Origin of the sequence: Pedobacter hartonius, from assembly GCF_900107535.1 — a bacterium.
Taxonomy (GTDB): Bacteria; Bacteroidota; Bacteroidia; order Sphingobacteriales; family Sphingobacteriaceae; genus Pedobacter; species Pedobacter hartonius.
The window spans coordinates 1-57,307 of sequence record NZ_FNRA01000002.1 but is presented as its reverse complement, the minus strand read 5'-3'; the positions used below and the strand labels follow the sequence as shown (position 1 = coordinate 57,307).

58 protein-coding genes and 1 tRNA gene are annotated in these 57,307 nt (G+C 42.5%); 32 read left to right on the top strand and 27 right to left on the bottom strand.

Annotated features, from left to right (window positions below; genetic code table 11):
- Positions 1-144: 144 nt before the first annotated feature.
- On the bottom strand, positions 145-762 hold the full coding sequence (locus tag BLW16_RS03725; protein WP_090555250.1) for a polysaccharide deacetylase family protein: 618 nt from the start codon (positions 760-762) through the stop codon (positions 145-147).
- Between the two features lie 94 nt (positions 763-856).
- On the opposite strand from BLW16_RS03725, the gene BLW16_RS03720 reads away from it, so the two are divergent.
- From BLW16_RS03720 to ggt, 5 genes are all read left to right on the top strand, one after another.
- Positions 857-2,221: a TolC family protein gene (locus tag BLW16_RS03720; RefSeq protein ID WP_245735117.1), complete on the top strand. Its 1,365-nt coding sequence runs from the start codon at positions 857-859 to the stop codon at positions 2,219-2,221.
- 30 nt (positions 2,222-2,251) lie between these two features.
- The gene (locus BLW16_RS03715; RefSeq protein ID WP_090555248.1) at positions 2,252-3,607 is read left to right on the top strand and encodes an efflux RND transporter periplasmic adaptor subunit; all 1,356 of its coding nucleotides are present in this window, start codon (positions 2,252-2,254) and stop codon (positions 3,605-3,607) included.
- A gap of 74 nt (positions 3,608-3,681) precedes the next feature.
- Positions 3,682-4,680, top strand: a complete 999-nt coding sequence (locus BLW16_RS03710; RefSeq protein ID WP_090555247.1) for an NAD(P)H-dependent glycerol-3-phosphate dehydrogenase — start codon at positions 3,682-3,684, stop codon at positions 4,678-4,680.
- 41 nt (positions 4,681-4,721) lie between these two features.
- The gene (locus BLW16_RS03705) at positions 4,722-5,039 is read left to right on the top strand and encodes a hypothetical protein (RefSeq protein ID WP_245735116.1); all 318 of its coding nucleotides are present in this window, start codon (positions 4,722-4,724) and stop codon (positions 5,037-5,039) included.
- Between the two features lie 135 nt (positions 5,040-5,174).
- On the top strand, positions 5,175-6,863 hold the full coding sequence (gene ggt, locus BLW16_RS03700; protein ID WP_090555246.1) for a gamma-glutamyltransferase: 1,689 nt from the start codon (positions 5,175-5,177) through the stop codon (positions 6,861-6,863).
- Between the two features lie 78 nt (positions 6,864-6,941).
- Here ggt and BLW16_RS03695 read toward each other — a convergent pair whose 3' ends face one another.
- Together BLW16_RS03695 and BLW16_RS03690 are read right to left on the bottom strand one after the other, a co-directional pair.
- Entirely contained in the window at positions 6,942-8,822 is a 1,881-nt protein-coding gene (locus tag BLW16_RS03695) for a DEAD/DEAH box helicase (protein ID WP_175470473.1), read from the bottom strand.
- A gap of 84 nt (positions 8,823-8,906) precedes the next feature.
- Positions 8,907-9,365 carry a DUF4293 domain-containing protein gene (locus BLW16_RS03690; protein WP_090555245.1) on the bottom strand — a complete coding sequence of 153 codons (459 nt, stop codon included), beginning with the start codon at positions 9,363-9,365 and terminating at the stop codon, positions 8,907-8,909.
- An 85-nt stretch (positions 9,366-9,450) separates the two neighbouring features.
- Here BLW16_RS03690 and truA point away from each other — a divergent pair, with 85 nt between their 5' ends.
- From truA to BLW16_RS03630, 12 genes are all read left to right on the top strand, one after another.
- Entirely contained in the window at positions 9,451-10,203 is a 753-nt protein-coding gene (gene truA / locus BLW16_RS03685; RefSeq protein ID WP_090555244.1) for a tRNA pseudouridine(38-40) synthase TruA, read from the top strand.
- A gap of 2 nt (positions 10,204-10,205) precedes the next feature.
- The gene (locus tag BLW16_RS03680; protein ID WP_090555243.1) at positions 10,206-11,975 is read left to right on the top strand and encodes an ABC transporter ATP-binding protein; all 1,770 of its coding nucleotides are present in this window, start codon (positions 10,206-10,208) and stop codon (positions 11,973-11,975) included.
- An 85-nt stretch (positions 11,976-12,060) separates the two neighbouring features.
- Positions 12,061-12,933: a succinate--CoA ligase subunit alpha gene (sucD, locus tag BLW16_RS03675; RefSeq protein WP_090555242.1), complete on the top strand. Its 873-nt coding sequence runs from the start codon at positions 12,061-12,063 to the stop codon at positions 12,931-12,933.
- A 150-nt stretch (positions 12,934-13,083) separates the two neighbouring features.
- Complete coding sequence (locus BLW16_RS03670; protein ID WP_090555241.1) at positions 13,084-13,551, top strand: methionine-R-sulfoxide reductase; 468 nt, start codon at positions 13,084-13,086, stop codon at positions 13,549-13,551.
- A gap of 115 nt (positions 13,552-13,666) precedes the next feature.
- A complete protein-coding gene (locus BLW16_RS03665) occupies positions 13,667-14,062 on the top strand; it encodes a septal ring lytic transglycosylase RlpA family protein (protein WP_090555240.1) in 396 nt (131 codons plus the stop codon).
- 377 nt (positions 14,063-14,439) lie between these two features.
- Positions 14,440-15,411, top strand: a complete 972-nt coding sequence (locus BLW16_RS03660) for a ribonucleoside-diphosphate reductase small subunit (protein ID WP_090555239.1) — start codon at positions 14,440-14,442, stop codon at positions 15,409-15,411.
- Positions 15,412-15,528: 117 nt separating this feature from the next.
- Positions 15,529-17,907, top strand: coding sequence for a ribonucleoside-diphosphate reductase subunit alpha (locus BLW16_RS03655; protein WP_090555238.1), 2,379 nt, complete (start codon positions 15,529-15,531; stop codon positions 17,905-17,907).
- Between the two features lie 77 nt (positions 17,908-17,984).
- Complete coding sequence (locus BLW16_RS03650; RefSeq protein ID WP_090555237.1) at positions 17,985-18,194, top strand: cysteine-rich CWC family protein; 210 nt, start codon at positions 17,985-17,987, stop codon at positions 18,192-18,194.
- A gap of 94 nt (positions 18,195-18,288) precedes the next feature.
- On the top strand, positions 18,289-19,164 hold the full coding sequence (locus BLW16_RS03645) for a carbon-nitrogen hydrolase (RefSeq protein ID WP_090555236.1): 876 nt from the start codon (positions 18,289-18,291) through the stop codon (positions 19,162-19,164).
- Positions 19,148-20,203, top strand: a complete 1,056-nt coding sequence (locus tag BLW16_RS03640; RefSeq protein WP_090555235.1) for an agmatine deiminase family protein — start codon at positions 19,148-19,150, stop codon at positions 20,201-20,203. The genes BLW16_RS03645 and BLW16_RS03640 overlap by 17 nt, the downstream gene beginning before the upstream one ends.
- Positions 20,204-20,293: 90 nt before the next feature.
- Complete coding sequence (gene fabG, locus BLW16_RS03635) at positions 20,294-21,037, top strand: 3-oxoacyl-[acyl-carrier-protein] reductase (protein WP_090555234.1); 744 nt, start codon at positions 20,294-20,296, stop codon at positions 21,035-21,037.
- Between the two features lie 75 nt (positions 21,038-21,112).
- Entirely contained in the window at positions 21,113-23,197 is a 2,085-nt protein-coding gene (locus tag BLW16_RS03630; RefSeq protein WP_090555233.1) for a vWA domain-containing protein, read from the top strand.
- 6 nt (positions 23,198-23,203) lie between these two features.
- Here the strand turns inward: BLW16_RS03630 and BLW16_RS03625 are convergent, their stop codons facing one another.
- From BLW16_RS03625 to carA, 5 genes are all read right to left on the bottom strand, one after another.
- Complete coding sequence (locus BLW16_RS03625) at positions 23,204-23,503, bottom strand: FtsB family cell division protein (RefSeq protein WP_090555232.1); 300 nt, start codon at positions 23,501-23,503, stop codon at positions 23,204-23,206.
- A 108-nt stretch (positions 23,504-23,611) separates the two neighbouring features.
- The gene (eno, locus tag BLW16_RS03620) at positions 23,612-24,904 is read right to left on the bottom strand and encodes a phosphopyruvate hydratase (protein ID WP_090555231.1); all 1,293 of its coding nucleotides are present in this window, start codon (positions 24,902-24,904) and stop codon (positions 23,612-23,614) included.
- Positions 24,905-25,013: 109 nt separating this feature from the next.
- Positions 25,014-26,105, bottom strand: a complete 1,092-nt coding sequence (locus BLW16_RS03615) for an ABC transporter permease (RefSeq protein WP_090555647.1) — start codon at positions 26,103-26,105, stop codon at positions 25,014-25,016.
- Positions 26,106-26,117: 12 nt separating this feature from the next.
- Positions 26,118-26,885 carry an ABC transporter ATP-binding protein gene (locus tag BLW16_RS03610; RefSeq protein ID WP_090555646.1) on the bottom strand — a complete coding sequence of 256 codons (768 nt, stop codon included), beginning with the start codon at positions 26,883-26,885 and terminating at the stop codon, positions 26,118-26,120.
- A 98-nt stretch (positions 26,886-26,983) separates the two neighbouring features.
- Positions 26,984-28,096, bottom strand: a complete 1,113-nt coding sequence (carA, locus tag BLW16_RS03605; protein WP_090555230.1) for a glutamine-hydrolyzing carbamoyl-phosphate synthase small subunit — start codon at positions 28,094-28,096, stop codon at positions 26,984-26,986.
- 259 nt (positions 28,097-28,355) lie between these two features.
- Between carA and panB the strand changes: the two genes are divergently transcribed.
- On the top strand, positions 28,356-29,171 hold the full coding sequence (gene panB / locus BLW16_RS03600) for a 3-methyl-2-oxobutanoate hydroxymethyltransferase (protein WP_090555229.1): 816 nt from the start codon (positions 28,356-28,358) through the stop codon (positions 29,169-29,171).
- Complete coding sequence (locus tag BLW16_RS03595) at positions 29,172-29,858, top strand: RluA family pseudouridine synthase (RefSeq protein ID WP_090555228.1); 687 nt, start codon at positions 29,172-29,174, stop codon at positions 29,856-29,858.
- Between the two features lie 52 nt (positions 29,859-29,910).
- On the opposite strand, the gene BLW16_RS03590 is transcribed toward BLW16_RS03595, so the two are convergent.
- A complete protein-coding gene (locus BLW16_RS03590; RefSeq protein WP_090555227.1) occupies positions 29,911-30,375 on the bottom strand; it encodes a hypothetical protein in 465 nt (154 codons plus the stop codon).
- A 129-nt stretch (positions 30,376-30,504) separates the two neighbouring features.
- Positions 30,505-31,917 (bottom strand): glycoside hydrolase family 30 protein, encoded by a 1,413-nt coding sequence (locus BLW16_RS03585; protein ID WP_090555226.1) that lies wholly within the window; start codon positions 31,915-31,917, stop codon positions 30,505-30,507.
- Positions 31,918-32,063: 146 nt separating this feature from the next.
- On the opposite strand from BLW16_RS03585, the gene lgt reads away from it, so the two are divergent.
- The gene (lgt, locus tag BLW16_RS03580) at positions 32,064-32,900 is read left to right on the top strand and encodes a prolipoprotein diacylglyceryl transferase (protein ID WP_090555225.1); all 837 of its coding nucleotides are present in this window, start codon (positions 32,064-32,066) and stop codon (positions 32,898-32,900) included.
- On the opposite strand, the gene BLW16_RS03575 is transcribed toward lgt, so the two are convergent.
- The 4 genes from BLW16_RS03575 to BLW16_RS03560 form a co-directional block, all read right to left on the bottom strand.
- The gene (locus tag BLW16_RS03575; protein ID WP_090555224.1) at positions 32,890-34,092 is read right to left on the bottom strand and encodes an MFS transporter; all 1,203 of its coding nucleotides are present in this window, start codon (positions 34,090-34,092) and stop codon (positions 32,890-32,892) included. The genes lgt and BLW16_RS03575 overlap by 11 nt on opposite strands.
- A 52-nt stretch (positions 34,093-34,144) precedes the next feature.
- Positions 34,145-34,783 carry a hypothetical protein gene (locus tag BLW16_RS03570; RefSeq protein WP_090555223.1) on the bottom strand — a complete coding sequence of 213 codons (639 nt, stop codon included), beginning with the start codon at positions 34,781-34,783 and terminating at the stop codon, positions 34,145-34,147.
- Between the two features lie 51 nt (positions 34,784-34,834).
- On the bottom strand, positions 34,835-35,548 hold the full coding sequence (locus BLW16_RS03565; RefSeq protein ID WP_090555222.1) for a YqjF family protein: 714 nt from the start codon (positions 35,546-35,548) through the stop codon (positions 34,835-34,837).
- Positions 35,549-35,621: 73 nt separating this feature from the next.
- Positions 35,622-35,972, bottom strand: coding sequence for a hypothetical protein (locus BLW16_RS03560; protein WP_090555221.1), 351 nt, complete (start codon positions 35,970-35,972; stop codon positions 35,622-35,624).
- Positions 35,973-36,125: 153 nt separating this feature from the next.
- Between BLW16_RS03560 and BLW16_RS03555 the strand changes: the two genes are divergently transcribed.
- Positions 36,126-36,470: a single-stranded DNA-binding protein gene (locus BLW16_RS03555; protein ID WP_090555220.1), complete on the top strand. Its 345-nt coding sequence runs from the start codon at positions 36,126-36,128 to the stop codon at positions 36,468-36,470.
- Positions 36,471-36,539: 69 nt separating this feature from the next.
- On the opposite strand, the gene BLW16_RS03550 is transcribed toward BLW16_RS03555, so the two are convergent.
- Both BLW16_RS03550 and BLW16_RS03545 read right to left on the bottom strand, forming a co-directional pair.
- Complete coding sequence (locus BLW16_RS03550; protein ID WP_090555219.1) at positions 36,540-38,597, bottom strand: TonB-dependent receptor; 2,058 nt, start codon at positions 38,595-38,597, stop codon at positions 36,540-36,542.
- 402 nt (positions 38,598-38,999) lie between these two features.
- Positions 39,000-40,235 (bottom strand): NADP-dependent isocitrate dehydrogenase, encoded by a 1,236-nt coding sequence (locus BLW16_RS03545; protein ID WP_090555218.1) that lies wholly within the window; start codon positions 40,233-40,235, stop codon positions 39,000-39,002.
- Between the two features lie 128 nt (positions 40,236-40,363).
- On the opposite strand from BLW16_RS03545, the gene BLW16_RS03540 reads away from it, so the two are divergent.
- Positions 40,364-40,789, top strand: coding sequence for a hypothetical protein (locus BLW16_RS03540; protein WP_090555217.1), 426 nt, complete (start codon positions 40,364-40,366; stop codon positions 40,787-40,789).
- Here BLW16_RS03540 and BLW16_RS03535 read toward each other — a convergent pair.
- Positions 40,786-42,666, bottom strand: coding sequence for a DNA polymerase III subunit gamma/tau (locus BLW16_RS03535; RefSeq protein WP_090555216.1), 1,881 nt, complete (start codon positions 42,664-42,666; stop codon positions 40,786-40,788). The two genes, BLW16_RS03540 and BLW16_RS03535, sit on opposite strands and share 4 nt — an antisense overlap.
- A 77-nt stretch (positions 42,667-42,743) precedes the next feature.
- Between BLW16_RS03535 and BLW16_RS03530 the strand changes: the two genes are divergently transcribed.
- The 5 genes from BLW16_RS03530 to rplI all read left to right on the top strand — a co-directional run bounded on the left by BLW16_RS03530 (position 42,744) and on the right by rplI (position 45,986).
- Positions 42,744-44,015: a hypothetical protein gene (locus tag BLW16_RS03530; RefSeq protein WP_139298254.1), complete on the top strand. Its 1,272-nt coding sequence runs from the start codon at positions 42,744-42,746 to the stop codon at positions 44,013-44,015.
- A gap of 56 nt (positions 44,016-44,071) precedes the next feature.
- Positions 44,072-44,806, top strand: coding sequence for a ThuA domain-containing protein (locus BLW16_RS03525; protein ID WP_090555214.1), 735 nt, complete (start codon positions 44,072-44,074; stop codon positions 44,804-44,806).
- Between the two features lie 100 nt (positions 44,807-44,906).
- Entirely contained in the window at positions 44,907-45,269 is a 363-nt protein-coding gene (gene rpsF, locus BLW16_RS03520) for a 30S ribosomal protein S6 (RefSeq protein WP_090555213.1), read from the top strand.
- Entirely contained in the window at positions 45,269-45,532 is a 264-nt protein-coding gene (gene rpsR / locus BLW16_RS03515; RefSeq protein ID WP_008244392.1) for a 30S ribosomal protein S18, read from the top strand. The genes rpsF and rpsR overlap by 1 nt, the downstream gene beginning before the upstream one ends.
- A 10-nt stretch (positions 45,533-45,542) precedes the next feature.
- Entirely contained in the window at positions 45,543-45,986 is a 444-nt protein-coding gene (rplI, locus tag BLW16_RS03510; protein ID WP_090555212.1) for a 50S ribosomal protein L9, read from the top strand.
- Between the two features lie 72 nt (positions 45,987-46,058).
- Here the strand turns inward: rplI and BLW16_RS03505 are convergent, their stop codons facing one another.
- Positions 46,059-46,352 (bottom strand): PH domain-containing protein, encoded by a 294-nt coding sequence (locus tag BLW16_RS03505; RefSeq protein WP_090555211.1) that lies wholly within the window; start codon positions 46,350-46,352, stop codon positions 46,059-46,061.
- A gap of 37 nt (positions 46,353-46,389) precedes the next feature.
- The gene (gene tal / locus BLW16_RS03500) at positions 46,390-47,487 is read right to left on the bottom strand and encodes a transaldolase (RefSeq protein ID WP_090555210.1); all 1,098 of its coding nucleotides are present in this window, start codon (positions 47,485-47,487) and stop codon (positions 46,390-46,392) included.
- A 104-nt stretch (positions 47,488-47,591) separates the two neighbouring features.
- Between tal and mtgA the strand changes: the two genes are divergently transcribed.
- Positions 47,592-48,317: a monofunctional biosynthetic peptidoglycan transglycosylase gene (mtgA, locus tag BLW16_RS03495; RefSeq protein ID WP_090555209.1), complete on the top strand. Its 726-nt coding sequence runs from the start codon at positions 47,592-47,594 to the stop codon at positions 48,315-48,317.
- Between the two features lie 55 nt (positions 48,318-48,372).
- Here the strand turns inward: mtgA and BLW16_RS03490 are convergent, their stop codons facing one another.
- A complete protein-coding gene (locus BLW16_RS03490; protein WP_090555208.1) occupies positions 48,373-48,852 on the bottom strand; it encodes an ABC transporter ATPase in 480 nt (159 codons plus the stop codon).
- 51 nt (positions 48,853-48,903) lie between these two features.
- On the opposite strand from BLW16_RS03490, the gene BLW16_RS03485 reads away from it, so the two are divergent.
- A complete protein-coding gene (locus BLW16_RS03485) occupies positions 48,904-49,380 on the top strand; it encodes a hypothetical protein (RefSeq protein WP_090555207.1) in 477 nt (158 codons plus the stop codon).
- Here BLW16_RS03485 and BLW16_RS03480 read toward each other — a convergent pair.
- Genes BLW16_RS03480 through BLW16_RS03470 form a run of 3 tightly spaced genes read right to left on the bottom strand, consistent with a single transcriptional unit; the run spans position 49,304 to position 52,256 of the window.
- Positions 49,304-50,143: an MBL fold metallo-hydrolase gene (locus BLW16_RS03480; RefSeq protein WP_090555206.1), complete on the bottom strand. Its 840-nt coding sequence runs from the start codon at positions 50,141-50,143 to the stop codon at positions 49,304-49,306. The two genes, BLW16_RS03485 and BLW16_RS03480, sit on opposite strands and share 77 nt — an antisense overlap.
- The gene (locus tag BLW16_RS03475) at positions 50,133-50,933 is read right to left on the bottom strand and encodes a (Fe-S)-binding protein (protein WP_090555205.1); all 801 of its coding nucleotides are present in this window, start codon (positions 50,931-50,933) and stop codon (positions 50,133-50,135) included. The genes BLW16_RS03480 and BLW16_RS03475 overlap by 11 nt, the downstream gene beginning before the upstream one ends.
- 27 nt (positions 50,934-50,960) lie before the next feature.
- Positions 50,961-52,256: a 4Fe-4S dicluster domain-containing protein gene (locus tag BLW16_RS03470; protein WP_090555204.1), complete on the bottom strand. Its 1,296-nt coding sequence runs from the start codon at positions 52,254-52,256 to the stop codon at positions 50,961-50,963.
- A gap of 213 nt (positions 52,257-52,469) precedes the next feature.
- Here BLW16_RS03470 and BLW16_RS03465 point away from each other — a divergent pair.
- Together BLW16_RS03465 and BLW16_RS03460 are read left to right on the top strand one after the other, a co-directional pair.
- Positions 52,470-52,542 (top strand) — tRNA-Phe (locus tag BLW16_RS03465).
- Positions 52,543-52,967: 425 nt separating this feature from the next.
- Positions 52,968-54,110 carry a site-specific integrase gene (locus BLW16_RS03460; RefSeq protein WP_175470472.1) on the top strand — a complete coding sequence of 381 codons (1,143 nt, stop codon included), beginning with the start codon at positions 52,968-52,970 and terminating at the stop codon, positions 54,108-54,110.
- A 73-nt stretch (positions 54,111-54,183) separates the two neighbouring features.
- Here the strand turns inward: BLW16_RS03460 and BLW16_RS03455 are convergent, their stop codons facing one another.
- From BLW16_RS03455 to BLW16_RS03440, 4 genes are all read right to left on the bottom strand, one after another.
- Entirely contained in the window at positions 54,184-54,663 is a 480-nt protein-coding gene (locus BLW16_RS03455) for a PIN domain-containing protein (protein WP_090555202.1), read from the bottom strand.
- Positions 54,635-54,871 (bottom strand): UPF0175 family protein, encoded by a 237-nt coding sequence (locus tag BLW16_RS03450; protein ID WP_090555201.1) that lies wholly within the window; start codon positions 54,869-54,871, stop codon positions 54,635-54,637. The genes BLW16_RS03455 and BLW16_RS03450 overlap by 29 nt, the downstream gene beginning before the upstream one ends.
- 175 nt (positions 54,872-55,046) lie before the next feature.
- A complete protein-coding gene (locus tag BLW16_RS03445; protein ID WP_090555200.1) occupies positions 55,047-55,595 on the bottom strand; it encodes a hypothetical protein in 549 nt (182 codons plus the stop codon).
- Position 55,596: 1 nt separating this feature from the next.
- On the bottom strand, positions 55,597-56,145 hold the full coding sequence (locus BLW16_RS03440; protein ID WP_245735115.1) for an RNA polymerase sigma factor: 549 nt from the start codon (positions 56,143-56,145) through the stop codon (positions 55,597-55,599).
- 445 nt (positions 56,146-56,590) lie between these two features.
- Between BLW16_RS03440 and BLW16_RS03435 the strand changes: the two genes are divergently transcribed.
- On the top strand, positions 56,591-56,971 hold the full coding sequence (locus BLW16_RS03435; RefSeq protein WP_139298253.1) for a hypothetical protein: 381 nt from the start codon (positions 56,591-56,593) through the stop codon (positions 56,969-56,971).
- Positions 56,972-57,307: the final 336 nt, after the last annotated feature.

Here is a 57,307-nt window from a genome sequence, read left to right as displayed (position 1 = left end):
GATTGTCCTTCCCGCATGTCCGTTAATGAACGGGATTGTTCATTAACGGACATGCATTTTAGCGTTGTGCCGTTTAAAGTATCCAGGAACGCTGTTTTGCATTGATTTTCATTTCTGGCCTGAACTTCGTATCAGCGTGTGAAATTAAAGTGTATGAAACTGATAACCCTGGTTAACGAAGAACTCTAAAGTAGCCGGTAAAGCAAGTTTTAGCCGGTCGAATGCTTTTAAACTGTCATGGAAAACGATTATCGAGCCGTTACGGGCATTGCGGATAACGTTTTCACAGCATTTCTCAGGAGAGAGGTTAATGTCAAAATCGCCGCTTAAAATATCCCACATGATGATCCTTAGGAGCGGATTTATCGTTTTAAGATGTGAGATCTGAGATTTTTTAATTCTTCCGTATGGAGGTCTGAACAGGTTGGACTGGGTAAGTTGCTGGCATTGCAGAAAATTTTGGATGTATGTGCTGTCGTCTGTTTTCCAGCCTTTTAGGTGGTTGAAAGTATGGTTTCCGATCGCATGACCTGCCGCTTTTACCTGTTCAAATATTTCAGGATACTTAGAAATATTATCTCCGATACAGAAGAAAGTTGCCTTGCAATTGAAACTTTTTAAAGTATTTAAAACAAAGTCTGTAACAACGGGTATGGGTCCATCGTCAAAGGTTAAATAAATGACTTTTTCGTTGCGGCTTTTGTTCCAGACTAATAATGGATAATACCATTTTAATAAAAGAGGGGATTTTACCAGGTACATGACCAAATGTAAGAAATAACACGTGGTTGTACTGGGAAAATTACAAAATTGAATGAGTTGTTTATCTTAATATTGTGAAATTAGAATTATGAAAATGTTTACTAACAATAGTCTGTTGTCGAAATTAACCAGCATAGCTGCCATCGTGTTCCTGAGTCTGGGGATTTCGTGGTCTGTTCAGGCACAAGAAGTATTAACCATACAGCAAGCTATTGAAAGAATGCTGCAAAATAACCTGAATATCAAACGGGCGGTGCTCAGTGTGTCATCTGCGGCAGTAGACCTGCAGCAGTCCAAGGCAGCACTTTACCCCAGCTTAAATGCAAGTGCAGACAACAGCCTGAGTTTTGGACGTGGTTTGAACAGCACTACGTTCCAGGTAGTGAATCAGAAATTTTATCAGGGAAGCGGGACCTTAAGTACATCAGTAGATGTTTTTGGTGGATTATCAAAGATCAACCAGATCCGCCAGAACAAAATCCTGCTGGACGCAGGGAACAGTAACTTGGATAAAGTGAAAAACGATCTGATCCTGCAGGTAGTAACTGCCTATTTTCAGGTTGTATTTAATGTGGAACTCCTGAAAGCCTCCAAAGAACAGCTGCTCGTTGCACAGCAGACTGAAGAAAGGGAAGAGGCGCTGATGGATGCCGGAAATAAAACGGTAGCGGATGTATCACAGGCAAAAGCCCAGGCTGCTACAGCAGATCTGAATGTGACCAACGCACAAAACCAGCTGACTATCTCTTATTTAACCTTATCCCAGTTAATGGAGATAAGAACCGATACCAACGAGTATAGTGTTGTTGCTCCAACCATACAGGATATTGCCATGGCACAAAAAGTTTATAATGTAAATGATGTCTTCAATTCAGCAATGGCCATTTTTCCTGATGTGAAGTTATCCGGTTTAAACAGGCAGGCTGCAGAAAAGGGCATTGCCGTAGCAAAAGGCGCGCTTACGCCAAAAATTTCGTTTGGCGCTAACCTGGGTTCTTCTTATTCTTATTTGCTTGCTGCGGAAAGTCAGAACCAGCATTTCTTTGATCAGGTAAGTTCGAGGTTTAACCAGGGGGTAGGCCTGAACTTACAGATCCCGATATTCAATGGTCTTCAGGCAAGATCAAATGTAAAAAAGGCAAAAATCAACTATGAAGATTATAAACTTCAGGAGAACTTAACTAAAAACAACTTATACAAGGTTATTGCACAAGCTATTGCCGATCTTCGCGCAGCAGACAGCCGCTATAGCTCTACACTGAACACATTTAATGCGCAGAAAGATGCTTTTAACGTGATTGAACAACGTTATAATGTAGGGTTGGTTAATTCCCTGGATTATAACACATCCAGGACAAACAGGAATAAGGCAGAGACTGATTTTATACAAGCAAAATACGATCTGTTATTCAGGTCTAAAGTGATAGATTATTACTTGGGCCGGCAGATTACCTTTTAATATTATTAACCCAGACAAATAAATAAAGAAATGAAATTAAAACACATACTCATCACTGTAGGCGTACTCGTCGCCCTGCTGGTTGTAGCAAAGCTGTCGGGCTTGATTGGCGGTGAAAAGATGGAGAAGGTTACTGTAGAAAAAGCGGCAAGCCGGAGGATTATAGAGACCGTGACTGCCAGCGGTAAAGTGCAGCCTGAAACAGAAGTTAAGCTAAGCTCCGAGGTTTCGGGCGAGGTGGTTGAGTTATTGGTTAAAGAGGGTGACATCGTAAAAAGGGGACAGCTGCTGTTCAAAGTAAGACCGGATGTGCTGAAGTCGGGGTTCGACAGGGCAAGTGCATCTTACAGCTCTCAGAAAGCAAGTGTGGCCTCTGCCGCGCAGCTTTTAACGCAGTCTGAAGGAAGTTTTGCCAATGAGCAGGGCATTTACAAACGTAACGTTGAGCTTTTCAAAAAGAAAGTAATTTCCATTGCTGAATTTGATGCTGCAAAAGCGGCCTTCGTGACGGCAAAAACAAATCTTGAGAGTGCCAAACAGTCGCTCATCGGCGCAAAATTCAATTTGGAACAATCTGGTGCCAATGTTCAGGAAGCCAGTGCCAACCTTGCCAAAGCAACCATCTTTGCACCTGTCGACGGGGTGATCTCAAAGTTATCCGTTGAACTGGGTGATAGGATCCTGGGAACAGCGCAATTTGCAGGTACCGAGATCATGAGGATTTCCAACCTGAGCTCTATGGAAGTTAATGTAGATGTGAATGAAAATGATATCAACCGTGTGAATATAGGTGACAGCGCTGTAATTGAAGTTGATGCTTTTGAAGATAAAAAATTTAAGGGTGTAGTGACCGAAATTGCAAGTTCATCTAAAGATGTGGGAACGGCCACTGCCGCTACCAGCAGTACTGATCAGGTGACCAATTTTGTGGTTAAGGTACGTATTGCGGCAGATTCTTATCTTGGCGTAAAAGGCGGGGCAAAGGGTCTTCCTTCTCCATTCAGACCGGGGCTTTCTGCAACGGTTGATATTGAGAGTTCATCCGTTACCGCCTTGTCGATTCCCATACAATCTGTATTTACCAAAGGGGGAAAAGATGAAGCCGATGTGAAGAACCCGGATGCAAATGCTGATAAGCAAAAAACCAAACTCAATGATAAAACGATTAAACAATATGTATACACGTATGCCAATGGGATAGTGAAACAGGTAGAAGTGGTGACCGGAATACAGAATGACCAGTATATTGAAATCAGGAAAGGGTTAAAAGCCGGAGCGGAAGTAGTTAGCGGGCCGTATTCTGCCATTCAGAACAAATTAAAGGACGGGATGAAAGTAGAGAAAACCACTAAAGATCAGCTCTTTGCCCAACCAGACAAAAAGTAACATGATGGGTAAGCAATAAAATAAGTAATTTGTCCCGGTTTAAACATTAAGCCGGGATTTTTTATTTATAGAGAATGATACCAAAAGTCGCAATGATTGGCGGGGGTAGCTGGGCAACTGCTGTCGTAAAGATGCTTTCAGACAACCTTACCGAAAAAGAAATTTACTGGTGGCTGCGCGATGTACAGTCAATCGCTTACCTGAAAGCATATAAACACAATCCTAAATACCTGAGTGCTGTGGAGATCAATATACCTGCAGCCCATATCTCAGGAGACATCAGTGAGATCATCGGGCTTGCTGATTATATTGTATTGAACGTACCTGCTGCTTTTTTAAAGGAAACCCTGGCTGGGGTAACTCCGGAAATGCTGCGTGGTAAAAAGATCGTTTCTGCGATCAAAGGCATAGTACCAGATGAAAATCAGATCATCGGAGAGTTTATTCACCAGAAATTTAATATCCCCCTGGATGATATCCTTGTTATCAGCGGCCCCTGTCATGCTGAAGAGGTGGCGCTGGAAAAATTATCTTATCTCACCATTGCGTCTCTCAACGTTGCTGCAGCAAAGCATTTCTCAGGTTTATTGAATACAAGGTACCTGAAAACGATCACTTCGGATGATATCTTCGGTACAGAATACGCTGCCGTCCTGAAAAATATTTATGCTGTTGCCAGTGGAATCTGCCATGGGCTTGGATATGGTGATAACTTTCAGGCAGTGCTGATCTCCAACGCCATCCGTGAGATGAAGAGATTCGTAGACGCCGTTCATCCCATTACAAGAGATATTAAGGAGTCCGCTTACCTGGGTGATTTGCTTGTTACTGCTTATTCTCAGTTTAGCCGTAACCGTACTTTCGGCAACATGGTCGGGAAGGGATACACCGTCAAATCAGCACAGTTAGAAATGAATATGGTTGCGGAAGGTTATTATGCGGCCAGGTGCATGCATATTGTGAATAAAAAATATAAGGTGGAAATGCCGGTTAGCAGGGCCGTGTACCTCATTTTATACGAGGGCCACGCTCCTGCAGCTGAGATGCAGCTCCTTACGGAGTACTTAAATTAAAACAATCAATACATTGTTTTGTTACCATTAAAAACTCAACAATGATGAACAAAAAATATTTATCGGGTTTATTAACCCTTGCAATCGCCGGTACCATTTCCTTATCTGCGCAGGCGCAGGAGAAAAAGAAAAGTGTTGGTCAGACTATCGATAAAACTGCAACCAGTGTTGGTCATAAGACTGCAGAAGTTGCTGTGAAAGGAAGTTCGAAAGTGGCCGATAAAACGTATAAAGGTAAGGTGGCCCCTGATGGAACAGATGTATATATTGATGGAAAAAACCGTAAATATTATGTCAATAAAAAAGGCGGAAAGGTGTATCTGAAAGCTTCTCAGATCATGGACAAGCCAATGAAATAGCCTTAAAAGTACTAACTATTACCTATTATTACCTATCCGGATCAATTGATCCGGATTTTTTTTGCCTTTTGATTGCTCCGGCTGTTTCTAATGCCAGGTTAAACCGTTATTTTTAAGCAACTAATACCTTCCCTCATGAATAAAACGCTCCCGGTAATTTTATTTTCCATGTATATCGGACTGTCTGCGTCGCATCTTGCTGCGGGGCAGGAAATACAACGATACAAACACGCTGCTGTGGTTTGCGCACATCCGGAGGCTGCTAAAGTTGGTGTAGCAGTCTTGAAAGAAGGCGGTAACGCAGTAGATGCAGCAATAGCTGTTCAGTTTGCTCTGGCTGTGGTATATCCGAATGCCGGAAATATTGGCGGCGGCGGATTCATGGTATACAGGAGCAAATCTGGAGTTTCAGATGCGCTGGACTACCGTGAGAAAGCTCCGGAAAAAGCATCACGTGACATGTACCTGGATGGGAACGGAAACCCTGTAACCGATAAAAGCCTGCTCGGGGCACTGGCTTCCGGTGTACCCGGATCTGTTGACGGAATGGTCAGCGCCCATCGCAAATGCGGAAAGCTGAAATGGAAAGCAGATGTTCAGCCGGCTATTGACCTTGCTGAAAAAGGATTTCCTGTTACGGCACAACAGGCATCTGAACTGAACAGGCATAAAGAAGATTTTTTAAAATATAACAGAAAGCCGGTGGCTTTTGTAAAAGAGGGTGTATGGAAGGAAGGCGACCTGCTGAAACAGCCTGAACTCGCGTCAACCTTAAAACTGATCAGGGATAAAGGCAGGGCAGGGTTCTATGAGGGAACGGTTGCCTCGGCAATAGTTGCGTCGATGACACATACACGGGGAGTAATCACTTTGCAGGATCTGAAAGACTATAAGTCTGTCTGGAGGAAACCTGTATCAGGCAATTATCAGGATTACACGGTAATTTCCATGCCGCCTCCTTCCAGTGGCGGTATTGCATTGTTAACCATGCTCAAACAGGTGGGGAACTATCCTTTGCAGCGCTGGGGTTTTCAACAGGATTCTACTGTTCAGCTGATGGTTGAGGTAGAGCGCAGGGCATATGCAGATCGGGCCAGCTACCTTGGAGACCCGGACTTTTTTAAAGTGCCACAGGCTGCGTTACTGAGCAGCAGTTACATAGAGTCGAGAATGAAAGACCTGGATTTTACGAAAGCCACGCCCAGTTCTGTTATCCAGCCGGGTGTGTTGCCAGTATATGAAAGCGAGCAGACTACGCATTATTCCATCATTGATGCTGAAGGAAATGCAGTGTCTGCTACCACAACTTTGAATGGTTCTTACGGTTCACTGGTAGTGGTAGAAGGAGGAGGGTTTTTGCTCAATAACGAAATGGACGATTTTTCGGTAAAACCCGGATCACCCAATATGTACGGACTGATAGGCGGGGAAGCCAATTCCATCGCTGCCGGAAAAAGGATGCTCAGCTCCATGACTCCCACCATTATCGAAAAAAATGGTAAGTTACTAATGGTTGTAGGTACTCCCGGAGGATCTACCATTATCACCTCGGTATTTCAAACGGTATTAAATGTGCTGGCTTTTGGTCAGGGTATGCAGGCTGCTGTCGCGGCTCCCCGGTTTCATCACCAGTGGCTGCCTGATGAAGTGGCTGTAGAAAAGAACGCCATATCGCCTTCTACCAGAAGTTACCTGGAAGCTAAGGGATATCAGCTGAAGGAACGCGGTTCAATAGGCAGGGTAGATGCCATCCTGGTTAAACCCAACGGGGAACTGGAAACCGGCGCAGATCCAAGGGGCAATGATACCGGTATGGGATTTTAAACCTGATACAAAGTTTTTTAAAAACAGAAATGGCCCGGATCTATATCCAGGCCATTTCTGTTTAATTATTTATGGAGATTAAGATCTGCGTCTTCTGTCTCCGCTTCCGCTGCTTTCGCGTCTTCCACTTCCACCTGCATTTCCGCCTTCACGTGGTTTACCAGAGAAATCTCTGAATCCGCCACCGGCACTTGCGCCTTCACGTCTTCCGCTTCCGCCAGAACTTCTTCTGTCTCCGCCGCCGTAGCTTTTACGCTCGCCGCCACCATAACTTTTACGTTCAGCACCACCACTGTATGGTCTTCGTTCGCCGCCTCTGCTGCTGCCGCCTTCAGGCGCATCACCAGATTTTTCGATTCTTACACCACGGTTGTTAAACTGGATATCGTTGAAGTTGGTGAATAAGGTATCAACCATTGCATTTTCAACTTCAAAGAATGAATAAACACCTTTAAGGTCAATTTTACCAATGTTTTTACCACTGATCTTACCGTTGTTACAAACAAAAGATAATAAATCACCTCTTGTAAATTCATCTACCGAACCTAAGTTGATAAATAAACGGGTATAATCACTGTTCCTTGCGCCTCTTGCACCACGTTCGCCACGCTCACCGCGTTCATCCAATGCTGCTGCATTCAGATCAGGAGCATTTTTGTAGTATTCTAAAAAGCGGTTAAACTCTAAAGATGCAAAACGTTTGATCACGTCTTCTTTGCTCAGTTCAGCAAATTCATCCATGATCCGCGGAATGTACTGGTCAATCTGGCTTTCGTTTACTTCAACGTTGTGAACTTTGTGAACCAAAGAGAACAATTGTTTTTCGCAAACGTCAAATCCTGTTGGCAATTCAGCCTTGGTAAATGATTTACCAATAATCCTTTCGATCTGACGAATTTTGCCAATTTCTTTAGAGTTGATGATACAGATAGAGATACCTGTTTTACCAGCTCTTCCTGTACGACCGCTACGGTGCGTATAACTTTCAATTTCGTCCGGCAGTGAATAGTTGACAACGTGTGTTACGTTATTCACATCAATACCACGTGCGGCAACATCTGTTGCAATCAGCAACTGCATATTACGGTCACGGAAACGCTGCATTACTTTATCACGTTGTTGTTGTGACAAATCACCGTGTAAAGCATCAGCATTGTACCCATCCTTGATCAGGTTCTCTGCAACATCCTGTGTATCCAATTTGGTTTTACAGAACACTACTGCGAAGATTTCAGGGTTGAAATCCACAATACGTTTTAAGGCAGCATATTTATCTCTTGCACGTACCACATAGTACTCATGCTCGATATTTACGTTACCAGTGTTTTTGGTACCCATGGTCAACTCAGTAGGGTTGTCCATGTAGTTCTTAGCAATACGTCTCACTTCAGGAGGCATAGTTGCAGAGAATAACCATGTTTTTTTGTCGTCAGGAGTAGTAGACAGGATATCATTGATGTCTTCCTGGAAGCCCATGTTCAGCATTTCGTCAGCTTCGTCAAGAACTACATATTTCACACTACTGAAATCTATAGCCTTACGGCCGATAATGTCTAACATACGACCCGGTGTTGCAACAACAACTTGTACACCGTTTCTGATCTCACGCAATTGCTGCATAATGTTTGCGCCACCGTAAACGGCAACCACACTAGCACCAGGCGTGTTTTTTGAGTAATTTTTGATGTCGCTGGCAATTTGCAAGCAAAGCTCTCTTGTAGGGCATAGAATTAATGCCTGAGGCTTTTTAGAACTGAAATCGATCAGTTCGATTAGCGGCAAACCAAATGCTGCTGTTTTTCCTGTTCCTGTTTGGGCCAAACCAACAAAGTCATTATTGCCCTCTAACAGCACAGGAATAGCTTGCTCCTGAATAGGTGTTGGATTTTCGAAACCTAAATCCTTTACGGCATTAACAACGTCATCACTTATCCCCAATAATTTAAATGGGTTTATCATTATAACTTTATTTATTAAGCCGCGAAGGTACGCTTATTTTTTGGTATTTGTTTGGTACATAACGAAATAATAATTAAATAAGCATTATCTCAGTCTGTCGGCCGAGCGGATCAGCTGTTCGTCTTTACGGATCCCTCTGAAAGCCAGTGCACAAAAAATGACAGCTATAAGGGGCATGCCGCTGCCTGTATTAAAAGCGGCCCCATTAATTCCCCCGGGAATTTTCAGTGCGTAGTTTACAATGCAAGCGATCAGCAGGAGGATTAAAAATATACTGAATAATGTGATGCGTTTTTGTAACGCCCTGTTTCTGAAACTGAAAATATTGGCCAGGCAGATCACGCCGGCAAAGATAGTCCCCCCGAACAGTGCAGAATAGGTTTCTACCTTTTGAGTGACGTTATTCACCTTTTGATAGATTCCGCCTGCCTGCAGCCAGAGCTCGCCTGTATGGGTGTCCTTTGTTAGTATGGGCAGCATAAGAAATAAGAACAGCGTCAGACTGGCGAGAAAAAGCCATACAGATTGTACCCTTTGTATCATATCAATTTAATAATTTTTAACAAATATATTAAAAGACTGGTAAACGCCTGTCTAGTTGAAGGGAAAAAAGTATTTTTGCAGTCAATTGAATACGCAACGTTTTTTTATCGAATTATCCTATGACGGGACAGCTTATCACGGTTGGCAGACACAGCCCAACTCGGTAACCGTTCAGCAGGAACTGGATAAAGCACTCTCTGTTTTTTTCAGGCAGCCGGTAATGACCCTTGGCTGTGGCAGAACTGACACAGGTGTACATGCCAGCCGGTTTTTCGCACATATGGACCTGCAGGGAATCACTGAATCTGCAGCGTCGCTCGCTATTGGAAGCATCAATGCCCTTCTGCCTTATGCGATTGCCGTAAAACGGATTTTTAAGGTTGACGATACAGCACATGCACGGTTTGATGCAACGTCAAGATCCTATGAGTACCATTTTCATTTCCATAAAGATCCTTTTAAACTGAACCGTTCCTGGTTGTATAAAGCCAGACTGGATGTGGCAGCGATGAATGCCGCCGCTGCAATGTTATTGAACTTCACTGATTTTACCAGCTTTAGCAAAACGAATACGGATACTGCTACCAATAACTGTAAAATTACAGCGGCATATTTCCTTGAAACCGAAGAAGGTCTTATCTTTAAGATTTCTGCAGATCGTTTTTTGAGAAATATGGTGCGCGCAATTGTGGGTACACTGGTTCTCGTGGGCCGGAATGAAATCAGTTTCCCGGAACTTGAAGCAATAATAGAGAGTAAAAACAGGAGTAATGCCGGTCAGTCAGTACCTGCATGCGGACTCTATCTGGTGAACATCATTTATCCTTTTGTAAATTAATTATGTCTAAAATAACCGGTGATGCGTTTAATGTAAACCTGTTGAAAAGAATCTTTCAATATGTAAAGCCTTACCGCGGGATATTTATCTGGTCCGTTATCCTTACCATATTACTTGCCATCGTTGCGCCGGTAAGGCCTTTCCTGATTAAGTATACGCTGGACAATTATATTCTGAAAGGACAGTACCATGGCCTGCTGGTGATGACCATTGTTATGCTTGTGTTGCTGGTGTTACAGAGTGCGATTCAGTACAGCCATACCTTGTTGACAAATACCCTTGGCCAGTCAGCCATACGTGACCTGAGGATCAACGTATTCAATCACATCACTACCCTGAGGCTGAAATATTTTGATAAAACACCCATAGGTCAGCTCATTACACGTACAGTGTCCGACCTGGAAACGATCTCTGACATTTTTTCTGAGGGGCTGATCGTGATCATAGGAGATATTCTGCAGGTCATTGCCATTATCGGGGTCATGTTTTACGCGGACTGGGCTTTAACGCTGATGGTACTGCTTCCCATGCCGCTGCTGATCATTGCAACCTCAATCTTTCAACGCTCTATTAAGGCGGTCTTCCAGGAAGTAAGAACAGAGGTTTCTAACCTGAACACCTATCTGCAGGAGCATATCACCGGAATTTCGATCATTCAGTATTTTGCACGGGAAGAGCAGGAGTACCTCAAATTTAAAAAGATTAACAAGCGCTATCGTGATGCCAACATCCGTTCCAACTGGTATTATTCTATTTTCTTCCCGGTTGTAGAAGTGATCTCAGCAATGTGCCTGGGCCTGCTGGTTTGGTATGGTGCAAAGAGCATTCTTGCTAAACCACTCGGCGTTACCCCGGGTACAATAGCAGAATTTATCTTGTACATCAGCATGCTTTTTAAGCCGATCAGGGAACTGGCAGATAAGTTCAATACGCTGCAGATGGGTATGGTAGGTGCAGAACGTGTCTTCAGGGTGCTTGATACAGATGAGAGGACAATCAATAAGGGGACTTATGTACCCGAAAAAATGGAGGGGAATATTTCCTTTCATAAAGTATGGTTTGCCTATAACGATGAAAATTATGTGTTGAAAGACCTTAGTTTTAATGTTAAGGCCGGGCAGACCGTTGCTATGGTAGGGGCTACCGGTGCCGGAAAATCTTCTACGATCAATATCCTGAACCGGTTCTATGAGATCCAGAAAGGCGAGATTAAGATAGATGGGGTCAATATCCAGGAGTATGAACTGAGTTATCTGAGAACCAGCATTGCCACGGTACTTCAGGATGTATTTCTGTTCTCTGACACCATCTTTAACAACATCACTTTGAATAATCCTCAGATTACCATGGATGAGGTAGTTGATGCTGCGGTGAAAGTTGGGGCGCATGACTTTATTGAAAGGCTTCCGGGTGGGTACCAGTATAATGTGATGGAAAGGGGGGCTACCCTTTCAGCCGGGCAGGCCCAGCTGATCTCCTTTATCAGGGCCCTGGTCTATAACCCCTCCATCCTGGTGCTGGACGAGGCTACTTCCTCCGTAGATACGGAAACCGAAATACTGATACAAACGGCAATCGATAAACTAATGAAGGGGCGTACTTCCATTGTGATTGCCCACCGCCTGTCCACTATACAAAAGGCGGATCAGATCATTGTGCTCGATAAAGGTGAGATCATGGAAACCGGCAACCATCAGGAACTGCTGAAGTTAGATGGTTATTATAAACGGCTTTATGATCTGCAGTTTCATTCTGAGGGCATCGCTAAGTAGCATTCTTGTTTCTTTTCATTAATGTTTGAAATGCATTTGGCATTCCATGCAATAATCTTAGATTTGCATAAAAAATTATAGATACATGAGTGTTTTAGTAAATAAAGATTCAAAAGTAATTGTACAAGGTTTTACCGGAAATGAAGGTACTTACCATGCTTCACAAATGATAGAATACGGAACTGACGTAGTTGGCGGGGTAACACCTGGTAAAGGCGGACAAACTCATTTAGACAGACCGGTTTTTAATACGGTTAAAGATGCGGTTGATCAGGCTGGTGCGAATGTATCTATCATCTTTGTTCCACCTGCATTTGCTGCAGATGCCATCATGGAAGCTGCTGAAGCTGGAATTAAAGTTATTGTATGTATTACTGAAGGTATCCCTACAAAGGATATGATTCAGGTTAAAGAATATATTGCCGGAAGAGATTGCCGTTTAATCGGTCCTAACTGTCCGGGAGTGATCACTGCTGATGAGGCTAAAATTGGTATCATGCCAGGTTTTATCTTCAAAAAAGGTACCGTTGGAGTAGTTTCTAAATCAGGTACGCTGACTTATGAAGCTGTTGACCAGGTAGTAAAAGCAGGTTTAGGTATTACTACAGCTATCGGTATCGGTGGAGATCCAATCATTGGAACAACTACTAAAGAAGCTGTTGAACTGCTGATGAACGATCCTGAAACTGAAGGTATCATCATGATTGGTGAGATCGGCGGTGGTATGGAAGCTGAAGCTGCACTGTGGATCAAAGAAAATGGTACAAAACCGGTTATAGGCTTTATCGCCGGACAAACTGCTCCCGCGGGCCGCAGAATGGGTCATGCCGGTGCAATTGTTGGTGGTGCTGATGATACAGCTGCTGCAAAAATGAAGATCATGGCTGAATGTGGTATCCGCGTAGTAGAAAGTCCGGCTGAAATCGGACAGGCTATGGCAGACCTGCTGAAAAAATAATCCTTCTAATCATTATATTAAATGAGGCTTTCCATTTTGGGGAGCCTTATTTTTTTGCTATGCACATCAAGATATTGTCAATTTGTCTAACAGGCACGCTAAAATCTGAGTTTTGCTGTTAAACGTATATAATAGCTAATACACCGACAGATGATCAATAAATTAATCTTAATCATGGGCTTTGTCATGATGACCGGCCTCATAGCCTGTGCCCAGAAACAGGACAAAGAGAAAACCACTAAAACTACCGGAACTATGGGATGGAATAAGCTAACAAAAGAAGAGGAGGATGTGATTGTACGCAAGGGAACGGAATATCCGGGTACCGGGAAACTGTTGAACAATACGGCGAAAGGTACCTACACCTGCAAACGTTGTAATGCGGCGCTTTACCGTTCCGAGTCGAAATTTGAATCAGAATGCGGATGGCCGAGCTTTGATGATGAGATCAAAGGTGCCGTGATCCGGATCCCTGATGGGGATGGATCGCGTACAGAAATTGTATGCGCAAATTGTAAAGCACACCTTGGACATGTATTCTTAGGAGAGGGGTTTACAGCAAAAAATACACGTAACTGTGTCAACTCAGTTTCAATGAATTTTGTTCCCGATAAATAGGGTCTAAAGACCCGTAAACCGCATAAATGCCCGATGATCAGCTCATTGGGCATTTTTTGTTTGGAAGCTTGGGTATTTTTTATATATCTTTGGCAGTTCACCAGCAAAATTAAATATGAAATATTGTTTGCTTTTATTGAGTATGTTCGTGTTTTTTCAGGTTGACGCACAGTCAGACCCAACGGAGCCGGCCACCGGCACAAATATTGTAACACGGATAAAAACAGGACTCGCAACCTATTACCATAGAAAATTTGAAGGACGAAGAACTACCAGCGGTGCAAGGTACCGCGCTAAAAAATTTACCTGTGCTCATATGAGCCTTCCCCTGGGAACAATTGTCACTGTTACCAATCTTTCCAACGGAAAATCTGTAGAAGTTGAGGTCAATGACAGGGGGCCACATAGCAAGCGTTATATTATTGACGTTTCTGAAGGCGCGGCCAAAGAACTTGGGTTTTTTAACAAGGGTCAATCCCAGGTCTCCATCAGCTACGGAAACCCCTCTTAATATTGAATTTTCAGGCTATAAAGTCAGATTTACAAATGTTATTAACATTTGCTGCACGGCAGTATGTGGCAACAGAAAATCAATAACAAGTTTACAAAGTAATTTATCGGTAATTTTTTCCCCTGAGTGTGGATAATTACGCCCTCTTGTTAACAACTATTGCTAACGTTTAAAAGCCTCAAAGTTTATATTTGTTTAACAAGAATCCTGAGAATTTCACCAATATATTATTGGCTAAGGATTTAATATTTAATTGTTTAACGTTAGATAATAAATCTATTTATTTTAATCTTTTTGATTTTGGTAATGAAGGCCGATGATAATGGGTTTGCAGGAATCTCGACGCTATTACATCATACATCATTTAAAATATACCCATGGAAGAAGAAGTATTACTGAAAGAGAACAAAGATCGCTTTGTCCTGTTGCCAATCAAGTACCCGGCAATCTGGGAAATGTACAAGAAGAGTGAAGCTAGTTTTTGGACAGCAGAAGAGATAGATCTCTCCGACGATCAGAAACACTGGGACAACCTGAATGATGGAGAGCGTCACTTTATCTCCCATATCCTGGCTTTTTTCTCTGCCAGCGATGGTATTGTCAACGAAAATCTTGCTGTTAATTTTATGAGCGAGGTTCAGCTTCCTGAAGCACGCTGTTTCTATGGTTTCCAGATCATGATGGAAAATATCCACTCCGAAACCTATGCGTTGTTGATTGATACCTATATCAAAGACGAAACAGAAAAGGACAGGTTATTCCATGCCATTGAAACAGTTCCCTGTGTAAAGAAAAAAGCAGAGTGGGCCTTAAGATGGATTGACGGCGGAAACTTTGCAGAACGCCTCGTAGCTTTCGCTGCTGTTGAGGGGATCTTCTTCAGCGGAAGTTTTTGCTCTATCTTCTGGCTGAAGAAACGTGGGTTAATGCCGGGATTAACCTTTAGCAATGAACTGATCTCAAGAGACGAGGGCATGCACTGCGAGTTTGCCTGCCTGCTTTACAAAATGTTAAACACCAGACTTTCCCAGGAAGCGGTACATGGTATTATCAAAGATGCTGTGGAGATAGAAAAGGAATTCGTTACGGATGCATTGCCGGTGGCGCTGATTGGAATGAATGCCAAGTTAATGTCCCAGTATATAGAATTTGTAGCCGACAGATGGTCTGCAGAACTTGGATATGATAAAATATACAATGCCACTAACCCGTTTGATTTCATGGAGATGATCTCTTTGCAGGGTAAAACCAATTTCTTTGAAAAACGTGTTGGTGATTACCAGAAAAGTGGAGTACTTACCTCATCAGAAGATAAAGCTTCGGCTTTTTCGCTGGATGATGATTTTTAATATTTACAGCTGCCCTTGCCGGTAAGTATTGATGAACTAAATAATTTAAAATTTATTGCCAATGTTGGGCGTTGCCTTGAACAGCACTGAATAAGCAATATAAAACCCTAAGAAAATATGTTTGTAGAAAAAAGAGATGGTCGCAAAGAAGCGGTGCGGTTTGACAAGATCACTGCCCGCATCGAAAAGTTGTGTTATGGCTTTAATGCTGAATTGGTTGATCCTATAGATGTAGCCAAGAAAGTAATTGAAGGTTTGTATGACGGTGTTACAACATCAGAATTAGATAACCTTGCTGCTGAAACTGCCGCCTCTTTAACCACGAAACATCCTGATTATGCACTGCTGGCATCCAGGATCGCGGTATCAAACCTTCATAAAAATACGACCAAATCGTTTTCTAAAACGATGGAAATGTTATACCGCTATGTAGACCCTAAAACTGATAAATCAGCCTCACTGATTGCTGATGATGTTTGGGAGGTAATTCAGAAAAATGCCGATATTTTAGACAGCACAATCATATATGACAGGGATTTCGGATTCGATTATTTCGGGTTTAAAACACTTGAAAAATCTTACCTGCTGAAAATAAACGGGATCATCGTTGAACGTCCGCAGCATTTATATATGCGTGTGGCTGTAGGTATTCACAAGGATGATATCGATAGCGTAATCGCCAGTTATAACCTGATGAGCGAACGCTGGTTTACACATGGGACCCCTACGCTGTTCAATGCGGGTACACCAAAACCTCAGATGTCATCCTGCTTCCTGCTGACGATGCAGGATGACAGTATCGAAGGTATTTATGATACCCTGAAACAAACCGCAAAAATTTCGCAGAGTGCCGGCGGAATCGGGTTGAGTATTCACAATGTGAGAGCTACGGGCGCTTATATCAGCGGAACAAATGGAACCAGCAATGGTATTGTTCCGATGCTGAAAGTATTTAACGATACAGCGCGTTATGTAGACCAGGGTGGAGGCAAGCGAAAAGGTGCTTTCGCCATCTACCTGGAACCATGGCATGCTGATGTTTTCTCTTTCCTTGACCTGCGTAAAAACCATGGTAAAGAAGAGATGCGTGCGCGTGATTTGTTCTACGCACTCTGGATCTGCGATTTATTTATGCAACGTGTGGAAGATAACGGCGAATGGAGCTTGTTTAGCCCTGATGAAGCACCGGGACTGGCTGATTGCTGGGGTAAAGAATTTGAAACGTTATATGAGCGTTATGAGAAAGAAGGCCGTGCCCGTAAAACCATTAAAGCACAGGAATTATGGTTTGCGATCCTCGATTCACAAATTGAAACCGGAACACCGTATTTATTATACAAAGACGCTGCAAATGGCAAATCAAATCAGCAGAATTTAGGAACGATCAAAAGTTCTAACCTGTGTACTGAAATCATGGAGTACAGCTCTAAAGATGAAGTTGCTGTTTGTAATCTGGCTTCCCTGGCCTTACCACGGTTTGTAATCAACGGAGAATTTGATCACCAGAAATTATATGATGTAACTTACCAGGCTACTTTAAACCTGAATAAGGTAATTGACCATAACTATTATCCAATAGAAGAAGCAAGGTATTCTAACATGCGCCACCGGCCTGTGGGTTTGGGTGTGCAGGGATTGGCTGATGCTTTTATCCTGATGCGTCTGCCTTTCGAAAGTGACGCAGCAAAAGAACTGAATAAAGAGATCTTTGAAACGATTTACTTCTCTGCAATGACTGCCTCTCATGATCTTGCCCTGAAAGACGGTGCTTACGAAACCTTTAAAGGGTCTCCGCTGTCAGAAGGGAAGTTCCAGTTTGATTTGTGGAATGTAAAACCCGCAAGTAACCGCTGGAATTGGGAAGACCTGCGTGCTAAAGTAGTGAAAGACGGTGTCCGCAACTCTCTGTTAGTTGCTCCGATGCCTACTGCTTCAACTTCACAGATTCTTGGAAATAACGAGTGTTTTGAGCCTTACACTTCTAACATCTATACCAGACGTGTATTGAGCGGCGAGTTTGTTGTAGTAAACAAACACCTCTTAAAAGACCTCGTTTCTTTAGGCTTGTGGACACCGGCAATGAAAGACAGGATCATCCTGGCCAACGGTTCTGTGCAGGATATTGCTGAAATCCCTGATTATATTAAAGAATTGTATAAAACAGTTTGGGAGATCAAAATGCGGAGCATCATAGATATGGCAGCCGATCGTGGTGCTTATATCTGCCAGTCGCAATCACTGAACCTGTTCATCAACGCACCAAATACCTCTAAACTTACTTCAATGCACTTCTATGCATGGAAGAAAGGTTTGAAAACCGGTATGTATTACCTGCGTACTCAGGCAGCTTCTCAGGCAGTTAAATTTACAGTAGAGAATCAGGCTGGTAAAAACATGGAGCCGGTAATACCTGAAGTAATTGAACAGGTAGTGGAAGAAATCACTGACGGCCCCGTTTGTTCTATGGAAGACGGCTGCGTAAGCTGTTCAGGATAATCTAAATCTCATAAAATTATGTGTATAGGTACGGTAATTGATTTTACCGTACTTTTGTATTTTAATAGCATCTGAAAATGGCCAAGCACGAAATCATACCCTGCGAGCGCTGCGGTTCTGCAATAGAGTGTAAGGCCAATTCTTACACAAAATGCCAGTGCAGCGTGGTGCATCTCGATCTGAACGAGGTGCAGTATATCAGTGAGCACTATGACAGCTGTCTCTGCGCCAAATGCCTGTTTGAATTGCAGCAGGAATATAAAGATAGCCTGGTATCAGTAAGGTAGTCTATTATAGAAATCTATATTTTCTATACACGTTTATATAGAAAAATATAGGTTTCGATATTTTCTTTAACTTTGCACCACAAAAATTCATAGAATGGCTAAAGTACAAGTTGGATTGGTGCAGATGAGCTGTACCAGTAACAAACAAGAAAATTTAGATAAAGCAATTGTAAAGATCCGCGAGATCGCCGCACAGGGCGCACAGGTGGTTTGCCTGCAGGAACTTTTTACATCGCTCTATTTCTGCGACCAGGAAGATTACGAAAACTTTAAACTTGCAGAAACTATTCCCGGCCCCTCAACAGATGTTTTGTCTGCCGTTGCCGCTGAACTCAATGTAGTGATTGTTGCTTCCCTTTTTGAAAAAAGGGCCGAAGGATTATACCACAATACAACAGCTGTTCTGGATGCTGATGGTACTTACTTAGGTAAATACCGGAAAATGCACATTCCTGATGATCCCGGCTTTTATGAGAAATTCTATTTTACTCCGGGCGATCTCGGTTATAAGGTATTCAACACCAAATATGCAAAAATTGGCGTCCTGATCTGCTGGGACCAGTGGTATCCTGAAGCTGCCCGTTTGACGGCGTTGATGGGTGCGGATTTCCTGGTTTATCCTACCGCTATCGGATGGGCAACTACACAGGACGAAGGAACAAATACAGAACAATACAATGCCTGGCAGACCATTCAGCGTTCACATGCAATCGCAAATGGCGTTCCGGTAGTAAGCATCAACCGTGTTGGTGAAGAAGCAGGTGTTTCTTTCTGGGGCGGATCATTTGTATCTAACCCGTTCGGATCTCTGCTGTACCAGGCCTCACATGATAAAGAAGAATTAAAAGTTGTAGAGCTGGACCTGACCCTGTCTAACAGCTACAGGACACACTGGCCTTTTTTACGTGACAGGAGAATTGACAGTTATTCACAAATTACCAAAAGATATATTGATGACGAGTCTATTTGATCACTCGCCGAGGAGAGCCGGCTACCGCTTTCCGGCAGAATGGGAAAAACATGAGGCTACCTGGCTGACATGGCCTCATAAGGAGGCTTCCTGGCCCGGTAAAATTGACGCCATCTATGCACCTTACTGCGAGTTCATCAAGGTTGTTGCTACAGGAGAGAAGGTAAGGATCAATGTAAATGATGAAGCTACCAAAGCTTTTGCCATCACAAAACTGACGGAAGCCGGAGCAGATCTGGATCAGATTGAATTTTATTTTAATCCGAGTAACGATGCCTGGTGCCGTGATCACGGACCTGCGTTTCTGGTCAATCCTGCATCTGATCAGAAAAAGGTGATTGTAGACTGGGACTATAATGCCTGGGGGAATAAATACCCTCCTTATGAGCTGGATGATGTGATTCCTACAAGGATCGGCGATCATTTTCAGCTGCCGGTATTTAATCCCGGTATTGTGATGGAGGGCGGCTCTGTTGAATTTAACGGCGCCGGTACGATCCTGACATCAAGGGCCTGTCTTTTAAACGAAAACAGGAATCCTCATTTGAACCAGGAGCAGATAGAAGAATACCTGAAGGAATGTTATGGTGCCCTGCAGGTGCTTTGGGTAGGCGATGGTATTGTTGGCGATGATACTGACGGGCATATCGACGACATTACCCGTTTTGTAAACCCAAATACCGTTTTAACAGTGGTGGAATCCAATCCGCTGGATGATAATTATATCCTGCTGAAAGAAAATCTCGAAGAGCTGAAAGCGATGCGTTTGATCAATGGCATGCCGCTGAATATTATTGAGCTGCCCATGCCTTCACCGGTAATCCATGAGGATACACGGCTGCCAGCCTCTTATGCTAACTTTTATATTGCCAATGCAGCAGTTATTGTACCCGTATTTGGCGATGTTAACGATGCTATTGCACTAAAGATTATACGTGAGGCGTTTCCGGAAAGACAGGTTGTTGGTATAAACTCAGTAGATATTATCTGGGGCTTAGGCAGTTTTCACTGTCTGAGCCAGCAGGAACCAGCTATTTAATCAAAGGCTCTATCTTACAATTAGCCGCCGGAGGTGACCTGAGAACCATTAACGAACAATAAGTAACTCGAAAAAACATAAACTAAACAGATGAAATTATTAGAAGGAAAGACAGCATTAGTAACCGGTGCTTCAAAAGGGATAGGCCGTAAAATTGCTGAAAAGTTTGCTGAACAGGGGGCAAATGTTGCTTTTACCTATTTGTCTTCAGTGGAAAAAGGGGAAGCCCTTGAACACGAACTGCAGTCATACGGAACCAAAATTAAAGGCTACCGATCTGATGCATCCCAATTCGATGAAGCAGAAAAACTGATCAGTGATATTGTTGCTGAATTTGGCACCTTGGATATCGTTGTAAATAATGCCGGTATCACTAAAGACGGTTTGCTGATGCGCATGAGCGAAGAGAACTGGGACGATGTCATTAACGTTAACCTGAAGTCTGTATTCAACCTTACGAAAGCAGCTTCCAAAATCATGATGAAAAACCGCAAAGGATCTTTCATTAACCTCAGTTCAGTAGTAGGCGTGCAGGGAAATGCCGGTCAGGCAAATTATGCGGCATCTAAAGCTGGTATCATAGGTTTTTCCAAATCTGTAGCCAAAGAGCTGGGATCAAGAAATATCCGTACCAATGTTGTTGCTCCCGGTTTTATCCGCACAGAGATGACAGAGGTACTGGATCCTAAGGTTGTAAAAGGCTGGGAAGAAGGAATTCCGCTGAAGAGGGCCGGAGAGCCTGAAGACGTAGCAAATGTTTGCGTATTCCTGGCCTCAGACATGAGTTCATATATTACCGGACAGGTATTGTCGGTTTGCGGCGGTATGTTATAGGCGCAGAAATGAAATCACATACAGGCGTCGGGGATTTTCCCTGACGCTTTTTTTTTGCATCTTTACTTTCAGGCAATGGGCAATTCATTCAATTTTAATTCATTTGCAGCACTTCTCTTTTGTGTACTGGCGGGAGTTTTCTTTGCCTGGCTGCTGTATGGACGGTCTTCCGTTCTGGAAAGATCACTGAGAATATCTTTGGCCGTGTTCAGGGCAGTCACAGTATCGCTTATTTTATGGCTTTTGTTTTCGCCGCTGATCAGACAGATAAGTTATACATTGGAGAAACCTATAATAGTCATTGCACAGGATAATTCGCAATCTGTGGCTGCGGTAGTACCTGCAGGATTTGATAGTGTAGAGTATAGGAAAGCTCTTCAGCGGCTCAGGGAAGAGCTATCGGATAAGTATGATGTCAGAGTATATTCCTTTGGCGATCATGTCAGTAAAGGACTTGATTTTAGCTATAAGGGCAAGCTGACCGATGCTGCTGCTTTAATCAGCCAGTTGACCGATGAACTGATGAACCGGAATGTAGGGGCTGTGATTCTTGCCACTGACGGGATCTTTAACAGAGGAGGGAATCCTGCCGGAGATATTGCAGCACTAAAGGCTCCTGTTTATACCATTGCTATGGGTGACACCGTGGCACAAAAAGATGTGCTGATCGCTAATGTGAACAGCAATGAGCTGGTTTACCTGGATAATGATTTCAAAATTGAAGTTCAGGCAGATGCCTACCAGTGTGCAGGAGTAGAAACGAAACTTACTGTCACTGAGCATGGGGAAAAGCTTCATGAAGAACTGATCCGGCTGAACGGAAATCAGTTTTCAAAGAATATACCGGTTTCACTGAAAGCATCGAAACTGGGTATCCACCAGTATACAGTGAGCCTTTCTCCGGTAAAAGATGAAATCTCTGTGAAGAACAACAGTCAGCGCGTGATCGTGGAAGTGATTGACGACAGGCAGAAAATACTGATCGCTGCTGCGGGGCCACACCCTGACCTTGCGGCGCTGAGAGAAGCTATTACACAAAATAAGCACAATGATGTGTCTCTGGTTACAGGAGAACAGCTGAACCGTATTGATCCTGCATCATACGGACTCGTTATTCTCTATCAGCTACCCGCCCTTTCCTACGATGCAGATGCATTTATGAATAAGGCCCGGGCGACCAAAGTTCCCCTTTGGTACATCGTGGGAGCGCAAAGTAATATCGGGCAGTTTAACCGGTTGCAAAACAATGTGAATATCGCAGCCAGCGGAAGAGCCCTGGTATATACTTACAGTGATATCAATACCGGCACATCTGTCTTTGACCTGGATGCTGCCTCTGCAAAAATCATTGAAAATTTTGATCCGCTGCAGGCGCCATCCGGACAGTTGAGCGTATCCGGAGATTCCAAGGCCGTTTTAAACCAGCGCAGGGGGAAACTCCGCAGCAGCGACCCGCAATTATTCTTTATAAATATGGATGGCCGTAAATTGGGTTACCTGATTGGAGAAGGATTGTGGAAATGGAAATTTTCGGAGGCCAGGGAGAATGAACAAGTGCCCGTATTTACCTCACTGATGAATAAAATTGTACAGTATCTCTCTGTCAGGGATGATAAAAGAAAGTTTATAGTGCGCAAAGCTAAACAGGCATTTGATGAAAATGAACACATTCTGATCAATGCAAGTTTATACAATGACAGCTATATTGCTGTAAACACTGCTGACGCGGGCATTCAGCTCCATGATGAAAATGGTAAGGCTTATCACTTCAGCTTCTCTAAATTTGAGTCGGCCTACCGGCTCGATGCAGGTATATTGCCGCCGGGCAACTACAGCTACGTGGCAAGTACAACCCTGGGTACACAGAAATATGTTGCTAAAGGTTCGTTTTTTATCAATGCACTCCTTGCAGAATTCCAGCAGACCGTGGCCAACCATCAGCTCCTGTACCAGCTATCCAGGCAGACAAATGGTAAGTTATACCTGCCGGATCAGTTAGGGGCCTTGAAGGAAGAAATGATAAAAAGCCCGCAGATGAAGACCCTGAGTTATGAAGACCGTAAGTATGAGGAACTGGTCAACTTCAAATGGCTGTTTGTACTGATCCTTATACTGCTCAGTGCGGAATGGTTTTTACGAAAAAGAAACGGAGCGCTATAGCACCTGCTAGTCTTTAGGTGTTTCCTTAATGATCACGAACACGTCTTCATTGTCCTTTTTCATGAAGTATTTCTCCCTGGCAAATTTCTCGGCAGTGTTCAGGTTTGTACTTAACTCATTGAGATCCTTTTTTACCTGGGCAGTTTCTTTCTCATAAAAGTCTTTTTCTTCCTGTAACTTATGAACTTCGGTACGGTATTCATATTGTGAGAGCATGTCATTCTTATCAAAGAATAACATCCATACCGCAAAGGCTGCGGCTGACAGAAAGTATTTGTTCCTAAAAATGTCCAGCAATCTGTTCATATTACAAATGTAAATAAAAAAAACATCCGAAGTTTAAAACTCCGGATGTTTTTAAAATGCTGATCCTCATCTGCTAACAACCTGAATTGCCGGCAGGAAAAAGAAATATTATTTTTTAATGAATTTGAAATCTTTACCGATGAAACGTGCAGCAGAACCTAATTCTTCTTCTATACGTAACAATTGGTTGTATTTTGCAATCCTGTCTGAACGTGAAGCTGAACCAGTTTTGATCTGGCCACAGTTTAATGCTACAGCTAAATCAGCGATAGTTGTATCTTCAGTTTCACCTGAACGGTGACTCATTACTGAGGTATAACCATTGTATTGTGCCAGCGATACAGCATTAATAGTTTCAGTTAATGTACCGATTTGGTTTACTTTAACCAGGATAGAGTTTGCAATGTTTTTATCGATACCTTGTTGTAAACGTTTTACGTTAGTTACAAATAAATCATCACCTACCAGCTGTACTTTGTTGCCGATAGCCAATGTTAAAGCTTCCCATGCATCCCAGTCATCTTCATCCAAACCATCTTCAATAGAAACGATTGGGTATTTGTTAGCCCAGTCTACCCAGTATTTAACCATCTCATCTGAAGTTAATTTCTCGCCTGATGATTTATGGAAGTTATAGGTTTTGGTTTTCGAATCATACATTTCAGATGCAGCAGCATCCATAGCGATCCAGATGTCTTTACCAGGGGTAAAACCAGCAGTTTCGATTGCAGTTAATACCGTTTCAATTGCCTCAACGTTTGAACCGATATTTGGTGCAAAACCACCTTCATCACCTACGTTAGTAGAATATCCTTTTTTCTTCAATACATCTTTCAGGTGGTGAAATACCTGAGTTCCCATTTGTAATGCTTCAGAGAAACTGCTTGCACCTAACGGCATGATCATGAATTCCTGGAAATCAATTTTGTTATCCGCATGAGCGCCGCCATTCAGGATGTTCATCATTGGAACAGGTAATGTATTTGCATTTACACCGCCAATGTAACGGTATAACGGTTGTCTGCTTTCCTGGGCAGCAGCTTTAGCTACAGCCAGTGAAACGCCTAAGATAGCGTTAGCGCCTAAATTGCCTTTGTTTTCTGATCCGTCAAGGTCGATCATGGCTTTGTCAATCAGATTTTGCTCAAAAACATCAATTCCCTGAAGTTCTTTAGCAATTTTCTTGTTTACATTTTCAACAGCCTTTAAAACACCTTTGCCCATGTAGACTTTTTTATCCCCATCTCTTAATTCAACAGCTTCGTGTTTACCTGTACTTGCACCAGATGGTACAGCGGCACGGCCCATTTGACCATTTTCAGTGATTACTTCTACTTCAACAGTAGGGTTACCTCTTGAATCGAGGATTTGCCTTGCATGAACATCAATAATTAAACTCATTTTATTTGTTTTAAGTGTTATATATCCTTAGTGTAAATATTACAATTACCCAGTTGATAATCAAAGTTAAAATAAAATTTAAATTATAGTGACGGATTGGCCTATAAAATTATTCCCACTTGAATACCTTGACTGCCAGTGCATATATTCCAATGCCCCAGATTACCATAATTAAAATCTGCAGTTTTACATCCCACAATCCCACGCCTTCAAATGCAACTTGTCTCATCGCATCATTCAGATACGTAAGCGGCATTGCCCTGCTGATCGGCTGCAGCCATACAGGGAAATGGTCAATAGAAAAAAAAGTGCCTGACAATAAAAACTGAGGCAGCGTAATAATGTTTGATATCGGTGGAATGGTGCTTTCGCTCCTGGCTATGCCGGATACCACGAATCCGAACCCCATAAAAACAATCAGTCCGATCACAGAAAGAACCAGCATGTTCAATACAGTGACCACGCCATGGATCAGCGTAAAATGGAAAAAGAAATGGCCGATCACGATAATAAACACCGCTCCGAGAAGGGCAAACCCTATCCTGGCGAGCCCTTCGCCTAAAATGATGCTGGATCTTTTGACAGGCGTAGCAAAAAAACGTTTGATCACCAGCGTCTGCCGGAGGCTAAAAAATACGAAGGCCGTTCCGAATACACCGGTGCTCAGCAGGGAAAAGCCCAGCTGTCCCGGCAAAATAAAGTCTATAGTTCTGTATGTTCTGCCATGTACGGTACTTTCTTTGATCTTCGCTACCGAAGGTTTCAGGTCTCTTGTATTGAGGCTGTACATCAGGTTATTCAGAACAGATTTCAGGATATTTCCTTTATCCAGAGATGCAGAAGTATATTTAACATCTGCCAGGTAAGCGGGCTGGGGCACTGTGTTTTTATGCACATCGATTACTCCTGCAATGTTTCCTTTTTCCAGTTGCTGATCAATTTCAGCCGTGCTTTTATCTTTCACTAAATTGATCACTGCAGTTTGTTCCAGTGCTTTGATCACGGGATTCTGCATATCAGAGCCGGGAGCCACAGCCAGATCTACTTTGATTCCTCCGCCACCCATAAATCCGAAGACAAGAATAAATACTAAGGGGAAGGCAAGGGTGAAAACTACAGCCGAAGGACTCCGCATGATAGAGCGGAAACTGGCTTTGGCAAGTGCAAGGGTAGCCTTGGTATGGTTATACGGTTTATTCATTTTTGATATCATTTAGCCTTCACGCCATTCTTTGCCGGTCAGGTTGATGAATACATCTTCCAGGTTGGCTTTTTTTACTTCTTTTGTCCGTTCAAATCCGCGTGCCAGCAATTGATCGATCAGGTTGTCCGGCGTATCCAGCGCGATGATCTCTCCGCGTTCTACAAAAGCTACACGGTCACAAAGCTGTTCAGCTTCGTCCATATAATGGGTGGTGATGACTACCGTTGTACCGTTTTTCCTGATCTCAACGATCAGGTCCCATAAGTTGCGCCTGGCCTGGGGGTCCAGACCCGTAGTGGGTTCATCCAGGAAAATGATCTTTGGAGAATTGAGCAACGTGGTAGCAATAGAAAAACGTTGTTTTTGTCCGCCGGAAAGTGCCTTGTATTTTGCTTTTGCCTTATCCTGCAGGTTTACCTTTTCGAGCATTTCCATCGGTTTGATGTTCACCCCGTAAAGGCCGGCAAAAAGTTCCATCAGTTCCACGAGGTTAAGATTAGGATAGTAACCCGCGGCCTGCAGCTGCACGCCTATAATGCGTTTAATTTCATTGGCATCATGATCTACTGAAAAACCATCTACCGTAATTTCTCCTGATGTTTTTTCACGAAGGGTCTCTATAATTTCCAGAGTCGTGGTTTTTCCTGCACCATTAGGGCCAAGGAGTCCGAAAATTTCATTTTCATAGACATCAAAGCTCAGCCCCTTCACCGCGGTGAAGTCATCATAATTTTTTACCAGATTACGTACACTGATAATGGCGTTGTTTCTATCCATAGGATAATTGTAATAAGGTTTCATGCAAAAAGGATTGATATTGCACAATCCTTTTTAAATATGGTAGTAAAATGATGGTTAAACGCGGGAGAAATGATCTACCAGGTTTTTTCGCTTGTGATCATATTCACGAAATCATCGAAGAGGTAACGTGAATCATGCGGGCCCGGAGAAGATTCAGGGTGGTATTGTACCGAGAATGCTTTCTTTCCTTTAACGCGGATACCTTCAATCGACTGGTCGTTTAAGTTGATGTGTGTGATTTCTACTTTATCAGAGTTCCTCACTTCGTCAGGGATCACACCAAAACCGTGGTTCTGAGAAGTTACTTCACAATGATCTTTAATGATATTTTTTACCGGGTGGTTCAGTCCTCTGTGGCCGTTAAACATTTTCATCGTGCCAATTCCGTTTGCCTGTGCAAGCAACTGATGACCTAAGCAAATACCAAACAGCGGCTTATCAGCCGCAAGGATCTCTTTCACCATGTCAATAGCGTATGGCATTGCTGCCGGATCGCCGGGGCCATTGGAAATAAAGTAAGCGTCGGCTCCCCATTTATCCATTTCTTCAAATGAAGTTTTCGCCGGGAAAACCTGTACATAGAGGTCTCTTTCATCAAAATTACGCAGGGTATTTTTCTTGATCCCGAAATCCACGGCTGCAACTTTATAGGTCGCATCAGGAGATCCGTAAAAATAAGCCTCTTTTGTAGAAACCTGCGAAGAGAGTTCAAGTCCGTCCATAGAAGGGACGTTAGCCAGTTTAGCTTTCAGTTCTTCAATATCAGTGATCTCTGACGAAATAATGGCGTTCATTGCTCCCTGGTCCCTGATCTTTCTGACCAGTGAACGGGTGTCAATATCAGATATCCCAACAATATTCTCATTCTGGAAATAATCCTGTATGGATTCACTCGCCTCTTTGCGGCTATAGCCAATGTTGTAATTCTTGCAAACCAGACCCGCAATCTTAATCGAATCTGATTCGATCTCTTCTTTATGAATTCCATAATTACCGATATGGGCATTCGTAGTGACCATGATCTGACCGAAATAAGAAGGATCAGTAAATATTTCCTGATACCCTGTCATTCCTGTATTGAAACAAATCTCTCCTGTTGTTGTACCAATTTTTCCGGCAGCTTTACCGTGGTAAACGGTACCGTCAGCCAATAACAAGATCGCAGGTAACTTGGTGTAGTTAGTCATTGTAATTAAAATGAGAAAATAATTTGAAAAAAGGGGTTAATGAACCGGAAATTGCGAATTTGAGATCGCCGTAAGTGTTGAAAAATGTGCTATTGAATAATCCGTTCATTTCGGGATACAAAGATAGGTTTTTGCGCAGTCATATCAATATTTTTTTTGAAAGGATTAAAATGTTACGAGCCGTGGTATATATAATAAGCGTTAAGCCATCAGTTTCTCAAATGAATACCCTAATTTTGTCCGCTTAATGCATAAATTTATGTCTGTACACAAACAAGTAAAGCGTATAACAACCCACATTCTGCAGGAAATGAAACAGAGTGGTGAAAAAATATCTATGTTAACGGCCTATGACTATTCTATGGCCACAGTTCTCGACGATGCGGGTTTAGATGTTTTATTGGTGGGTGACTCAGCCTCTAATGTGATGGCAGGGCATGAAACTACTTTGCCGATTACCCTGGATCAGATGATCTATCATGCACAGGGTGTAGTGAGGGGAGCAACAAGGGCTTTTGTGGTGGTCGACCTTCCTTTCGGTTCCTACCAGGGCAATTCAAAAGAAGCGCTGAGTTCTGCGATCAGGATCATGAAAGAATCTGGTGCACATGGGGTAAAACTGGAAGGCGGTACTGAAATTGTTGATTCCATAGAACGGATCATTACAGCAGGCATTCCCGTAATGGGGCATCTGGGGCTTACACCACAGTCTATTTATAAATTTGGTACTTATACAGTAAGGGCAAAGGACGAGGCAGAGGCAGAAAAGCTGAAGACTGACGCCATGGCCTTGCAGGATGCAGGCTGTTTTGCTGTTGTTCTGGAAAAGATACCTGCAGTACTGGCTAAGGGAGTTGCAGAAAGCCTTCATATTCCTGTTATAGGAATTGGTGCCGGGCCGCACTGTGACGGACAGGTGCTGGTGGTGAATGACATGATTGGTTTAACCAAAGGCTTCAAGCCGCGGTTCCTTCGTCAGTACCTGAACTTATATGAAGAGATCCTTGGCGCCGCGCAGGCGTATATCAAAGATGTAAAAGCGAACGACTTCCCAAATGAAAAGGAGCAATACTAGATGCCGGTAACTGATAAAGACATACTTTTCGAAGACAATCATCTCATCGCCATTAACAAACGTGCCGGTGATATTGTACAGGTAGATGAAACAAAGGATGAACCTTTGGATGAAATGGTGAAAAAGTACATTGCCGCAAAATATAACAAACCTGGCGGTGCATTCCTCGGTGTGGTACACCGTCTGGACCGCCCCGTAAGCGGCGTGATCCTGTTTGCAAAAACAAGTAAAGCACTGGAGCGGATGAATGCTGTCTTCAAGAACAGGGAAGTAAAGAAAACGTATTGGGCTGTGGTGCGCAATAAACCTGCAAATCTATCCGGTACGCTGGTACACTGGCTGGTGAAAAACCCAAAGACAAATGTGGTTACGCCACACCTCAAAGAGGTAGAGGGCAGTCAGCGGGCAGAGCTGAGTTATCGACTGATCGGCGAGCTTGGTGGTTATTACCTGATAGAGGTTGATCCTTTAACAGGACGTTCCCATCAGATCAGGGTGCAGTTATCCACTCTCGGATGCCCGATAGTAGGAGATAACAAATACGGCTACCCACGTGGTAGCCGTAAAGGAAGTATCTGTCTGCATGCACGGAAACTGCAGTTCCTGCATCCCGTAAAAAAGGAACCGGTAAGCATTTTTGCCAAGCTCCCTGTTGACGGGTTCTGGGAGCGCTTCGAAGCCTTTTAAAGACAGTCTAGAGCTCCTTCTGCGGGCACAGCCTAGGCTGGGAAGGCAGGGACTATTTACAGTCTGAAGCGGTCAGTGCGACGGCACTGATAAATTTAAGGTCATGCGGCTTGGTAAAAACCAATTTGCCACCTTCTTCTTTTGTATCGCCATAACCCTGTAATAGCTGGGTGCCCTTCTTTAAAAATGCTACCTGCCTTACTGAGGTTACACCTTCGCCTTTGGCGGTATAATCTGCAAGAATGGTATCTCCTTTAATTATTCCATTGATCTCTCCTGAATTCTTGTCTTTTTCAAACAGGTTATTGCTGAATTCCCCTGCAATGGCATTTCCTGCTATAGTATAGGAGAGAGAAACGGTATCCCTGTCTTTGATATATGCATAACATGCTTTTGACTGGGAGGGAACTGTGTCCGGAGATTTAGCCAGGCTGTCAACCTGTTCTTCTGATGTTTTATTCTGGCAGGCTGTTAGGAAACCGGCAATTGCAGTAAGTAGTAAAATTGATTTGTTCATATGTATGTATTTATGTGTCGTAATTGGTATATCGCGTTTCTTCAACGAAAAACAGGATAGCTGTCAATAGATAATTATCCTGTTATCAGCAATAGCCTTGCCAAACTTTGTGCCTGAAGCAAATTTTAATTACCAGACAAAGGTTCCTACAGCTCCGCCCGGCAAAGTAGCAGTCACAGTTTTTCCTTTACTTTTTATATTAAACGACTGTTCGGTATGATTTCCGTTTGCAACGATCAGTACGGTTTTTCCTTCAGGAGTAGTAAAAGCTACGTTCTGTAAATCGTTTGTGATGTTAGATGCGATCCTCACTGAGCCGGGACGGACAAATTTAGAGGCATGGCCGATGATATACCAGGCAACGTTCCGTGTTACTGCTGGGCTCAAGGTAATTGCACCTAAACAGGTGACGCAGCCGCCAACGGTATGAGGGCCAAAATTCGGATCAGCAGCCAGGTTCCATTCCAGTACATTGCGGCTCCAGTTACGTGTAGCACCGATAATCAGTGTAGACACATGCCATTTCAGGTCTTCATCAAACTTACCCGGTCCGCCAACCCACTGTTCGGTGAAGTACAGGTTTTTGTCGGGATGCGCGTCATGCACCGTTGTTAAAGCGCCGATCTTACCGGCATATAAATGGAATGCAGATCCATCTACATAAGGCTTAGCTTCGGCATCATTTAAAATGGTAATAGGATAATCCGGGTGGTCAGCATTGTGGTCATATACAATGATCTTTGTTGTAATTCCTGATGATTTAAACAGAGGTCCCAGAGCCGTTTTGATAAAAACAGCCTGATCTTTCGCTTCCATATACATACTTGGAACGTTACCCGGATGTAAAGGCTCATTCTGGATAGTGACCGCATCGATCGTAATTCCATGGGCCTTCATTGCCCTTATGTATTTTAGCAGGTAGCTGGCATATGACTGATAGTATTCCGGTTTCAGGCTGCCACCCTTAAAACTATTGTTGGTTTTCATCCAGGTAGGCGCCGTCCATGGCGATCCCAGGATTTTGATATCAGGCTGAATGGCGATGATCTTTTTCAGGACGGGGATCAGGGCGCCCATCTCCTTTGTGATGGAGAATTTTTGCTGGTTGATGTCTGTTTGTCCGGCAGGAAGTTCATTGTAAGTAAACGTGTCAGCACTCATATCAGAAGCACCAATACTGATCCTGAGGTAACTTACGCCGATGCCGTTGTTTTTTGTGGAGAACAGCTCCTGTAGCAGGGAATCCTGTGCCTGGGCATCCATTGCATTGATCAGGCCTGCGCTGCCGCCTGTAAGCGTGTAACCAAAGCCATCCATGCGCTGAAATTTTTGCGTTTCATCAATAGCAATGGTTGGATTGTTGTTCTGGTCAGTACCAAAATTCAGCACTGCATTTTGCTTTTCCAGTAATGCAGACCGGTCGCCTTTGGTGAGCCAGAAGGCAACGTCACTTGTTGAAGCACCGCCACTGTTTGCTGTTTTTTTTGTTGCTGAACAGGCTGCGAGGGCAACTGTAAGTGCACATACTATCAATTTCTTCATTAGTCATACCTATTATAAATACCAAAGGATAAATGAACAGCCTTTAGTAATCAAATATATCATTCCCTTTTTAAATTCTCTGAATACCCGGTGCTATATGCTGCGGCGTCATTGCATATGTGTAGATATGGTATATCTTTGCAGGCATGGTTGTAGATACAGTAATATGGAATCCCAGCGATTCCATTATCGATTTGGGATTTTTTGCAGTGAGATATTACTCCCTGTTTTTCCTTCTTGCTTTTGTTTCCAGTTATATTGTGGTTAAAAAGCAGTTCGAGAAACACGGCATTGATGTGGCCCTGATGGATTCTCTGACTGTCTACGTAGTACTGGGAACGCTGACCGGTGCAAGGCTCGGGCATTGCCTTTTTTACGATTTCGCCTATTATTCCAAACATCCGCTTGAGATTATCCTACCCTTTACCTTTACCCCTGAATTTAAGATTACCGGCTTTCAGGGTCTCGCCAGCCATGGCGGCGGGATTGGAATTATGGTAAGCCTGGTGCTGTTCTGCCGTAAGTTTAAGCTCAAATTATGGTTTATGCTGGATCAGATTGCACTCGTAGTGCCTTTGGCGGGAACCTTTATTCGTTTAGGGAACCTGATGAATTCCGAGATCATCGGCAAACCCTCTGATGTAAGCTGGGCTTTTATCTTCCTGAAAGACGACACTATTCCGCGTCATCCCGCGCAGCTGTATGAAGCTATCGCTTATCTGCTCATCTTTACTTTTGTATATATGATGGTAAAGAAATATCCGAGGGCATCAGGATTTTATTTTGGGATGGTGATCTTCCTGATCTTCTGTTTCAGATTGGGAATTGAATTTATTAAAGAAGACCAGAGTGCTTTTGAAGCCGGTCTCCTTCTGAATATGGGCCAGATCCTGAGTATCCCGTTTATCCTTACAGGTATATTGATTATGTACCTGAAAGGAGGGGCGCAGCAGGAGACAGCTGTAAAGGTTGCTAGGCAATAGCGGCGGTTTCCAGCTTCACCTTTGCACTAAATCTCCAGCTTAGCAGTATACAGAATAAAAATCCAACGAAAGCCAGTAAAGCACCAACATATTCGGGAGAAGTATAACCGAAGCCTGCGGCTATTGGTAATCCACCGAGAAAAGCCCCTAAAGCATTTCCCATGTTTGCGCTTGCCTGCATTGCTGACGATGCCAGCATTTCGGCTCCTTTCGCTGCGCCGATCATTAACATCTGCATCGGGGCGATCACCGCAAATGCTAGTCCGCCCGTTATAAAGGTAAGTATCAGCGCCGCAACTTTAAACTGGCTGAGCAGGGCAACGAGTGTCAATACAATGATCATCGCCAGCAGCAGATAGAGGGTAGTTTTAAGCGGAGAGAACCTGTCTGCCAAACGGCCGCCAACGAAATTTCCTACAGCCATCCCTAGTCCGGCTACAATCATAATAGGCGTGATCATATTGCTGCTGAAATGGGCAACTTCTGTCATCAGTGGGGCAATATAGCTGATCCAGGCAAAAAGGCCACCTGTTCCAATGGCAGAAATGCCGATGATGATCCAGAGTTCAGGTTTTTTAAAAACTTTCAGACTGTCTGAAAACTTAGTGTCTGATTGCGAAGGCAGCATGGGTAACCAACGTTTTATACTTGCTGCGGTAATCAGCGCCATTGCTGAGATCAGGAAGAAGGAAATCCTCCAGCTGAAGTTATGGCCGATGAAAGTGCCGAGTGGAACACCTAAAATATTGGCGATAGTTAGTCCGGCAAACATGACCGAGACTGATTTTGCTTCACTGCCGGGATCTGCCAGTTTACTGGCAACTACGGCTCCGATTCCAAAGAAAGCACCATGTGGCAGGCCTACAAGAAAACGGGCAACAAGCAGCAGTCCGTAAGTAGGGGCTATGCTGAATAAGATATTGCCACAGGCTACTGTGATCATCAGTCCGATGAGCACTCTCTTGGGCGGATATTTGCCCAATACACCGACCATCACCGGGGCTCCCACAATTACGCCCAAAGCATAAATAGCAATGAGGTTACCTGCTGCGGGAATACTGATAGCTAATGATTTAGCCACATCAGGCAATACACCCATCATCATAAATTCTGTCATTCCCAGGGTAACGCCCCCGAGGCAGAGTGTAATCAGGCTTGTTTTTGTGTTTGAGATCAGTTTGAGTAGCTTCATCCTATGCGCAATATTTTTGCAAAAGTATGAATTTAATATGAGTGAATACGTTTTAGCTGTTTATATGATACGGGTATGAAATTTCTTTCAGGTCCTCGGTCAGCTGCTCCCAGTCTTCCAGCTGGTCAACAAGTGTTAAAACCATTTCCCTGCCGAGCGGCTGTTGGTTATAGATACTGGTCACCGTGTCCAGGGGGAGGCCGCCATCTTTGTAACTGCCTTTAAAATATTCGGTGGCCCATTTTACATAAGTTGCCGGGTTTGCATCCAGCGGGCTTAGCAATTCTTCTGAATGATCGTCACTTTGAGCCGGTATTCCTGTTGCCCAATCCTGGTCTCCGTGTTTCCATACGCAGAAGGTTGTGCCCGCAGAATTTACGGGTTCTCCAAAGATAAACTCGTGGAATACTTCAGGAAGCTGATTGGTCAGCTGCATTTTATCACCCTGTTCGGCGGCTGCGAAATAGCCGTTAATGACAGTGCCTTCATCTTTAAAAAGAATCAGCAGCTGATCGCCTTCCCCATTCCTCATTTCAAAGAATTCCTCGTCTTCGCTCCATTCACTGTTATAGGAATAATAACGGTATATCCAGTCCTGGCAGAGTATGGCATCCAGTACTGCCATCGCTTTACAGGTATTTCGCAACGCCATGCTGCCGGGCAGCAATTGAAGTTCTTTTGTTGATATCATTTATATTAAGCGCTCAGCTATATTGAAACCAGTATTCACCCGGGTATTTGTTTATCCTAAAATTACCTTTTTACCTTCTACGGAGATATCTGATCCTTCTGCCAGCATCACCGATACAGGTTCCTGTCGGTTTAGAAATTCAAATTCTTCACCATATACCAGGCCAAAGTCAACATCGATCTTAAAATCTCTGACCTTATACTGCGCCCATTTTGGATGCCTTACTTCATATTCATTGGTTTTTACGCTATTGTATCTGGCATATCCCCAGTAATGTTCTGTGATGAATTCGGCCTCGCTGCCGTTTAAAATTTCGGATAGCCCCCTGTTTGCTGTCACCTGGAACGACTGCCACTCATTCTTACATCTCCATCTGTACTCGACAGCTCTTTCATCTTCAGTCTCAGACCAGCGGTGTGTCATCGGCATTGTCTCATAATTTTCATTATAGATCGTGTTTGCCACTACTGAAAGTGCAAACTTTGGAACAATTTCCTTAATAAATACCACACCCCGCTTCCAGGTACCAGCGTCTTTATATTTCACATAGAAGCGGAGGTTAACCTCTTCAAAATTTGCGTGGAAGGGGATGCTGAATCCGAGCAACCGCGTGTTTTTAAACAGGAAACCAATTAAACTCACATAACAGGTATCCTGCCATAAATCCAGCTCTGTGCCTACCGGGAGGTATGGTGTCAGAACGCTTTTGTCGATGGCATAATTAGCAATTGCTAATTTTCTCCATTCTGCGGTTAGAAAGCTCATGGTGTTAGGTATTAATAATTGACAAGCCAAAGTACTAAACGTAACCGACATTCTGTACCTTTTCCGTTACAAGTTAAGCGGGAGGTACAATAAATAACAAAAGTTCGTCATCATTGATGAACCGGTACCCGTAATTATAGCAGCATTTATATACCTCTCCGTGTTTTCCGTGAGCCTGGTGGGTAAAAAATTTAAAATCAAAACCTTCAATAAAAAGCATCTGCTGTGTGAAGGTAGTAAGACCAATTTTACCGAGCTTTTCGAGGATACCCGCATTTTTTTTCAGTATGCCGTTGATTTCCTTCAGCGCTGCATTTTTGTTTTTATTCAATTCATTATTGTAGTGGCTTCTGCAATAGCCATCGCAGAATTTCTTATCGGGGCGCCCCCTTAATTTTCCACCGCAGTCCAGACAATACTCCATTTTTTTAATTATTTCTGTTTAAAATTAATCCCAAGTTATTTATATGTCAAAATAAAATTTACTTATCCGGTTTTAAACGTTTAATACACGGTTACTTTCGTCGTCTCTTTTCATATTTGCTTTATGGAATTTGTGGTAACTAATATTTAAAACATGATGGAAAGAGTAAGAAACAGCGTAAGATTAACGGGGTATGTGGGCGCAGATCCTGTGATCATTAATTTCGCCACTGAGAAAAAAATGGCCAGGATAAGCCTTGGCGTACACGAATTTTACAAGAACAGCCTGGGCGAGGCCGTTGACCAGACACAATGGTTCAATCTTATTTTCTGGAACCAGAAGGTGGACCTGGTAAAGGACACGGTGAAGAAGGGGGCCGCATTGCGAATTGAAGGTAAACTCAGCACACAGTCCTATACGGATAAGAATGGTGAGCAGCGTTTTACTGTTGAGATTGTGGTGAACGAACTGGAAGTGGTAGACAGATACCAGTTATGAACATTCAAATTGGAAGTCAGCCATTGTGACTTCCAATTTTGTTTGAACCTGCTTTAAACCGGGCGGCGGTTAAAAACGTGCGTTTAACCCGCCGTAGAAGTTTCTGGAAGCTGCTGCATTGAAGTACCGTGCACCTGCTGCATTCAGGTCATTCCCTAAACTGTATTTTTGGTTCAGGATATTATCTGCTCCGGCATAAATTTCAAACCGTGTTTTCCCGATCTTTATATCCTTGATACCCACTTTAGCCTGTAACAGGTGATATTTACCGGCATAAACTGTATTTGCATCTGTTAAAGGAAGTTTAGAGGTGTAGTTATGCTGCAAAAATACATACAGTCCTTTGGGTAACAGTACTTCAAGACCTGTTACGACTACCCCCCTTGGCACACCTGTAAGATCCTTGCCGGACAGGTCTGCACCTGAACTGATGTAATTGTTAAATTTGAAATGGCTTAACGTGTAAGCGTTGCTTAACATTAATCCCCTGATGAAATGTGTATTGTTGTTCTGAATAATCCATGCAGACAGTGATGTTTCTGCTCCCAGTTGTTTGGTGCCGCCGGCATTGATGAAAAATTCAGTTCCATTTTCATTCTGTCTCCTGACGATGGCATTGTTGAGGCGGTAATAAAACCCGGTGACATCGATGGATATCCGTTTTTGTGCCAGCTGGTATCTGAACCCTGTTTCATAATTCCAGCCCTTTTCTGGTTCAAGCTGGGTATTGATGATATTATCGGAAGATCTTATCTCTGCCAGTGTAGGCGGTGAATATCCCCTGCTGATGGAAGCCCTGGCGGACAGGTCCGGAGTAAACAGGTAGGAGAGGGCGGCCCTTGGCATAAACTGCAGGTCAAAACTCCGTTTTTGTTCTGAGACAACTACCGGGAAGCTGCTTTTGTAATGGTATCCGTATAGATTTCCGCTTGCTGATAATTCTAACAGCAATTTTTTAGCAATATCTATGTTCAGATTGGCGAAGCCGAAATTTGTAGCAGCCCTTAACTTGTCTGCTGCCTGAAGCCCCGCAGGTGTACCAAAATTATTATCGGAATTCACATCATCCGTAGAAGTTCCGGAGCTTTCTAAACCGAGGTCAAATTTCCAGTTCACATCGGCAGTATTCTTTTCATATTCCACATAGGTACGTACCCCAATAGTAAACTCTTTTCTGCGCTCATAATTGGTGATGAAAGGACTTTTAAAATCGGTGTATGTACTGAAAACAGAGATCACATGCTTAAAGGCGGGGCTGATCTGCCAATTATTGGTCAGCCCGCCGTAAACTGTTTTGCTGTATACAGAGGAATGTTGTTCAACAGCACCTCTGGTAGCTGCAGTAGCGGGTCTGGCTGATTTTGGGTTTGCCGCAAACTGAGCTGCGGTTAAACCGCCTGGTAAGTCGTAAAATAAGTCGGAATAAAATATGAGAGCCTCCAGGCTGGCATTTTTGGCGTAATCCCATTTTTGGTTAATCTGTATATATTTGCGTTCCATTCTGCTATTGTCACGATAACCATCGCTTCTCTGGTAAGACTGTACAAGGTTCAGCTGGTAGTTTTTCCACTGTTTAGCCAGGGCTACATTTTCACGAAACAAGCCAAAGGAACCACCCGAAAGGTTCAGGTTTATTTTGGTGCTGTCCGTTGTGAGCACCTGCGGGTGAATGAGAACCACACCTCCGGAATTTGCTCCGTAGATGCTGCTTTGCGGACCCTTTAAAATGTCGATACTGCCTGCGGCCGCGATATCAAGTGCATTTAAATAGGTATTGCCACCGGCATCCGTTAAAGGGAAATCATCAAAATAGATCTTTACATTTCTGATCCCAAACGGGGAGCGCAAAAGGCTTCCGCGTAATGATAAACGGTAGCTTCCCGGGGAGCGCTCTTCCATGCGGACGCCCGGTATGGTGTTCATTGCGGGAACCAGTGAACTGCTGGATTGCCGGGTTACGGTGTTCAGGTCCAGTGTACCCACCGCACCTGTTGATCTGATTAAAGGCTGAGAGGAGAAATAAGGGCGTATGACCACCTCATTTAGTTTCCTGGAAGTATCTTGCTTTACCTGGCTAAAACCAGTGATGGATGAAGCTGCTAAAATTAATGTTAGGATTTTCTTCATCTATTTGGGCCTGAGTAGTTGTCGTCCATTTATGTGTATGTTTAATTTTATGTATGTTTTTTAACAAGTTAATGAAAAGTATGTTTATGAAGAACGTCCTTTATAAAGAAATTGTTACCATGAATGTAACTGACGCTCTTTACTAACCTCCCGCATTTTTTATATTCAAACACGTATCTGGTATTTTTTGACCTGTAACAGCCTGGTATCCGGTACGGTGTAACGGTATATAAATTCATATTGAACAGCTATTGAACCCGTACAGAAAATACGGGTTCTGTACGGGTTCAATATGCGTTCTATCCAGGTTCATACAATACCAAGCTTTATATCAAGAAAAAAGCCGCTCCATATAGTATGAAACGGCTTTTCCTTTGTTTAAAGCTTTTAGCTATTCAGGTATTAACCTAATTTTGCCTGTAAGTTCTCGTCAATTGCAGCTAAGAATTCTTCAGTATACAGGTAGTGCGTACCGTGCTCTACTTTGTTACCGTGGATACAAACAGCTAAATCTTTTGTCATTTTTCCGCTTTCCACAGTTTCGATACAAACCTGCTCTAAAGCATGACAGAAATTGATCAGCTCCTGGTTGCCGTCCAATACACCACGGAATTCCAGTCCTCTTGTCCATGCGAAGATAGATGCAATCGGATTTGTTGAAGTTGGTTTTCCAGCCTGGTGATCACGGTAGTGACGTGTTACTGTACCATGGGCAGCTTCAGCCTCCATAGTTTTACCGTCTGGTGTAACCAATACAGAAGTCATTAAGCCTAATGATCCAAAACCTTGGGCTACAGTGTCTGATTGTACATCACCATCATAGTTTTTACAAGCCCATACGAAGTTACCATTCCATTTCAATGCAGAAGCAACCATGTCATCGATCAAACGGTGCTCATAAGTTATGCCTGCTTCTTTGAATTTCGCTACGAAATCATTTTCATAGATCTCCTGGAAGATATCTTTGAAACGGCCATCATATTTTTTAAGGATAGTGTTTTTTGTAGACAGGTATAAAGGCCATTTTTTGATCAGCGCCTGGTTAAAACAAGCATGAGCAAAACCGCGGATACTTTCGTCAGTGTTATACATTGCTAAGGCAACGCCATCACCCTGGAAGTTATACACGTCGAAAGACTGAACTTCACTGCCATCTTCGGGAGTGAATGAGATAGTCAGTTTACCTTTTCCTTTTGTTACGAAATCAGTTGCACGGTACTGGTCGCCAAAAGCATGACGGCCGATACAGATCGGTGCAGTCCAGTTTGGTACCAAACGCGGAACATTACTCATTACGATTGGCTCACGGAAAACTGTTCCGTCAAGAATATTACGGATAGTTCCATTTGGAGATTTCCACATCTGTTTTAAACCGAACTCTTTTACACGCTCCTCATCAGGAGTGATCGTTGCGCATTTAATACCCACACCATATTTTTTGATGGCTTCAGCAGAATCGATAGTTACCTGGTCATTGGTTTCATCACGGTATTCTACACCAAGATCATAATACTTAATATCAAGGTCAAGGTAAGGCAGGATCAGTTTATCCTTAATGAATTTCCAGATGATGCGGGTCATCTCATCACCATCTAACTCTACAACGGGCTGGGCTACTTTAATTTTTTGTATAGACATATTATGGTTTCAATTTTTACTTATGAAAGAAACAAAGATATAAATTTTGAGTTTACTGCCTCATTTTGGCGTAAATTACAAAAACAAATAAAGATAACGTAACGTTATACTTACATAAAACGAAGCATATGAGTACGAATGAAAACAATGGTGCAGAAAATTTAAAAGCAGGAGACAAAATCCATGGTTCCGACCTTGGGGAAACGAAAGATTTTAATGACTTGTCTTACAATAAAGAGAAAGGCAGCTATGAACTTGATGTCAAAGGGAAAGACAAAGATTACGACCATCCCTTACCCTATGAAACTACAGCGGCAAATGGTGGCGATGATAATTCCGATTACGATGAGGCCAATCCATATATAGGTGATGAGTATGCAGATAAAGAAGAGCAGCAGGAATCAGATCTTGATGATCTTGGAATGCACATCGATGATGGCGAGATCTTAGCGCTTGATGCCGAAGATGAATTCCTGGCAAGAACAGCTGAAGACGACCGTACTGATCTGGATGAAGAAGGATATCCGCTGAATGACGATCCTAAAATAACTTAAGGGAGCAGATCGAGGTTGAAGCGCTTGCGCAGGTCTTCCAGTTTAGGATTTTTCTCTACCAGGTATTGGTATCTTTCAATGCTGGTATATAACCGGTTTTCAATTTTGCTTTCTACTTTTTTAGTCACAATGCCTACGTCAAAGTTCTTCAGCCTGGTACGTAAAAAATTAAGAAAGTCTACGAGTTCATTTTGCAGAATACTGTCCTGCGCAGTATTAGTGATCAATACAGTGATCTCGGTAGGTTTTGTCAAGACAGGCTCATTGGTAGTCAGTATGGTATAAAAGTTGATCTTATTCTCCAGTTTAACTTTTTGGGTATACTCATTCCATAACACCATCAGCTCTTCGAAAGAGAAAGGTTCCCTTTCCTCCCCAAATACATATTTCGGCTCATCACTTTCAATTTCACCATCGGCATTGGTCATGGCAGTCAGTGATGGGATCATTGTTCCTGCTGCAGGACTTCCCGAAATATTGGGCTTCAGGGCAATTTTGTGAATTGTATTTAAATTCGGCATCGCCGGAATACGGATAGCATCTGTTGAAGGAGATTTATCCGGAATAGGAATAGTCTTTGGTAACGCTGCAATAGAAGGGATCGCTGAAGCTGGTTTAGAGACCATTTCCGCTGATGCAGAAAAACCCGAAGCGGGCGGCGGAAGCTCATCCGGCGTATCCTGCGGAGCAGGAGATTCAGCAATTACACTAGTTTTTTTTTTAGTCTGATCTAAGTCAGTTGCTGTTGTAGAAGCGGTATGTGGTAGCTGTGCGAGCTGCAGTACCGATGTGATATGACACATCTTGATGAGTGCCAGTTCCACCTGAAGCCGCTGGTTTTTACTGTTTTTATAGGTAAGATCACACTGATTGGCGAGGTTCAGGGCGGTCAGGATAAATGAAACCTGCGTCTGCTGACTTTGTGTTAGGTATTTTTGTTTGATGTTCTCGCTTACCTCCAGCAGTTTAACTGTCTGGGGATCTTTTGCAACCAGCAGGTTTCTGAGGTGGCTTGCCAGCCCGTTGATAAAGTTGTTGCCATCAAATCCATTGTTCAGGATCTCATCAAATAATACCAGTGTCTGACTTACATCTGAACTGGTCAGATATTGTGTTAACCTGAAATAATAATCGTAGTCAAGGATGTTCAGGTTATCAATAACAGATTTGTAGGTCAGGTTCTTGTTGGTGTAACTTACAATCTGATCGAACATGGAAAGTGCATCACGCAACCCTCCGTCTGCTTTTTGCGCAATGATATGCAGTCCGTCTGCCTCTACACTGATGTTTTCACGGATAGCAATCTTATTCAGCAGGCCTGAGATATCGTCTACCTGGATCCTGTTGAAATCAAAGATCTGGCAACGTGAAAGAATAGTAGGCAGTATCTTGTGTTTTTCTGTTGTTGCCAGTATAAATATGGCATATGAAGGTGGTTCTTCCAGTGTTTTCAGAAAGGCATTGAATGCGTTTGCAGAAAGCATGTGCACCTCATCAATAATATATATCTTGTATTTTCCTGCCTGCGGCGGGATCCGTACCTGTTCTATCAGGCTGCGGATATCATCTACCGAGTTATTGGAGGCCGCATCCAGTTCATGGAAATTAAATGAATGACCGGTTTGAAAGGATACACAGGATTCACAGGTCCCGCAGGCTTCAACCTCCGCTGTAAGATTCGTACAGTTAATGGTTTTGGCAAGGATCCTGGCACAGGTAGTTTTGCCCACACCTCTGGGACCGCAAAAAAGGAAAGCCTGGGCCAGTTGGTTGTTCCTGATCGCATTTTTTAGAGTCCCCGTAATGTGGTTTTGCCCTACAACGGTTTCGAACGTTGCTGGACGGTACTTACGGGCCGAGACAATAAAATTTTCCATTTCAATGCGAAATTATAAATTTTTTACGGAGCGGAACGGATATGTGGGAAAATAAAGTGGGAATTAAGTTTAGTTTTGTGGCTCATTTATTAGTCATCTTCATGAAACGCCTGCTCTCTTGTTTGCTTTTTGCTATTCCTTTTCTTTCCGCTGCACAATCGAATTTTCAGTACGGTTATGTTGTAACCGATAAGAAAGACACCCTTAAAGGGTATGTAAATTACAGGGAACGTTCAGTAAATCCTTCTTCTGTCCAGTTTAAGCCTGCGCCGGAGCGTAAAACCCAGGTCTTTGACCTCAAAAGCAGCGCTGCATATGCGATCAGTGGCGTTGAAAAATTTCAGCGTTTTGTTGTGGATATCAGCATGGGTAAGGTTAATATCCCTAATCTTTCTATCGGGATTGATTCCGGATCCAGAAGAGATACCGTTTTTCTGAAAGTACTGCAAGAAGGTAAATATGTAAGCCTGTATTCCTATAAAGACGAGGTCAAAAACAGGTTTTATATCAGGGCTAAGAACAGCCCGGTACCTGAGGAACTGATTTATCAGCGGTTTCTGGACCCGGAAAAGAGCAGCAGCATCATTACGACAGGTAAATATGCCGGACAGTTACTGGATATCATGTTGAGGTATAATGCGGGCACTAACGCGGATGTTGAAAAGCTAAGACATCTCAATTATGATGAAGGGGATATCTTAAAGATTACTTCAATGATCAATGGCCAGCAGGCGTTCAAATCAAAAACTTCAAGAGTAAGACTTTTTGCCGGAACCGGGGTCAGCATCAGCAGCGCAAACTATAGAGGCGATAATGACCTGGCCAATGCTGCCGCAAAGAGTAAATCCTCTGTCTTTCCGGTATTGACTGCCGGTGCAGACCTGTTTGCAAATCCTGCTATCGGAAAACTGATCTATAGGGTAGAGCTTTCGCTTGCGGGCAGCAGGAATGAAATTTCTACCACTACGGACCAGCCCGGAACGGCTGCTATCAGTCACAGGTTTGACCAGTACACTGCTTCAGTGGTTCCACAGGTAATTTATAATATATACAATACAGGTCCTTTGAAAATTTTCCTGGCTGCCGGTTTTGCGTTAAATGTTTCAAAGTTTAATCACAACAGGACGTCTGTATATAACTCCGTCCGGAATGAAACCACCACTACGGAAAACCTGATTGTTCTGGAAGGTTTTACTAGCACCTTTCCGGTAAAAGCAGGGATAGTGTTTCATAAAAGGATAGAGGTATCAGCCATTTATGTGCCCTCTTCGTCGGTTACAAACTATAATTTTTATGGTATTTCCGTTAAAAGATTTACGATCGGCCTGAACTACCTCTTCGGTAAATAGATTTTTGTTTGTTGCTTAGATTACTTAAATTGTATGAAACTAAATATAGTTCCTAAATGAAAATCAAATATTTCCTTTGCTGCCTGTTATTACCGGCAGCCTTAAGCAGCAACAACCTTTATGCGCAAAAGTACAGGGTCCTCATTTTTTCAAAGACAGCGGGATTTCACCATCAGTCTATTGCTGAGGGAGTGCCTGCCATTCAAAAGTTAGGAATTGAAAATAAATTCGGGGTGGATACAACGACAGATTCAACGCAGTTTACGGCTGCCAATCTGAAGAAATATGCCGCAGTCGTTTTTTTAAGCACGACAGGAAATGTGTTAGGTGATGAAGAGCAAAAGGCTTTTGAACAGTATATCCGGGCGGGAGGTGGCTTTGTAGGTGTGCATGCTGCTACAGATACCGAATATGACTGGCCCTGGTATGGTAAACTGGTGGGCGCTTATTTTTTAAAACATCCTGCACAGCAAATGGCCACCTTACATGTGATTGACCGTAAAAGTATTGCAACGAAACATCTGCCCGCAACCTGGGCAAGGAAAGATGAATGGTATAATTTTAAGGATATCAATCCTGATCTTAAAGTACTGATCGAACTGGATGAGGACAGTTACACCGGCGGTTCAAATGGTGCACATCACCCGATGGCCTGGTACCATAGCTATGATGGTGGACGTGCATTTTATACTGGTTTGGGGCATGTTGAGGCTTCGTACACTGATCCGATGTTCCTCAAACACCTGTTGGGCGGTATACAATACGCTGCTGGCCAAAAGCGTATGGAATAAAAATGCTGAAAAATTGGGCTGAACCATTTGATTTATAGAAATTTATTCCTAAGTTTGCATCCCCATAGTAATATGGAGTTAACATAAAATAATCATAACAATGAATCAGTACGAAACTGTTATCGTTCTAACCCCGTTGTTGTCAGAAGAAATTGCGAAAGAAGCATTAGCTAAATTCAGCAAGATCATCACTGACAGCGGAGCCGAAATTGTTCAAGAGGACAATTGGGGTTTGAGAAAATTAGCGTATCCGATTGAAAAAAAAGCAAGCGGATTTTTCCACCTTACAGAGTACAAATCTTCAGGTGAATTAATTAACAAATTGGAATTAGAACTAAAACGCGATGAGCGTGTTCTACGTTTCCTTACCATTAGATTAGACCGTCACGCGGTTGCTTATAATGAGAAGAAACGCAGTGGTGCTTTTAACAAAAAACCTAAGAAAGAGGAGGCTGCAGCATAATGGCTAAAGATCAAATACAATATGTTACCGCTCCAAAAGTGGACGATAACAGAAAAAAATACTGCCGTTTCAAAAAGAATGGTATTAAATATATTGATTATAAAGACGCAAACTTTTTGTTAAAATTCATCAATGACCAGGGTAAAATTTTACCACGCCGTTTAACCGGTACATCATTGAAATTTCAACGTAAAGTGGCTCAGGCGGTAAAACGCTCTCGCCACATTGGTTTGTTACCTTTCGTTGCTGACCAATTAAAATAGGAGCTGAGACATGGAAATTATATTAAAACAGGACATCAAATCTCTTGGAGAGAAAGATGATATTGTAAACGTAAAGCCAGGTTACGGCCGTAACTATCTTATCCCACAAGGATTTGGTGCTTTAGCTACTCCTTCTGCTAAAAAAGTATTGGCAGAAAACCTGAAACAAGCAGCGTTTAAACAAGATAAAATTAAGAAAGATGCTGAAGGTATCGCAGCCCGTTTAACTGATGTTAAATTGACTATCGGTGCTAAAGCTGGTGAAACAGGTAAGATCTTTGGTGCAGTAAACACCATCATGATTGCTGATGCGTTGAAACAACAAGGTTTTGATGTCGACCGTCGCCGTATCACTTTCGAAACTGAACCTAAATTTGTTGGTGAATATGTAGCCAACTTAAACTTGCACAAAGAAGTGAAAGTGAAAGTTCCTTTCGAAGTTGTAGCTGAGTAATCTCATCTTAAACGATATAAAAAAAGCGTTCCATTTGGAACGCTTTTTTTATGCTTTAGATTTTAAAGCGTGTTAAGCTCTACGTCTTTTGGTCCTGTTTTCATCAATGATCTTTCTGATTTCTTTGATGTCACTCTTAGAGAAGCCGTGTACTTCTACTTTGGTTCCTGTGGTAAACAGGCGTAGCGTAGCAAAACCGATCATAGGAGAATCTACCTCAATTGAAGTAATATCTTCATAATTCAGGTATTTTGAATCACCGCTAAACAGCCCGGGAACTTTAATCTCTATGCTGTTTTCTTCTAAATGTATTTCTGCCGGAAAAACCTTGTTTCCTTCGGAGAGTCTTGATGCTGTAAACTTCATTTTTCTAATCTGCTATAACGTAAGGCAAATCTAGTTATTAAGCAGAATGTTTTTGCTGTTCTATCGCATTTAATAATTTCTCATAAGGGGTTTTGAATTTTTCGATGCCCTCGTCTTCCAGCTGCTGTGTTAACTGTGCCAGGTCAATCTCCGCATGACGAAGCTGTGCCAGTACAGATGAAGCTCCTTCAAGGTCGATTTCCAGTCTGCTTTCAGGATCACCATGGTCACGGTAAGCTTCCAGGGTTTCCATAGGAATCGTATCCACGGTATCGGGGCCAATCAAAGCTTCAACATATTTGGTGTCCTTAAATGCAGGATTTTTGCTGCTGGTGCTAGCCCACAGCAAACGCTGCGGCCTCGCACCTTTTGCAGCAAGTTTTTCCCATCTCTCTCCGCTGAATAGTTCTTTATAGATCTCATATGCTTTTTTCGCAGAAGCAATGGCTACTTCACCTTTTAACTCTCCGAGGTGTTTTTCATCCAGGATAGGATCAATCAGCACATCGATGCGGCTTAAGAAGAAGCTGGCTACGGAAGAGATTTCATTGATGCTTTGTCCTTTTTCGAGGCGTTCTTCCAGTCCTTCTATGTAAGCTTCTGCTACTTCCCTGTAGCGTTCCAGACCAAATAACAATGTTACATTGATGTTTAATCCTTCAGAGATGGTCTTTTTTATAGCAGCGAGTCCGGGCTGTGTTCCGGGAATCTTGATCATTACATTTTTGCGGTCTACGGCTTTCCAGAGTTCCAGGGCCTGTTTGATCGTGCCCTCGGTATCAAGCGCAAGCAGAGGGGAAACCTCCAGGCTTACATAACCGTCAGCACCTTTTACCTCCTCATTGTATACGGCCAGTAAAATATCTGCTGCCTGCTGAATGTCCTTTACGGCAAGACGGTAGAAAATATCGTCATTACTCAGGTTTTCTCTGGCGAGTTCAGCGATATCGGCATCATAATCAGCGCTGCTGCTGATTGCTTTCTCAAATATAGCGGGGTTGGAGGTTAGCCCCCTAACACCGTCTACTTCGATCAGTTGTTTTAATTTACCGGATTTAATGATTTCGCGATCAATAAAGTCGAGCCATATACTCTGACCATAATCGTGTATTTTTTTTACTTTATTCGTTTCCATGTTAGCATCTTTTAGGTTTTAACAAGCGTACCCCCTGAATGTTTATAAAGCTTTAAATATATGCACTGACATGACAAATCTCTCCTTTTTATTACCTTTGGGCGATGGCACAAAAGCGCTCCAATAAAAATAAATCCAGTAAATTTAATCTGCAAAAAATAAAGGTGATGGTTGGGAAAGTGATCCTGTACTTTATCCTTGTAAGTGTGCTCTGGGTTCTGGCATACAGGTTTATCAATCCTCCGGTCACCTTATTAATGATCATGAAAAACATCGGGCGCAAGTCTGATGGCAAGTCGTTCAAACTGGAGAAAAAATGGGTGGATTTTAAAGAGATATCCGACAATATGATACGTGCCGCTGTTGCCGGTGAGGATCAAAAGTTCCTGCACCATATGGGTTTCGATATGGCGGCGATCGGAAACGCCTATCATGCGAACCAGGCAGACTCTACGAAGATGAAAGGTGGGAGCACGATCTCGCAGCAGACTGCAAAGAATGTATTCCTCTGGCCAGGCAGGTCATGGATACGAAAAGGATTCGAAGCCTATTTTACTATTCTGATTGAGATATTCTGGAGTAAACAGCGGATCCTGGAGGTTTACCTGAATGTGATTGAAATGGGGGATGGGATCTATGGTGCGGAAGCTGCCGCCCGGAGTTACTATGGAAAATCCTGCAGGGACCTCAACAGATCCCAGGCAGCAATGATTGCGGCCTGTTTTCCTAATCCCATACGATGGACGCCTTTGCATCCGACAAAATTTATCAGGCACAGGCATTACCTGATCATGAAAAACATTAAACGGTTGGGGCCACTGAAATTTTAGTGGCGTTAAAATTGAATCTGAAGCTCGGGTAATCGTTACCTGAGCATTACAGCTGTCAAAGCAAGTCGGCAAAAACCTTATTGTGCCAGCTGTCTTTAAACGGGACTTCCCATTTGGTTTCAAAATCTGCGAATGTTTGTACAAGATTGTTGAAAACTATTGATTCAGGAGTGATCTTTTTAATGCTGATCAGGGTTTCAAAATCTTCCTTATTTACCACCACTAGCTTATCACCAACTTTATATGCCATATTGAAACGGTTAAACAGGTCTACATTAAATTCCTGTTCAAAACCTTTTACTATCCTGACAGAAGCATCAATAGAACAGCCTGTCGCGCCTGCAGTCGCTTCATCAACAATAAATACAATGAAATAATTATACAGGATCTCTGCTTTTGCCTGCAACTGATGTCCATGCGCTTTCCATTGCGAGGTGAAATCATCCAGTTGTTGCCGGATAGCTGCCATCTCGGGATTAGTGAACTCACGGTCACTCTGATAGATCCAAACTTTAGATTGTGGAGAAAAACTCATAGTACAAATTTAACATTTTATTTAATTTCATATCCTGAAATACAACGCCCGATGAAAAAGTTTACATTCTCCTTAAAAATATGCACATACCTGCTGCTGTGCCTTATTTTTCTTTCTTTTTCAGCATACGGACCAACTGAAGAGGACGCCGGTTACATGCAGCAGAAGTTAACAGATCACTATGATCCGGAATCCGGGCCAAAGAATGTCAGGAAATATGAGCTGAATGTTACCGATAAAGGATTTTGCCGGTACAAGCGATTTTTTAGCAATGGCAAGGTCGAGTATTTTTCCTGTAACCTGACGAAATTTAAGGAGATAGACTATTTGGGCAATACATTATCGGGCACCTTATTTGTAAGAACCAAAGGGGCGGACGTGATTGTACAAACCTATAATGACAAGCGGGGCGGGGACATCGACAGTATGGCCGCCTTTATGGCCATACCACTTAAAAACCTTGAAGCTGAAGATTTAATTGATCTGTCGGAAAAATTTCAGGCGATGAGCCTGAAGCTGCACCAATAGTAAATACCAGTGTTTCCATATAACGCGTTGCTACGATGATCATCGTATCCTCCGCATGCTGGTTAAATAAATGTTCTACCAGCTCAGGATCATTGTTATCCTTTGATAAATGGGACAGCAGTAAATGCGTGAGCTTTGCAGGCCGGTGATTCGTAAATAATTCCAGCGCCTGTCTGTTGCTCAGGTGGCCCTGGCCTCCGCTGATCCTTCTTTTCAGATAATAGGGGTACTTTCCGTTATGTAAAAGCTCTTCATCGTAATTGGCTTCCAGAAAGGCTGCATCACATTGCTGAAAGTGTATGCTCAGCTGCTCACAAACTACACCAAGATCAGTAAATACGCCCACCTTTATATTTCCGCAGGAAACCATAAAGCTGTGGGGTTCTGCCGCATCATGAACTTTTGGAAAGCAGGTGACATGAATTGACCCGATCTGAACGGTTTCATGGCTGGAAAAATGACGGATCAGCTCTTCGGGCAGGCTAAGCTTACAGTTGCCGATCGTACCCGGTGTGATGTATACCGGAATGCCGAATTTTTTAGACAATATGGTCAGGCCACGGATATGATCACCGTGCTCATGGGAGATAAAGATGGCCTTTACTTTCTTCATTGAAAGTCCTAAACGGAGCATCCTTTTTTCTGTTTCCTTACAGGAAATACCTGCATCTACGAGTATGGCTTCTTTTGAATTTCCAACGTAATAACAGTTGCCGTTACTGCCAGAGTTTAAAGAAGTAATAAATAACGGGTTACAATCCATTTGCTCTTGCTGTAATTTCTGCAATATCTAAAACCTGTACATTTTGATTCTGATCTTTCATCTTCACACCGTCACTCAGCATTGTCATGCAGAATGGGCAGCCAGCTGCAATAATATTCGGACTGGTCTCCAATGCTTCTTCAATTCTTTCAATATTGATATCCTTATTGCCTTTTTCGGGTTCTTTAAACATCTGGGCACCACCAGCACCACAGCAGAGTCCGTTAGACTTGCAGCGTTTCATTTCAACCAGTTGTGCATCCAGTACCTCCAAAGCCTTTCTGGGAGCTTCGTAGATGCCGTTACCACGGCCTAAATAACAAGGGTCATGGTAAGTGATCTTTTTGCCCTTGAAGCTTTCTCCGCCTTCCGCCTTCAGTTTACCCTCATTGATCAAGTCCTGGATCAGCTGTGTATGATGGATCACTTCATAGGTACCACCTAATCCGGGATATTCATTTTTTATCGTGTTGAAGCAATGCGGGCATCCGGTTACGATCTTTTTGATGTTATAACCGTTTAGCACTTCGATATTGGTCATTGCCTGCATCTGGAACAGGAATTCGTTACCGGCACGTTTGGCGGGATCACCTGTACAGCTTTCCTCGGTACCCAAAACGGCATATTTAATCCCCACATGGTGCAGGATCTTGCAGATGTCGCGGGTTGTTTTTTGCGCGCGTTCGTCGTAACTACCGGCACAGCCTACCCAGAATAAGATCTCCGGTTCTTCGCCTCTGGCAATCATTTCTGCCATCGTAGGTACTTCTATAATTAGTTTATCGCTCATTATTCAGCTTGAGTAATCGATTTTAAATTAGTTTTCTTTGGCCCAGTTTAAGCGGTCTGCCGGAGAGTATTTCCATGGCGCACCGTTATTTTCAATATTTCCCAGCATGGTACTGATGCTTGAAGGCGCCTGCGACTCTTCCATTACTGCATACCTTCTCAGGTCTGTGATAATTGCCAGTGGGTCAATGTTGATTGGACAGGCCTCTACACAGGCGTTACAGCTGGTGCAAGCCCATATCTCTTCCCTTGTGATATAATCATCGATCAGGGATTTTCCATCGTCAAAACCAGCACCGCCCTTATCCAGGGTTTTCCCAACTTCTTCCATGCGGTCGCGCGTGTCCATCATGATCTTACGCGGAGAGAGCAGTTTGCCCGTAATATTTGCCGGGCATACCGAGGTACAGCGACCGCATTCGGTACAAGTATAGGCATTCATGAGGTTTACCCATGTCAGATCATTTACATCTTTTGCGCCAAACCGGCCGGCTTCAGCTTCAGGCGGGGCAAATGAAGGGTCAAGCATTACTTTCACTTCATTGGTCACACTTTGCATATTGGTAAACTCGCCTTTTGGCTCCAGGTTGGAGAAATACGTATTTGGAAAGGCAAAAAGGATATGGAAATGTTTGGAGTAGGGCAGGTAATTGAGGAAGGCCAGAATTCCAATGATGTGAAACCACCAGCAGCCCCGTTCAATAGCGATCAGGTTTGCGTCATTTGCGGGCAGTAAGTTTTGCAGGAAGTGACTAACGGGGAATGATCCTGCAGAAATGTAGTAGTGAGCACCCAAAGCCTGTAGTTTCGCGTCTGCAGCATTCATCAAAAGAAATGCGGTCATCAGCAGGATTTCTGTAAACAGAATATAATTCGCATCAGATTTTGGCCATCCCGTAAGTTCGCGGGCTATAAATCTTTTTAATTTTAAAATATTTCTTCTGATCAGGAATATAACGCAGGCTATCCATACGCCAAGGGCGAGGAATTCAAAACCTCCGATAAGAAAATTGTATACACTGCCCAGTCCGCCGAAAATCCGGTGGGTGCCAAATATACCGTCGATCATGATTTCAAGCACTTCAATATTGATAATAACGAAGCCAACATATACCACAAAATGCAGGGCAGCGGGAATCGGGCGGACCGCCATTTTGGTTTGTCCGAAGGCAACTTTCAGCATGGTAGCCAGTCTTTTAGAAGGCTGGTCAGAGCGGTCTGCTGGTCTGCCGAGTTTAATATTACGGATCACTTTCTTCAGGTTAAAGCTGAAAAATGCGATTGCCGCTATGGTGAGGGCTATAAATAGAATTTGTGAAATCATTATCTGGTTATCTTTTACAGTCACGCTAAGTTAAAATAAATAGCAGAAAGAAATTACTATGCTTGCATAATTGTTGAAAATTTAGAGTGGTTTTAAATAAATCTGAGGCCTTTTTAAAATTATTTTAAAAAAAGTTTTGCAATTCAAAAAAAGAAACTACATTTGCACTCCCAACCGAGGGGAACATGATCGAAATCATGTTAAATAAAGGATGGTGCGGTAGCTCAGTCGGTAGAGCAAAGGATTGAAAATCCTTGTGTCGCCGGTTCGATCCCGGCCCACACCACTTCTACAGAAAGCCTGTTTTCATAACGAAAACAGGCTTTTTTGGTTTCCAGAGTGTCTTTTTTCTGTCACTTTTTATTTGCTAGTCTATCAGATATTGTGAAGTTCTACAGGGTTTTTTGTTGAACTGATCGTAAATGTTTGAAAATTGTTTGAAAGTTATTTTGGGCAATTTCATATGAAAACTGCGATCGCTAACTTTATAATATGGCGACTATTTCGGAAGTAATCAGACACTCCCAAAAGAAGAAATCTGACGGTACATGGAACGTACAGATCAGAGTAACAGTCAATAGGAAATCTTCCTACATCGTTACGCCCCATTGGGTGGGAGCTAAGCAAATCAGAAAACAGGGTAAAAAGTACATCTTAAAAGATCCTTTTATTATTAATCTTATCTCCCCCGAACTTGCCAGGTACAGGGAAATGATCAGCGCTTTAGGATCGCGGACCAGTATTTACAATGAAAAAACTTTAGCCGTCTATTTGGAGAAGGGCGGCGAGGTTAAAGTGGAGAAAATTAATGTGATCCAGTTTGGCAGGGAGCAAATTGAGCGTTTAATGCAGGCAGGCCGCGACGGAAGTGCAAGGAATATGATTACAGTAGTAAATAGCCTGCAAGATTATTTTAAGTCGGATTTTGTGCCGGTGACGGAGATCCGGGCTAAAATGCTTGAGGATTATCAAAAGTTTTTACGGACACCCCGAACTATGATTAGGCTGAACCAATTTAAAAAGCCAGTTCAATTAAAATTTAAGGGGTTAGCTGATAATGGGCTCCACAATCACATGCGGGATCTTCGGATTTTATTTAATGCCATTGTGGATTTTTATAATGACGAGGATTTGGGAGTGAAAATCATCAATCATTATCCGTTTAAAAAATATAAGCTGGTGGAACTGACGGAGAAGAAAAAGCCGGAAAGGTATGTTAGCCAGTTCAAGGCAATCAGAAATTGTAAGCTGCCTGTAGGAAGTAGAATACAGCAGGCAAGAGATTTATTTCTACTAAGCTTTTATCTGTGTGGGATGAATGGGGTAGATCTTTATCAGATAAAGCCAGGCACTGCCCTGCAATCTCGTTTAGAGTATAATAGATCAAAGACTAAGCGCAGGAAAGATAAAGCCTTTATAAGCGTTCCTATTCATCCTGTTGCAATGAAACTGTATAAAAAATACGCAGGTACATTGCAGGGTAAATACTCTACGCATAATTCTTTAGACCGGGCTTTGAGTATCGGTATGAACGCACTAAGTGCAAAGTTGAATATACCAGAATTAGAATTTATGGATGCCCGCCGTATGTTTGGCTCCTGGGCAAGGAATATTTGCAGGTGTTCAAAGGATGATGTGGGTTTGGCTATGAACCATAAGGATCAATCTAACCAGATTACTGATATCTATATCACTAAGGATTGGTCTATCATAGATGAAGTACAATCTAATGTCATAGAGTTAGTACGGAGGAGGAGCAAAAAGTTTTTGAGGTGGAAACGTAGGGTCGGGGTGGCAATGAAATTAAGGAATAGGTCAAATATTCAGAGAAAGATAGAGGGTTTAAAATTTTAGAAGATTTGCTGATTTGGAACGCACTGTGTTCCAAATCTATTTGATGAGGCAAATAGATCTATTCTAACTAGTACTAACTCTCTCCTGCTAATTCAAGGGCATAACTTATAACAGCTTGAGAGAGTCGAAAATCTGTCATTTGTATTTTCTCTATGTAGGGCTTGATATGAGAAATGATTTGATGCTCTTTGGCTTTTAAAAGCATTCCTAAAGTGCCCATAAAATTGAGGTTCATTCTGGTGGCAAGTTTTCGGCCTTTCAGATCATCAACAATGATTAAAGAATTTGGAGTCTCTATTGCAAGCGCTATTGCACTTGCTTCTCCAGGATCTACACTTTCTTTGAGGACTTCCATAAGTGTATTATCCTTTACCGATCTTATCTGAATCCACTCTGGGAGGTCGCCGCCAAATTCTATAAGAATTTCTGGAGTGGTGGTAACGTTGCGAAATAGTCGATGTAGGATATCAAAAGCTTTAATTTTATCCAGTAAGATAAAACAGCTGGTATCTGTAATTATTATACTATATTCCTGAATTCCTTCTAAGCTCATCTTTTAAATCTTCAACAGAATAATTGATGTATGAAACGCCATAATCGCCAAGTAATTCAGCGAATGTCCGTTTAGTCAGACCTGCCATCTCAGCGGCTTGTCCAAGAGATAATTTACCAGACTCATATAGTTTGGATGCGATAAACCTAACGGTGTCATTTTCATACTCGCCAAGGCTATCTGGAACTTCTAATGTTATGGTTGTCATGTGGTAAAGGATTACTGTGACATAAAGGTACGAATTATTGTAAGCCTGTAAAATGGCAAAGGTTATAAATTGTAAGGCACTCTAATTTTTATAATAATACTTGATTTAAAACTAACAAACGAGTGCATAATATTCGCACTCGTTGTTAGCTACCAAGGTTTACCAGAACCATGAATTATAGTCTTTGCCGTGGCATAATAGGAAACCAGCGATAATAGGCATCTAATATTTCTACCAAAGTGCTTGAGGTTGTAAGGTTGATTTGTTGCATCCACTTGATAAATTCTTTGAAGAAAAATTCTGAGGTGAAGAACTCTTCCATTGACGGAACGGAGCCCATCTTTCTTCTTTTAGCATACGGGAGTGCGTTTACCCAATTGAGCATTTCATTCGATAGTATCTCCGATCTCTTTTTAAAATCAACCTTTTGTATAACTGATTTTTTTTTAGAGGTGATTTTTAAAATAGGTTGGGAGCAGAACTTATCCATCAGAAGAGATAATTCCTTAGAATCAATCAAACCAGATATAATTTTGACGAACTCAGCCAGCAGTTGTAATTCTCTTTGATCTAAAAACTGAAGGTTATTCTTGAACGTTAAAGCCGGAAGTAAATTCATAAAGAATTTTAGCTGGTTATAGGTATAATCTGAATTGATCAATTCAATCGCTAAATGCTCGGTGAGTCTGAAGCTTGTTTCAGACATTTTGCTTGACGTTTCCATATCAGTAAAAGAACCCTCTTAATTCTATAATTGCGTTCCTTAATCTTGTTTTCACAGTCCCTAATGGCATATTTAAAGCATCTGCGGTTTCTGTATGAAAGTAACCTTGGTAATATGTCATCTCCAGAAGTGAATGGAACTCTGGTTTTAGTTGATACACCAATTGCCTCACGCCAATGGTATCCGGATTAAAATGTACCGGACGCTGTAAATCGATGTTGCTTCTGCTTTCATCCAATTCAGACCATCTTTTTTGATTTCTATAGTCTTTAGATCTAAGTACATCTATACTTGTATTTCGTGCTATATTTAGCATCCAGGTAAATAAGCGCCCTTTACTGCTGTCATAACTCTCTGCGGACTCCCATATTTTAATGAAGGTTTCCTGTGAAAGATCTTCGGCAAGCCTTGGTTGTTTTACAATGCTGTAAATTACACGAAGTAATGCCCTGGAGTACATATGATAAAGTATATCCATTGCATATTCATCATGATTTTTCAGAGCTTTTACAAGCTCTTCTTCTGGCAAAAATTTCCTTTTTGATTTCATCAGCTTTCTTTAATATGATTAAAGGAGCCTGTTAAGAAGGTATTGCCTATTGAAATTACAATAGGGCTGGGAACCCACTTAGTCTAATGTTACATGGCTCTGGTAGGGCCACCCTTTCTTGCGAAAGGGCTCACACATTGACATAAGCGAGCACCAGCCCTACAGTATAATGAGGTAGGGTTGGAGTGCTTCACTTACGCTCGTGTGAAAATTTACCAGATTTAGTAACGAGGCTCGTAAGCAGTCTTATTCTTACTGCAAAAATATTATTTTATTCCTTTACTCTCTATTTTATCAATTCAAATTAGTTGTGAATTATTTTAAATCCATGTAATTAAAGTTCTAATATAAATAAAAATAAACATAAATCAATTAAAATCAACTAATATATCTATGTAAAATAAATTTTTAGCCGCATACTTTTAGAATGTAATATTTATCAACATTGAGAAAGCCGAAAGATTTAAAAGGACGAGGAAAGAGTTTGTATTTAGCAGTTACGATGAGCAGGTTTTCTAATAAAGATGCAGCCATTAAAGCCGGATATAAGGAGAATACTTATTATTCTCACATCAAACAGGAATTTTTAGACTATAGTATTTTAGAAAAATACGGTCGTGCAATTGGTTATGATTTTTCAGTGGAATACCCCGAGATGGCAGAGTACTTTCCTGACATAATTCAGGATACAATCAGTAAGACTAAAGACTTTGAACTGCTTCAGAATAAATATCTGGCGCTTTTAGAGAAACATAAAGATTTGATGGAAAAATATAGCGATCTTCAAGAGAAGGTTATCGCTCTCGAACAGAAAAGCAAAAGATAAGGTGGTTAAGTATCGGTATAAATAACCATGTATCTAAGTGGCGAATTGTTTAAGTAGCAATCTGTATAGCCATATATCTAGTGAGATATTCCTAATGCGCTAAACCAATAAACAGTCATATTTATTAACAGATATATAAACAGTTATCTATTCAACTGGAAAAGCATCACTTTACAAAATGTATTTTTTAATCTATTTCATATCATTGGTATAATAGTGACATTTTGTTTTATATTCTGCAAGATACTATTATAAAAAGCAAATTTTGGAGTATCTTTTTTCAAGTATTATATTTGTCAATACAGAGGTTATGTCGCTAATTTTTGGCAAAGACCA

Bases quoted from the DNA above. Each gene is read 5' to 3' on its own strand.
- BLW16_RS03725 (WP_090555250.1), bottom strand. From the start codon at position 762: ATGTACCTGGTAAAATCCCCTCTTTTATTAAAATGGTATTATCCATTA.
- BLW16_RS03720 (WP_245735117.1), top strand. From the start codon at position 857: ATGTTTACTAACAATAGTCTGTTGTCGAAATTAACCAGCATAGCTGCC.
- BLW16_RS03715 (WP_090555248.1), top strand. From the start codon at position 2,252: ATGAAATTAAAACACATACTCATCACTGTAGGCGTACTCGTCGCCCTG.
- BLW16_RS03710 (WP_090555247.1), top strand. From the start codon at position 3,682: ATGATACCAAAAGTCGCAATGATTGGCGGGGGTAGCTGGGCAACTGCT.
- BLW16_RS03705 (WP_245735116.1), top strand. From the start codon at position 4,722: ATGATGAACAAAAAATATTTATCGGGTTTATTAACCCTTGCAATCGCC.
- ggt (WP_090555246.1), top strand. From the start codon at position 5,175: ATGAATAAAACGCTCCCGGTAATTTTATTTTCCATGTATATCGGACTG.
- BLW16_RS03695 (WP_175470473.1), bottom strand. From the start codon at position 8,822: ATGATAAACCCATTTAAATTATTGGGGATAAGTGATGACGTTGTTAAT.
- BLW16_RS03690 (WP_090555245.1), bottom strand. From the start codon at position 9,365: ATGATACAAAGGGTACAATCTGTATGGCTTTTTCTCGCCAGTCTGACG.
- BLW16_RS03680 (WP_090555243.1), top strand. From the start codon at position 10,206: ATGTCTAAAATAACCGGTGATGCGTTTAATGTAAACCTGTTGAAAAGA.
- sucD (WP_090555242.1), top strand. From the start codon at position 12,061: ATGAGTGTTTTAGTAAATAAAGATTCAAAAGTAATTGTACAAGGTTTT.
- BLW16_RS03670 (WP_090555241.1), top strand. From the start codon at position 13,084: ATGATCAATAAATTAATCTTAATCATGGGCTTTGTCATGATGACCGGC.
- BLW16_RS03665 (WP_090555240.1), top strand. From the start codon at position 13,667: ATGAAATATTGTTTGCTTTTATTGAGTATGTTCGTGTTTTTTCAGGTT.
- BLW16_RS03660 (WP_090555239.1), top strand. From the start codon at position 14,440: ATGGAAGAAGAAGTATTACTGAAAGAGAACAAAGATCGCTTTGTCCTG.
- BLW16_RS03655 (WP_090555238.1), top strand. From the start codon at position 15,529: ATGTTTGTAGAAAAAAGAGATGGTCGCAAAGAAGCGGTGCGGTTTGAC.
- BLW16_RS03650 (WP_090555237.1), top strand. From the start codon at position 17,985: ATGGCCAAGCACGAAATCATACCCTGCGAGCGCTGCGGTTCTGCAATA.
- BLW16_RS03645 (WP_090555236.1), top strand. From the start codon at position 18,289: ATGGCTAAAGTACAAGTTGGATTGGTGCAGATGAGCTGTACCAGTAAC.
- BLW16_RS03640 (WP_090555235.1), top strand. From the start codon at position 19,148: ATGACGAGTCTATTTGATCACTCGCCGAGGAGAGCCGGCTACCGCTTT.
- fabG (WP_090555234.1), top strand. From the start codon at position 20,294: ATGAAATTATTAGAAGGAAAGACAGCATTAGTAACCGGTGCTTCAAAA.
- BLW16_RS03630 (WP_090555233.1), top strand. From the start codon at position 21,113: ATGGGCAATTCATTCAATTTTAATTCATTTGCAGCACTTCTCTTTTGT.
- BLW16_RS03625 (WP_090555232.1), bottom strand. From the start codon at position 23,503: ATGAACAGATTGCTGGACATTTTTAGGAACAAATACTTTCTGTCAGCC.
- eno (WP_090555231.1), bottom strand. From the start codon at position 24,904: ATGAGTTTAATTATTGATGTTCATGCAAGGCAAATCCTCGATTCAAGA.
- BLW16_RS03615 (WP_090555647.1), bottom strand. From the start codon at position 26,105: ATGAATAAACCGTATAACCATACCAAGGCTACCCTTGCACTTGCCAAA.
- BLW16_RS03610 (WP_090555646.1), bottom strand. From the start codon at position 26,885: ATGGATAGAAACAACGCCATTATCAGTGTACGTAATCTGGTAAAAAAT.
- carA (WP_090555230.1), bottom strand. From the start codon at position 28,096: ATGACTAACTACACCAAGTTACCTGCGATCTTGTTATTGGCTGACGGT.
- panB (WP_090555229.1), top strand. From the start codon at position 28,356: ATGTCTGTACACAAACAAGTAAAGCGTATAACAACCCACATTCTGCAG.
- BLW16_RS03595 (WP_090555228.1), top strand. From the start codon at position 29,172: ATGCCGGTAACTGATAAAGACATACTTTTCGAAGACAATCATCTCATC.
- BLW16_RS03590 (WP_090555227.1), bottom strand. From the start codon at position 30,375: ATGAACAAATCAATTTTACTACTTACTGCAATTGCCGGTTTCCTAACA.
- BLW16_RS03585 (WP_090555226.1), bottom strand. From the start codon at position 31,917: ATGAAGAAATTGATAGTATGTGCACTTACAGTTGCCCTCGCAGCCTGT.
- lgt (WP_090555225.1), top strand. From the start codon at position 32,064: ATGGTTGTAGATACAGTAATATGGAATCCCAGCGATTCCATTATCGAT.
- BLW16_RS03575 (WP_090555224.1), bottom strand. From the start codon at position 34,092: ATGAAGCTACTCAAACTGATCTCAAACACAAAAACAAGCCTGATTACA.
- BLW16_RS03570 (WP_090555223.1), bottom strand. From the start codon at position 34,783: ATGATATCAACAAAAGAACTTCAATTGCTGCCCGGCAGCATGGCGTTG.
- BLW16_RS03565 (WP_090555222.1), bottom strand. From the start codon at position 35,548: ATGAGCTTTCTAACCGCAGAATGGAGAAAATTAGCAATTGCTAATTAT.
- BLW16_RS03560 (WP_090555221.1), bottom strand. From the start codon at position 35,972: ATGGAGTATTGTCTGGACTGCGGTGGAAAATTAAGGGGGCGCCCCGAT.
- BLW16_RS03555 (WP_090555220.1), top strand. From the start codon at position 36,126: ATGATGGAAAGAGTAAGAAACAGCGTAAGATTAACGGGGTATGTGGGC.
- BLW16_RS03550 (WP_090555219.1), bottom strand. From the start codon at position 38,597: ATGAAGAAAATCCTAACATTAATTTTAGCAGCTTCATCCATCACTGGT.
- BLW16_RS03545 (WP_090555218.1), bottom strand. From the start codon at position 40,235: ATGTCTATACAAAAAATTAAAGTAGCCCAGCCCGTTGTAGAGTTAGAT.
- BLW16_RS03540 (WP_090555217.1), top strand. From the start codon at position 40,364: ATGAGTACGAATGAAAACAATGGTGCAGAAAATTTAAAAGCAGGAGAC.
- BLW16_RS03535 (WP_090555216.1), bottom strand. From the start codon at position 42,666: ATGGAAAATTTTATTGTCTCGGCCCGTAAGTACCGTCCAGCAACGTTC.
- BLW16_RS03525 (WP_090555214.1), top strand. From the start codon at position 44,072: ATGAAAATCAAATATTTCCTTTGCTGCCTGTTATTACCGGCAGCCTTA.
- rpsF (WP_090555213.1), top strand. From the start codon at position 44,907: ATGAATCAGTACGAAACTGTTATCGTTCTAACCCCGTTGTTGTCAGAA.
- rpsR (WP_008244392.1), top strand. From the start codon at position 45,269: ATGGCTAAAGATCAAATACAATATGTTACCGCTCCAAAAGTGGACGAT.
- rplI (WP_090555212.1), top strand. From the start codon at position 45,543: ATGGAAATTATATTAAAACAGGACATCAAATCTCTTGGAGAGAAAGAT.
- BLW16_RS03505 (WP_090555211.1), bottom strand. From the start codon at position 46,352: ATGAAGTTTACAGCATCAAGACTCTCCGAAGGAAACAAGGTTTTTCCG.
- tal (WP_090555210.1), bottom strand. From the start codon at position 47,487: ATGGAAACGAATAAAGTAAAAAAAATACACGATTATGGTCAGAGTATA.
- mtgA (WP_090555209.1), top strand. From the start codon at position 47,592: ATGGCACAAAAGCGCTCCAATAAAAATAAATCCAGTAAATTTAATCTG.
- BLW16_RS03490 (WP_090555208.1), bottom strand. From the start codon at position 48,852: ATGAGTTTTTCTCCACAATCTAAAGTTTGGATCTATCAGAGTGACCGT.
- BLW16_RS03485 (WP_090555207.1), top strand. From the start codon at position 48,904: ATGAAAAAGTTTACATTCTCCTTAAAAATATGCACATACCTGCTGCTG.
- BLW16_RS03480 (WP_090555206.1), bottom strand. From the start codon at position 50,143: ATGGATTGTAACCCGTTATTTATTACTTCTTTAAACTCTGGCAGTAAC.
- BLW16_RS03475 (WP_090555205.1), bottom strand. From the start codon at position 50,933: ATGAGCGATAAACTAATTATAGAAGTACCTACGATGGCAGAAATGATT.
- BLW16_RS03470 (WP_090555204.1), bottom strand. From the start codon at position 52,256: ATGATTTCACAAATTCTATTTATAGCCCTCACCATAGCGGCAATCGCA.
- BLW16_RS03460 (WP_175470472.1), top strand. From the start codon at position 52,968: ATGATCAGCGCTTTAGGATCGCGGACCAGTATTTACAATGAAAAAACT.
- BLW16_RS03455 (WP_090555202.1), bottom strand. From the start codon at position 54,663: ATGAGCTTAGAAGGAATTCAGGAATATAGTATAATAATTACAGATACC.
- BLW16_RS03450 (WP_090555201.1), bottom strand. From the start codon at position 54,871: ATGACAACCATAACATTAGAAGTTCCAGATAGCCTTGGCGAGTATGAA.
- BLW16_RS03445 (WP_090555200.1), bottom strand. From the start codon at position 55,595: ATGGAAACGTCAAGCAAAATGTCTGAAACAAGCTTCAGACTCACCGAG.
- BLW16_RS03440 (WP_245735115.1), bottom strand. From the start codon at position 56,145: ATGAAATCAAAAAGGAAATTTTTGCCAGAAGAAGAGCTTGTAAAAGCT.